Source organism: Ostreiculturibacter nitratireducens (assembly GCF_032670585.1).
GTDB classification, from domain to species: domain Bacteria; phylum Pseudomonadota; class Alphaproteobacteria; order Rhodobacterales; family Rhodobacteraceae; genus Ostreiculturibacter; species Ostreiculturibacter nitratireducens.
Genome location: NZ_JAVQHL010000002.1, coordinates 956,282 through 1,012,590, shown reverse-complemented (window position 1 = coordinate 1,012,590; position 56,309 = coordinate 956,282). Strand labels below are relative to the sequence as shown.

Annotated in this window: 52 protein-coding genes and 3 pseudogenes (2 of these 55 running past the window's edge); 17 read left to right on the top strand and 38 right to left on the bottom strand. The window is 64.1% G+C overall.

What is annotated here, in order from left to right:
- The 4 genes from ABCN56_RS12235 to ABCN56_RS12220 all read right to left on the bottom strand — a co-directional run.
- Positions 1-248, bottom strand: the 5' end (the start) of a protein-coding gene (locus ABCN56_RS12235; RefSeq protein WP_343081069.1) for a F0F1 ATP synthase subunit gamma. Its footprint begins 625 nt before the window's first position; the window shows 248 of its 873 coding nt (coding positions 1-248); it begins with the start codon at positions 246-248; its stop codon lies beyond the left edge, outside the window.
- 20 nt (positions 249-268) lie between these two features.
- Positions 269-1,807 carry a F0F1 ATP synthase subunit alpha gene (gene atpA / locus ABCN56_RS12230; protein WP_343081068.1) on the bottom strand — a complete coding sequence of 513 codons (1,539 nt, stop codon included), beginning with the start codon at positions 1,805-1,807 and terminating at the stop codon, positions 269-271.
- A complete protein-coding gene (locus ABCN56_RS12225) occupies positions 1,808-2,368 on the bottom strand; it encodes a F0F1 ATP synthase subunit delta (protein ID WP_343081067.1) in 561 nt (186 codons plus the stop codon).
- A gap of 264 nt (positions 2,369-2,632) precedes the next feature.
- Positions 2,633-3,379, bottom strand: a complete 747-nt coding sequence (locus ABCN56_RS12220; protein ID WP_343081491.1) for a class I SAM-dependent methyltransferase — start codon at positions 3,377-3,379, stop codon at positions 2,633-2,635.
- Positions 3,380-3,441: 62 nt separating this feature from the next.
- Here ABCN56_RS12220 and gloB point away from each other — a divergent pair, with 62 nt between their 5' ends.
- Positions 3,442-4,209, top strand: coding sequence for a hydroxyacylglutathione hydrolase (gene gloB, locus ABCN56_RS12215; protein ID WP_343081490.1), 768 nt, complete (start codon positions 3,442-3,444; stop codon positions 4,207-4,209).
- 187 nt (positions 4,210-4,396) lie between these two features.
- A complete protein-coding gene (gene clpA / locus ABCN56_RS12210; RefSeq protein WP_343081066.1) occupies positions 4,397-6,718 on the top strand; it encodes an ATP-dependent Clp protease ATP-binding subunit ClpA in 2,322 nt (773 codons plus the stop codon).
- A 61-nt stretch (positions 6,719-6,779) separates the two neighbouring features.
- On the opposite strand, the gene ABCN56_RS12205 is transcribed toward clpA, so the two are convergent.
- The 4 genes from ABCN56_RS12205 to ABCN56_RS12190 form a co-directional block, all read right to left on the bottom strand.
- Entirely contained in the window at positions 6,780-7,196 is a 417-nt protein-coding gene (locus ABCN56_RS12205; RefSeq protein ID WP_343081065.1) for a DUF4440 domain-containing protein, read from the bottom strand.
- Positions 7,193-8,878 (bottom strand): peptidoglycan -binding protein, encoded by a 1,686-nt coding sequence (locus tag ABCN56_RS12200; protein ID WP_343081064.1) that lies wholly within the window; start codon positions 8,876-8,878, stop codon positions 7,193-7,195. The genes ABCN56_RS12205 and ABCN56_RS12200 overlap by 4 nt, the downstream gene beginning before the upstream one ends.
- A 1-nt stretch (position 8,879) precedes the next feature.
- Positions 8,880-10,067, bottom strand: a complete 1,188-nt coding sequence (locus tag ABCN56_RS12195) for a biopolymer transporter ExbB (RefSeq protein WP_343081063.1) — start codon at positions 10,065-10,067, stop codon at positions 8,880-8,882.
- A 64-nt stretch (positions 10,068-10,131) separates the two neighbouring features.
- Complete coding sequence (locus ABCN56_RS12190) at positions 10,132-10,689, bottom strand: gamma-glutamylcyclotransferase (RefSeq protein ID WP_343081062.1); 558 nt, start codon at positions 10,687-10,689, stop codon at positions 10,132-10,134.
- Between the two features lie 79 nt (positions 10,690-10,768).
- Between ABCN56_RS12190 and ABCN56_RS12185 the strand changes: the two genes are divergently transcribed.
- On the top strand, positions 10,769-11,746 hold the full coding sequence (locus ABCN56_RS12185) for a DUF2125 domain-containing protein (RefSeq protein ID WP_343081061.1): 978 nt from the start codon (positions 10,769-10,771) through the stop codon (positions 11,744-11,746).
- 9 nt (positions 11,747-11,755) lie between these two features.
- Here the strand turns inward: ABCN56_RS12185 and ABCN56_RS12180 are convergent, their stop codons facing one another.
- The 4 genes from ABCN56_RS12180 to rpsD form a co-directional block, all read right to left on the bottom strand.
- A complete protein-coding gene (locus ABCN56_RS12180; protein ID WP_343081060.1) occupies positions 11,756-12,679 on the bottom strand; it encodes an extensin-like domain-containing protein in 924 nt (307 codons plus the stop codon).
- A complete protein-coding gene (locus ABCN56_RS12175; RefSeq protein ID WP_343081059.1) occupies positions 12,676-13,596 on the bottom strand; it encodes a prephenate/arogenate dehydrogenase family protein in 921 nt (306 codons plus the stop codon). Before ABCN56_RS12175 ends, ABCN56_RS12180 begins: the two co-directional genes overlap by 4 nt.
- Positions 13,593-14,681 carry a histidinol-phosphate transaminase gene (gene hisC, locus ABCN56_RS12170; protein WP_343081058.1) on the bottom strand — a complete coding sequence of 363 codons (1,089 nt, stop codon included), beginning with the start codon at positions 14,679-14,681 and terminating at the stop codon, positions 13,593-13,595. Before hisC ends, ABCN56_RS12175 begins: the two co-directional genes overlap by 4 nt.
- A gap of 296 nt (positions 14,682-14,977) precedes the next feature.
- Positions 14,978-15,601 carry a 30S ribosomal protein S4 gene (gene rpsD, locus ABCN56_RS12165; RefSeq protein ID WP_343081057.1) on the bottom strand — a complete coding sequence of 208 codons (624 nt, stop codon included), beginning with the start codon at positions 15,599-15,601 and terminating at the stop codon, positions 14,978-14,980.
- Positions 15,602-15,840: 239 nt separating this feature from the next.
- On the opposite strand from rpsD, the gene ABCN56_RS12160 reads away from it, so the two are divergent.
- From ABCN56_RS12160 to ABCN56_RS12150, 3 genes are all read left to right on the top strand, one after another.
- The gene (locus ABCN56_RS12160) at positions 15,841-16,299 is read left to right on the top strand and encodes a DMT family transporter (protein ID WP_343081056.1); all 459 of its coding nucleotides are present in this window, start codon (positions 15,841-15,843) and stop codon (positions 16,297-16,299) included.
- Entirely contained in the window at positions 16,296-16,748 is a 453-nt protein-coding gene (locus ABCN56_RS12155) for a DMT family transporter (RefSeq protein ID WP_343081055.1), read from the top strand. The genes ABCN56_RS12160 and ABCN56_RS12155 overlap by 4 nt, the downstream gene beginning before the upstream one ends.
- A 430-nt stretch (positions 16,749-17,178) precedes the next feature.
- Positions 17,179-18,678, top strand: coding sequence for a dynamin family protein (locus ABCN56_RS12150; protein ID WP_343081054.1), 1,500 nt, complete (start codon positions 17,179-17,181; stop codon positions 18,676-18,678).
- Positions 18,679-19,040: 362 nt separating this feature from the next.
- Here ABCN56_RS12150 and ABCN56_RS12145 read toward each other — a convergent pair whose 3' ends face one another.
- The 10 genes from ABCN56_RS12145 to iolG all read right to left on the bottom strand — a co-directional run bounded on the left by ABCN56_RS12145 (position 19,041) and on the right by iolG (position 31,155).
- Positions 19,041-20,144, bottom strand: a complete 1,104-nt coding sequence (locus ABCN56_RS12145; RefSeq protein ID WP_343081053.1) for a LysM peptidoglycan-binding domain-containing protein — start codon at positions 20,142-20,144, stop codon at positions 19,041-19,043.
- Positions 20,145-20,273: 129 nt separating this feature from the next.
- Positions 20,274-21,413: a transporter substrate-binding domain-containing protein gene (locus tag ABCN56_RS12140; RefSeq protein WP_343081052.1), complete on the bottom strand. Its 1,140-nt coding sequence runs from the start codon at positions 21,411-21,413 to the stop codon at positions 20,274-20,276.
- A 109-nt stretch (positions 21,414-21,522) separates the two neighbouring features.
- Positions 21,523-22,290: a PP2C family protein-serine/threonine phosphatase gene (locus ABCN56_RS12135; RefSeq protein WP_343081051.1), complete on the bottom strand. Its 768-nt coding sequence runs from the start codon at positions 22,288-22,290 to the stop codon at positions 21,523-21,525.
- A 16-nt stretch (positions 22,291-22,306) separates the two neighbouring features.
- Positions 22,307-23,128 carry an FHA domain-containing protein gene (locus tag ABCN56_RS12130; RefSeq protein WP_343081050.1) on the bottom strand — a complete coding sequence of 274 codons (822 nt, stop codon included), beginning with the start codon at positions 23,126-23,128 and terminating at the stop codon, positions 22,307-22,309.
- Positions 23,129-23,235: 107 nt separating this feature from the next.
- Positions 23,236-25,245, bottom strand: a complete 2,010-nt coding sequence (locus ABCN56_RS12125) for a serine/threonine-protein kinase (RefSeq protein ID WP_343081049.1) — start codon at positions 25,243-25,245, stop codon at positions 23,236-23,238.
- A gap of 716 nt (positions 25,246-25,961) precedes the next feature.
- Positions 25,962-27,563, bottom strand: a complete 1,602-nt coding sequence (locus tag ABCN56_RS12120; RefSeq protein WP_343081048.1) for a SulP family inorganic anion transporter — start codon at positions 27,561-27,563, stop codon at positions 25,962-25,964.
- Positions 27,564-27,679: 116 nt separating this feature from the next.
- A complete protein-coding gene (locus ABCN56_RS12115; RefSeq protein WP_343081047.1) occupies positions 27,680-28,150 on the bottom strand; it encodes a Mut7-C RNAse domain-containing protein in 471 nt (156 codons plus the stop codon).
- 164 nt (positions 28,151-28,314) lie between these two features.
- Positions 28,315-29,004, bottom strand: a complete 690-nt coding sequence (locus tag ABCN56_RS12110; protein ID WP_343081046.1) for a response regulator — start codon at positions 29,002-29,004, stop codon at positions 28,315-28,317.
- Between the two features lie 45 nt (positions 29,005-29,049).
- Positions 29,050-29,823 (bottom strand): hypothetical protein, encoded by a 774-nt coding sequence (locus ABCN56_RS12105; RefSeq protein ID WP_343081045.1) that lies wholly within the window; start codon positions 29,821-29,823, stop codon positions 29,050-29,052.
- Between the two features lie 336 nt (positions 29,824-30,159).
- Positions 30,160-31,155, bottom strand: coding sequence for an inositol 2-dehydrogenase (gene iolG, locus ABCN56_RS12100; RefSeq protein WP_343081044.1), 996 nt, complete (start codon positions 31,153-31,155; stop codon positions 30,160-30,162).
- A gap of 299 nt (positions 31,156-31,454) precedes the next feature.
- Between iolG and ABCN56_RS12095 the strand changes: the two genes are divergently transcribed.
- Positions 31,455-31,730 carry a hypothetical protein gene (locus tag ABCN56_RS12095; protein ID WP_343081043.1) on the top strand — a complete coding sequence of 92 codons (276 nt, stop codon included), beginning with the start codon at positions 31,455-31,457 and terminating at the stop codon, positions 31,728-31,730.
- On the opposite strand, the gene ABCN56_RS12090 is transcribed toward ABCN56_RS12095, so the two are convergent.
- The 10 genes from ABCN56_RS12090 to ABCN56_RS12045 all read right to left on the bottom strand — a co-directional run bounded on the left by ABCN56_RS12090 (position 31,711) and on the right by ABCN56_RS12045 (position 40,807).
- Positions 31,711-32,535: a 3-methyl-2-oxobutanoate hydroxymethyltransferase gene (locus tag ABCN56_RS12090; RefSeq protein WP_343081042.1), complete on the bottom strand. Its 825-nt coding sequence runs from the start codon at positions 32,533-32,535 to the stop codon at positions 31,711-31,713. The genes ABCN56_RS12095 and ABCN56_RS12090 overlap by 20 nt on opposite strands.
- 14 nt (positions 32,536-32,549) lie before the next feature.
- A complete protein-coding gene (locus ABCN56_RS12085; protein WP_343081041.1) occupies positions 32,550-33,329 on the bottom strand; it encodes a TIM barrel protein in 780 nt (259 codons plus the stop codon).
- 6 nt (positions 33,330-33,335) lie between these two features.
- Positions 33,336-33,644 carry a MocE family 2Fe-2S type ferredoxin gene (locus ABCN56_RS12080; protein WP_343081040.1) on the bottom strand — a complete coding sequence of 103 codons (309 nt, stop codon included), beginning with the start codon at positions 33,642-33,644 and terminating at the stop codon, positions 33,336-33,338.
- Between the two features lie 10 nt (positions 33,645-33,654).
- Positions 33,655-34,614 carry a sugar phosphate isomerase/epimerase family protein gene (locus ABCN56_RS12075; protein ID WP_343081039.1) on the bottom strand — a complete coding sequence of 320 codons (960 nt, stop codon included), beginning with the start codon at positions 34,612-34,614 and terminating at the stop codon, positions 33,655-33,657.
- Positions 34,611-35,615, bottom strand: a complete 1,005-nt coding sequence (locus ABCN56_RS12070; protein WP_343081038.1) for a Gfo/Idh/MocA family oxidoreductase — start codon at positions 35,613-35,615, stop codon at positions 34,611-34,613. Before ABCN56_RS12070 ends, ABCN56_RS12075 begins: the two co-directional genes overlap by 4 nt.
- A gap of 98 nt (positions 35,616-35,713) precedes the next feature.
- Entirely contained in the window at positions 35,714-36,538 is an 825-nt protein-coding gene (locus ABCN56_RS12065; protein ID WP_343081037.1) for an ATP-binding cassette domain-containing protein, read from the bottom strand.
- 10 nt (positions 36,539-36,548) lie between these two features.
- Positions 36,549-37,541, bottom strand: a complete 993-nt coding sequence (locus ABCN56_RS12060; protein ID WP_343081036.1) for an ABC transporter permease — start codon at positions 37,539-37,541, stop codon at positions 36,549-36,551.
- A gap of 10 nt (positions 37,542-37,551) precedes the next feature.
- Positions 37,552-38,526, bottom strand: coding sequence for an ABC transporter permease (locus ABCN56_RS12055; RefSeq protein ID WP_343081035.1), 975 nt, complete (start codon positions 38,524-38,526; stop codon positions 37,552-37,554).
- Positions 38,527-38,717: 191 nt separating this feature from the next.
- Positions 38,718-39,680 (bottom strand): substrate-binding domain-containing protein, encoded by a 963-nt coding sequence (locus ABCN56_RS12050; protein WP_343081034.1) that lies wholly within the window; start codon positions 39,678-39,680, stop codon positions 38,718-38,720.
- Positions 39,681-39,784: 104 nt separating this feature from the next.
- Positions 39,785-40,807 carry a sterol desaturase family protein gene (locus tag ABCN56_RS12045; protein ID WP_343081033.1) on the bottom strand — a complete coding sequence of 341 codons (1,023 nt, stop codon included), beginning with the start codon at positions 40,805-40,807 and terminating at the stop codon, positions 39,785-39,787.
- Between the two features lie 179 nt (positions 40,808-40,986).
- On the opposite strand from ABCN56_RS12045, the gene ABCN56_RS12040 reads away from it, so the two are divergent.
- Positions 40,987-42,015: a LacI family DNA-binding transcriptional regulator gene (locus ABCN56_RS12040; protein ID WP_343081032.1), complete on the top strand. Its 1,029-nt coding sequence runs from the start codon at positions 40,987-40,989 to the stop codon at positions 42,013-42,015.
- A 285-nt stretch (positions 42,016-42,300) separates the two neighbouring features.
- Positions 42,301-43,299, top strand: a complete 999-nt coding sequence (locus tag ABCN56_RS12035) for a sterol desaturase family protein (RefSeq protein WP_343081031.1) — start codon at positions 42,301-42,303, stop codon at positions 43,297-43,299.
- 220 nt (positions 43,300-43,519) lie between these two features.
- Here the strand turns inward: ABCN56_RS12035 and ABCN56_RS12030 are convergent, their stop codons facing one another.
- Positions 43,520-44,908, bottom strand: a complete 1,389-nt coding sequence (locus tag ABCN56_RS12030) for an SLC13 family permease (protein WP_343081030.1) — start codon at positions 44,906-44,908, stop codon at positions 43,520-43,522.
- 385 nt (positions 44,909-45,293) lie between these two features.
- On the opposite strand from ABCN56_RS12030, the pseudogene ABCN56_RS12025 reads away from it, so the two are divergent.
- The 3 genes and pseudogenes from ABCN56_RS12025 to ABCN56_RS12015 all read left to right on the top strand — a co-directional run.
- Positions 45,294-45,530: pseudogene (locus tag ABCN56_RS12025) on the top strand (DUF1330 domain-containing protein); the annotation flags it as partial.
- A 342-nt stretch (positions 45,531-45,872) separates the two neighbouring features.
- On the top strand, positions 45,873-47,168 hold the full coding sequence (locus ABCN56_RS12020; protein WP_343081029.1) for a sulfite oxidase: 1,296 nt from the start codon (positions 45,873-45,875) through the stop codon (positions 47,166-47,168).
- Between the two features lie 55 nt (positions 47,169-47,223).
- Positions 47,224-47,934, top strand: a complete 711-nt coding sequence (locus tag ABCN56_RS12015; RefSeq protein ID WP_343081028.1) for a c-type cytochrome — start codon at positions 47,224-47,226, stop codon at positions 47,932-47,934.
- Positions 47,935-47,953: 19 nt separating this feature from the next.
- Here the strand turns inward: ABCN56_RS12015 and ABCN56_RS12010 are convergent, their stop codons facing one another.
- From ABCN56_RS12010 to ABCN56_RS11995, 4 genes and pseudogenes are all read right to left on the bottom strand, one after another.
- Positions 47,954-48,679 carry an anti-sigma factor family protein gene (locus ABCN56_RS12010; protein WP_343081027.1) on the bottom strand — a complete coding sequence of 242 codons (726 nt, stop codon included), beginning with the start codon at positions 48,677-48,679 and terminating at the stop codon, positions 47,954-47,956.
- Positions 48,676-49,191 carry an RNA polymerase sigma factor gene (locus ABCN56_RS12005; RefSeq protein ID WP_343081026.1) on the bottom strand — a complete coding sequence of 172 codons (516 nt, stop codon included), beginning with the start codon at positions 49,189-49,191 and terminating at the stop codon, positions 48,676-48,678. Before ABCN56_RS12005 ends, ABCN56_RS12010 begins: the two co-directional genes overlap by 4 nt.
- 116 nt (positions 49,192-49,307) lie before the next feature.
- Positions 49,308-50,044: pseudogene (locus ABCN56_RS12000) on the bottom strand (IS5 family transposase).
- A 457-nt stretch (positions 50,045-50,501) separates the two neighbouring features.
- Entirely contained in the window at positions 50,502-51,485 is a 984-nt protein-coding gene (locus ABCN56_RS11995) for a LysR family transcriptional regulator (protein WP_343081024.1), read from the bottom strand.
- Positions 51,486-51,598: 113 nt separating this feature from the next.
- Between ABCN56_RS11995 and ABCN56_RS11990 the strand changes: the two genes are divergently transcribed.
- The 4 genes and pseudogenes from ABCN56_RS11990 to ABCN56_RS11975 all read left to right on the top strand — a co-directional run bounded on the left by ABCN56_RS11990 (position 51,599) and on the right by ABCN56_RS11975 (position 54,738).
- The gene (locus ABCN56_RS11990) at positions 51,599-52,234 is read left to right on the top strand and encodes a sulfotransferase family protein (RefSeq protein ID WP_343081023.1); all 636 of its coding nucleotides are present in this window, start codon (positions 51,599-51,601) and stop codon (positions 52,232-52,234) included.
- An 83-nt stretch (positions 52,235-52,317) separates the two neighbouring features.
- Complete coding sequence (locus ABCN56_RS11985; RefSeq protein WP_343081022.1) at positions 52,318-52,749, top strand: nuclear transport factor 2 family protein; 432 nt, start codon at positions 52,318-52,320, stop codon at positions 52,747-52,749.
- A gap of 899 nt (positions 52,750-53,648) precedes the next feature.
- Positions 53,649-53,912: pseudogene (locus tag ABCN56_RS11980) on the top strand (cytochrome b/b6 domain-containing protein); the annotation flags it as partial.
- Positions 53,913-54,354: 442 nt separating this feature from the next.
- Positions 54,355-54,738 (top strand): RidA family protein, encoded by a 384-nt coding sequence (locus ABCN56_RS11975; RefSeq protein ID WP_343081021.1) that lies wholly within the window; start codon positions 54,355-54,357, stop codon positions 54,736-54,738.
- A gap of 188 nt (positions 54,739-54,926) precedes the next feature.
- On the opposite strand, the gene ABCN56_RS11970 is transcribed toward ABCN56_RS11975, so the two are convergent.
- Entirely contained in the window at positions 54,927-55,541 is a 615-nt protein-coding gene (locus ABCN56_RS11970) for a carboxymuconolactone decarboxylase family protein (protein ID WP_343081020.1), read from the bottom strand.
- Between the two features lie 353 nt (positions 55,542-55,894).
- Here ABCN56_RS11970 and arsB point away from each other — a divergent pair, with 353 nt between their 5' ends.
- On the top strand, positions 55,895-56,309 hold the beginning of the coding sequence (gene arsB, locus ABCN56_RS11965) for an ACR3 family arsenite efflux transporter (protein WP_343081019.1). 614 nt of this gene lie beyond the right edge of the window; the window shows 415 of its 1,029 coding nt (coding positions 1-415); the start codon lies at positions 55,895-55,897; its stop codon lies beyond the right edge, outside the window.

Below are 56,309 nucleotides of genomic sequence, written 5' to 3'. Positions count from 1 at the left end.
ACCACCAGGAGGTGAGTCTGGTTGCTCCCGGTGCCGGAAAGAAGGCGCGGCGCGGAATCCGACCCACCGACCGAGGCGGCGAGACCCGCCATCACGGCCGTCATCCGCTCGGCATAGGGCCGAGCGGCTTCGGCGGCATCCTGGGCGCGGCGGAGCTTCGCCGCCGCGACCATCTGCATCGCCTTGGTGATCTTCCGCGTCGACTTGACGCTTCCGATCCGGTTCTTAAGGTCCTTAAGGCTGGGCATATCCCTGTCCCTCCCCCCGCTTACGCGAAGGTCTTGGCGAACTCGTCGATCGCGGCGCGGATCTTGTCCTCGGCATCGCCCTTGATCTTCGGATCTTCCTTGGTGATCCAGTCGAGGACGTCACGACGCTCGGTGCGGAGGTGCTTCAGGAGGCCCGCCTCGAACCGGCCGACGTCTTTCACGGCGATCTTGTCGAGGTAGCCCTTCGTGCCGGCGAAGATGACGCAGACGATCTCGGCGTTGGTCAGCGGCGAGTACTGCGGCTGCTTCATCAGCTCGGTCAGGCGCGCACCGCGGTTCAGAAGCTTCTGCGTCGCCGCGTCGAGGTCCGAACCGAACTGCGCGAAGGCCGCCATTTCGCGGTACTGCGCGAGTTCCAGCTTCACCGGGCCGGCTACCGACTTCATCGCGTTCGTCTGGGCCGAGGAGCCCACGCGCGAAACCGACAGACCGGTGTTAACGGCCGGGCGGATACCCTGGTAGAAGAGTTCCGTTTCGAGGAAGATCTGGCCGTCGGTGATCGAGATCACGTTCGTCGGGATGTAGGCCGACACGTCGCCGGCCTGCGTTTCGATGATCGGCAGCGCCGTCAGCGAGCCCGAGCCGTTGTCGGCGTTGAGCTTCGCCGAACGCTCCAGAAGCCGCGAGTGCAGGTAGAACACGTCGCCCGGATAGGCTTCGCGCCCCGGCGGACGGCGGAGGAGAAGCGACATCTGGCGATACGAAACGGCCTGCTTCGACAGGTCGTCGTAGATCATCAGAGCGTGGCGGCCGTTGTCACGGAAGAACTCGCCCATGGCGGTCGCCGAGTACGGCGCGAGGAACTGCATCGGCGCCGGGTCCGAGGCGGTTGCGGCCACGACGATGGAGTAGGCCATCGCGCCGGTTTCCTCGAGCTTCTTCACGAGCTGGGCAACGGTCGAGCGCTTCTGGCCCACGGCGACGTAGACGCAGTACAGCTTCTTCGACTCGTCGTCGCCGGCGGCCTCGTTGTAGCTCTTCTGGTTCAGGATCGTGTCGAGCGCCACGGCGGTCTTGCCGGTCTGACGGTCGCCGATGATGAGTTCCCGCTGGCCACGGCCGATCGGGATCATCGCGTCGACCGACTTGAGGCCGGTCGCCATCGGCTCGTGCACCGAACGGCGCGGAATGATGCCGGGGGCCTTGACGTCGGCGATACGGCGCTCGGCCGCGGCGATCGGGCCCTTGCCGTCGATCGGGTTGCCGAGAGCGTCGACGACGCGGCCGAGGAGGGCGTCGCCCACCGGGACGTCCACGATCGACTTGGTGCGCTTGACGGTGTCGCCTTCCTTGATGTCGCGGTCGTCACCGAAGATAACGATACCGACGTTGTCGACTTCGAGGTTCAGCGCCATCCCGCGGATCCCGCCCGGGAATTCGACCATCTCGCCGGCCTGGACGTTGTCGAGGCCGTAGACACGGGCGATACCGTCGCCGACGGAGAGCACGCGGCCCACCTCGGCAACTTCGGCTTCCTTGCCGAAGTTTTTGATCTGCTCCTTCAGGATCGCAGAGATCTCAGCTGCTTGGATACCCATTTATCCGACCTCTTTCATTGCATTCTGGAGTTGGCCGAGCTTCGAGCGGATCGAGGTGTCGATCATCTTCGAGCCCACCTTGACGATAAGGCCGCCGATGAGGCTTTCATCGACGGCGACGTTGAGTTTCACGGTCTTGCCGATACGCTCCTTGAGCGTCTTGGCGAGGGCGTCGGCCTGCGTCTTGGTCAGCGCCTGCGCGGCGGTGACGTCGGCGGTCACTTCACCCTTTTCCTCTGCGATCATGTCTCGCAGCGCCGAGATGAGCTGCGGCAGCACGAAGAGGCGCCGCTTCTCGGCCATGAGCGCGAGCCCGTTGGCCAGGATGGCGGAGAGGCCCATCTTCGCCGCGAGGGCGGCAACGGCCTTGCCCTGATCGTCGCGCGAATAGATCGGCGAGGAGATGAGCGCGCGGAAGTCTGCGCTTTCTTTCAGCGCCGCATCAAGCGCATCCGCGTCGGCTTCGAGGGCCTTGAGCCCCTTGGCCTCGTTCGCGAGGTCGAAAATGGCCGCCGCGTAGCGGCCGGCGATGCTTGCGGAGATCGAAGCTGGTTCGGACACGTCCACCCTTCCGATGTCTTAAGCCTCGTCCCGGCTCCCGGGATGGGGCAAGGACACACTATGGCCAGCACGCTGACGCGCGCGGCCGAATTCGGCGCGGGTGTAGCAGAGCACCGCGCGCCCCGCAACCGCCTTGGTCAACTCGCCGTGAAGGGTAAAATCCAGCCTTTTCCGAGACTTGCCCGGTCAGGGCCCTTATGCGTCGATTTTGCCCGCCGAGATTGCCGTGAATCCCGGCCCCGGAAGTTGCCGAGAGGGGGTGATTCAGACACGCCCGGCGGCCGGACTGGGCATCCCTTCGAGCACCTTGAGCGGCCGGCGCACCGCCTCTTTCAGCCCGCCGCGCATCGGCGCGTGGACCTGCTTGGAGACCTCCAGCAGAAGCACTCCGCCCGCCACGGCGGACGACACGCGCCGCCCAATTCCCTCCCACCATGGTGCGGTGCGCAGCCAGAAGCGCCGTTGCGTGGGCGGGATGAAAAGCGCGGCAACATGCCGTTCCGCCACGAAATTGTGGCGGCGGAGCTGCGCGTCCAGCTGGCCCAGCGAATAGGGTCGCCCGAACCCGAACGGCGTCGCGTCGCGCCGCGCCCAGAGCCCCGCCCGGTTCGGCACGATGAAAAGCGCGCGCCCCCCCGGCCCGAGAACGCGCCAGCATTCATCGAGAAGCGCGGTGGGATTCTCCGAGGTGTCGAGCCCGTGCATGAGGATCAGCTTGTCCACCATGCCCGTCTCGATCGGCCACTGCGTCTCCTCGCAGAGCACCGACACGTTGGGCATGCCCGCCGGCCAGGGCATGACGCCCTGCGGCCCGGGCATGAGGCCGATCACCCGCCGCGCGTCCTGAAGGTACGGCCGCAGGAGCGGCACGGCAAAGCCGAATCCCGCCACCGTCTGGCCCTTCGCCTCGGGCCAAAGCGCAAGGACCTGGTCGCGGATCGCCTTCTGCGCCACCCGGCCGAGGCCGGTGCGGTAATAGAAACTCCGCAGGTCCAGAACGTCGAGATGCATTGCACCTGCCTCGCGCATCGGCAAAACTCTGGCCGAAGATAAAGAATTTGGAACGAAAGACCATGCCGCTCGAGATCGTGACCGTGCCCTGCCTGAAGGACAACTACGCCTTCCTCGCGCATGATGCCGCGACCGAAGCGACCGCGGTCATCGACGTGCCGGAGGCCGCGCCGATACTGACGGCGCTTCAGTCGCGGGGCTGGAAGCTCAGCCACATCCTCATCACCCACCACCATGGCGACCACATCGACGGGGTCCCCGCGCTGGCCGCCGCGACCGGCGCGCGCGTCATTGGCGCGACAGCCGACGCACACCGCCTGCCGCCCCTGACGGAGGCCGTTTCCGAGGGCGACACCGTCCGCGTCGGCATGGCGCGAGGCACCGTCATTGACGTCTCCGGCCACACTGTCGGCCATATCGCCTTCCATTTCCCTGACTCCAACGCCGTCTTCACGGGCGACAGCCTGATGGCGCTCGGCTGCGGACGGATCTTCGAAGGGACGGCGCCCATGATGTGGGAAAGCCTTTCCAAGCTCGCCGCGCTTCCGCCCGAAACGCTCGTCTATTCGGGCCATGAATACACGACCTCGAACGCTCGTTTCGCGCTGACCATTGAACCGGGGAACGAAGCGCTTATCTCCCGTGCTGCGGCGGTGGACGCCGCGCGCTCAAAGGGGCAGCCGACGGTTCCCTCGACGCTCGAGGAGGAGTTGGCGACCAATCCGTTCCTTCGGGCCTCGCTGCCCGAGGTGAAGGCGGCGATCGGGATGGCGGGCGCCTCCGACGCCGAATGTTTCGCGGAGATCCGGGCACGCAAGGATCGGTTCTGATTCAGGGCTGCTCACAAAACGTTTCTCTGCGATCACATTTTGCGCCTCGCTCCCGCGGCAGAACAGAATCCGCGAAAAAGGACTTGAAGCGGCGCGAAATCCACCGAACTTTAAAGGTATGAGGCCACGGTAGGCACGGGGGCCCAAGACCTCTGGCCTGCCACTGACGAAAAAGGAGCACAGCAAAGTGCCATCTTTCTCGAACACGCTCGAACAGGCAATCCACGCGGCTCTCGCGCTCGCCAACACGCGCCGGCACGAGCTCGCGACGCTCGAGCACCTGCTCCTTGCTCTCATCGATGAACCCGATGCGGCGAAGGTGATGCGGGCTTGCTCGGTCGATCTGGACGAACTGCGCAAGACGCTGACCGATTTCATCGACGAGGACCTCTCGACGCTGGTCACGGACGTCGAGGGTTCGGAAGCCGTGCCGACCGCCGCTTTCCAGCGCGTGATCCAGCGCGCCGCCATCCATGTCCAAAGCTCCGGCCGGACCGAGGTGACGGGAGCCAACGTGCTTGTGGCGATCTTCGCGGAGCGGGAATCGAACGCGGCCTATTTCCTGCAAGAACAGGACATGACCCGTTACGACGCGGTCAACTTCATCGCTCACGGCGTGGCAAAGGATCCGTCCTTCGGCGAGACCCGTCCGGTCACCGGAGCCAAGGAAGAAGAGGAAAGCACGACCCACGCTCCTGAGGCGGAACAGAAGGAATCCGCGCTGTCCAAGTACTGCGTCGACCTCAACGCGAAAGCCATGAAGGGCGACGTCGATCCGCTGATCGGCCGCGAGACCGAGGTGGAGCGCTGCATCCAGGTTCTCTGCCGCCGGCGCAAGAACAACCCCCTGCTCGTCGGCGACCCCGGCGTTGGCAAGACCGCCATCGCCGAGGGCCTCGCGCGCAAGATCACGCTCGGGGAGACCCCGGACATTCTCGCGGACGCGACGATCTATTCGCTCGACATGGGCGCGCTGCTGGCAGGCACGCGCTACCGTGGCGATTTCGAGGAGCGGCTGAAGGCCGTCGTGAAGGAACTGGAGGATCACCCCGACGCGATCCTCTTCATCGACGAGATCCATACCGTGATCGGAGCCGGCGCCACCTCCGGCGGCGCCATGGATGCGTCGAACCTCCTCAAGCCCGCGCTTCAGGGCGGAAGCCTCCGCTGCATGGGCTCGACCACCTACAAGGAGTTCCGCCAGCACTTCGAAAAGGACCGCGCGCTTTCGCGGCGGTTCCAGAAGATCGACGTGAACGAGCCTTCGGTCGATGACACGGTGAAGATCCTGATGGGGCTGAAGCCCTATTTCGAGAAGCACCACGAACTCCGCTACACGCACGACGCGATCAGGGCGGCGGTCGATCTTTCGGCGCGCTACATCCATGACCGCAAGCTTCCCGACAAGGCGATCGACGTGATCGACGAAGCGGGTGCGGCGCAGCACCTCGTGGCAGAATCGAAGCGGCGCAAGACGATCGGCCCGAAGGAGATCGAAGCCGTCGTGGCCAAGATTGCCCGGATCCCGCCGAAGAACGTGTCCAAGGACGATGCCGAAGTGCTCAAGGATCTGGAAAAGACCCTCAAGCGCGTGGTCTTCGGCCAGGACAAGGCGATCGAGGCGCTGTCCTCGGCGATCAAGCTGGCGCGTGCTGGCCTGCGTGAGCCGGAGAAGCCGATCGGCAACTACCTCTTCGCGGGCCCTACCGGCGTCGGCAAGACCGAGGTCGCGAAGCAACTCGCCGACACGCTCGGCGTGGAGCTTCTGCGCTTCGACATGTCGGAATACATGGAGAAGCACGCGGTTTCACGCCTGATCGGCGCGCCTCCGGGCTATGTCGGCTTCGATCAGGGCGGCATGCTGACCGACGGCGTGGACCAGCACCCGCATTGCGTCCTTCTCCTCGACGAGATCGAGAAGGCGCATCCGGATGTCTACAACATCCTCCTGCAGGTGATGGACCACGGGAAGCTGACGGACCACAACGGCCGCCAGGTGGATTTCCGCAACGTGATCCTGATCATGACCTCGAACGCGGGCGCGGCCGAGCAGGCCAAGACCGCCATCGGCTTCGGCCGCGAGCGTCGCGAGGGCGAGGATACGGCCGCAATCGAACGCACCTTCACGCCCGAGTTCCGCAACCGTCTGGACGCCGTGATCTCCTTCGCGCCGCTTTCGCGCGAAGTGATCCTGCAGGTCGTGGACAAGTTCGTCCTGCAACTCGAGGCTCAACTCATGGACCGGAACGTCCATATCGAGCTTACGCCGGAGGCCGCGAACTGGCTGGGCGAGAAGGGCTACGACGACAAGATGGGCGCCCGCCCGCTTGGCCGGGTGATCCAGGAGCACATCAAGAAACCGCTCGCGGAAGAACTGCTGTTCGGCAGGCTCGTCAAGGGCGGGGTGGTCCGGGTGAAGCTCAAGGACGACGCGATCGAACTCCAGATCGAGGAGCCGGAAACGCGGCGCCTGTCAGGCCAGAAGCCGCCGCTGCTGACAGCGGACTGAGCTTGACTGAAACCTTTGGAAACGGCGCCCGGCGGGCGTCGTTTTCCTTTGTCGGCGGCGTTCAGGGGACGCTTATTCCGGTTGCAGGCGTATCCTGGCTGAAGACGTTGATCCAGCCGCCCGGGCGACGCTGCCAGATCGAGCTCACGAACATCTCTTCCGGTTCCTCGCATTCCGAGCGGATGAAGGTGGCCCTGTAGGCGAGCAGCGCGTATTCCTCGCCCAGCCGCATGACCCTAAGCTCGGAAAGATCGTAACTCCGGACGGTTGGCCCTTGGCCAAGTTGCCGGACATGGCCCTCCTTGCCCGCGAAACCGTCAGGGTACACGCCGAGAAACCGGTCATCTAGCGCAGCCCGGTCAACCTCGGCGTCGCCGGAGACGAGGGCGTCCCAGACCTTTCGCTCGCAGGCCAGGAGTTCTGCCAGAAGCTGATCCGACTGCATGTGCTGATACCGGCCGACCAGGGAATCCGTCACCGCTCCGTCAGTTTCAACTCGATCCGCCGATTCTGCGCGAGGGCCTCGGGGGTGTCCCCTTCGGCCACCGGCTGGTACTCGCCGAACCCGGTCGCGGCCAGCCGTTCCGGCGGGAAGCCCAGTCTCTCGGTCATGAACCGCACGACAGAGAGCGCCCTTGCCTGGCTCAGCTCCCAGTTGTCGGCGTACCGGGCGCCTGGATTGACCGGAACGTTGTCGGTATGGCCGTCGACCCGGAGGATCCAGTCGATCCCCGGCGGGATCTCCTCGGCGACGTCGAGCAACAGCGCCGAAACGCTGGCGATCTGTTCCCGGCCCTCGGGCGCGAGATCCGCCGAGCCGGTCTCGAACAGAACCTCCGAGGAGAACACGAACCGGTCGCCCACGACGCGGACACCCTCGCGCCCGGAGAGGATCTCCCTCAGCCGCCCAAAGAACTCCGAGCGGTATTTCGCAAGCTCCTCTGCCGTCGCCTGCAGCCCTGCGGCCTCTTCCTCCAGCCGCTTGCGCTCCGCCTCCTCGAGTTCAGCCCGCCGACGCTCCTCGGCTGCGACCCGGGCCAGCGCGGTGTTGAGCTGGGTGCCAAGCGCCTCGATCTGGACCTTGGCTTCCTTGTCCCTTTCGGCGGACGCATCCAGCAGGGCCTGCAGCGAACCGAGCTGCGACCGAAGGGCCGCGATCTGCTCGTTCAGAAGGGCCACCTTGCGGGCGGCTTCGGCCGAAACCTCTTTTTCCTCCGCAAGTTCCGCCCGCGCCACGGCCAGCAGGGCCGCGTCCCTTTCGGCCTGGGTCAGACGCTCTTCGGTCGTCTCCCCGGCCGCGCGCACCGCGGCGAGTTCGGCGTCGAGTTTCCGCCGAGCGGCCTCTGCCGCGGCAAGCAGCGTCAGCGTCTCCTCTGCCTGCTTGCGCTGCTCCTCCAGCGCCAACGTCATGGCCGTAAGCTCGTCCGCGGAGGACTTGAGCCTTTCCCTGAGCGCCGCAGCCGCAGCCGCCTCCGCCAGGCGCACCTTCTCGGCCTCCGAAAGCTCGGTTTCCAGCTCGGTCACCCGGTTTTCCAGCGCGGCCTTGTCCTCCTCGTTCCGCGCACGAAGGTCGGCCACGAGCGCCTCCAGCGCCTCGCGCCGCGCGGCCGCGAGGCGGGCCGCCTCTTCCTGCGCGTCGATCTCCTGTCGCGCCGTCGCCAGGGCGAGGTTCAGCGCCTCCTGCTCGGACAGAAGCTTGTCGCGCGCCTCGCTCAGGGCGGCGACCTCGCCGAGGGCAGAATCCCGCTGAGAAAGAAGGGCGGCGACCTGCGCCTCGAAACTCGTGATCCGGGTCTGCGCCTCGGAAAGCGCCGCGCGCTCGTCCGCCAGCTGGGAATTCAGCGTCGCGATAAGCGCCGCCTGCGCGTCGGCCGCTTCCGCGGCCGCGTCGAGGTCCGCCGACAGCCCGGCAACCCTGTTCTCGAGTTCGGCCGACCGCCCGCGTTCGAGCCCCAGCGCGTCCGCGAGGCTCGCGACCTGCGCGGAAAGCGCGTCGAGCTCGTCGTCCTGGGTGGAGATGGTCTCGCGCAGTACGGACTGGACGATCATGAAAATCGTCAGGACGAACATCATGACCATGAGGAGCGAGGTTATCGCATCCACGAAGCCCGGCCAGATATTGGTCGAAAACCGCTGCTGTCCCCGGCTTCCAAGTGCCATCTCAGCTGCTCCGCTGACCGCCCGACTGCCAGGCCAGCGCCCGGACCGCCCGCGTCAGTTCCGCGATGTCGCCGCGCAGGTCGGCAACCGATTCCTGCCGTCCCGCGGCAACCTCTTCCAGAAGCCGCAGAAGCTGCACGTCGATGGACCGAAGCCGCATCCGGCTTTCGGCGTCCATCTCCTCGCCGCCGGCCGGCTCGCGCCCGGCCAGCGCGGCGATCATCCGCTCCTGCCCATCGGCGATCCGGGCCAGTATCTCGGTCGACCCGGCATCCTGATCGAGGCGGTGCAGAAGCTTCTCGATCGAATTCGACATGAGGCTCAGCTGCTCGTCGACGAGGCTTCGGCTGATGTCGCTCTCGGTATAGATCCGCTGCAGTGCCTCCATCTGCTCGGCCATGTGGTCCAGAACCACGGCCACACCGGAACTGTCGCCCCCGCCATCGCCATCGGCGGCAGCGAAGGACAGCCGCGTGATCGAGGACAGCCATTCCTCCAGTTCCCGGTAAAAACGGTTCTGGCCGTGGCTGACGAAAAGCTCGAGAAGCCCCACGACCAGCGACCCCGCAAGACCGAGGAGCGAGCTTGAGAACGCCGTGCCCATGCCGCCAAGCTGCGCCTCAAGCCCGGTCATCAGCTTCTCGAAGACGGCGATCCCGCTTTCACCCTCCTCCGGTGCAAGCGCCCGGATCGTCTCGACCACCGCCGGTACCGTCGTGGCGAGGCCGTAGAACGTGCCGAGGAGGCCGAGGAACACGAGAAGGCTCGAGGTGTAGCGCGTGATGTCGCGCGCTTCCTCGATCCGCGTCGCGACGGATTCGAGGATCGAGCGGGCCGAGGAATAGGCGATCTGCGTGCGCGCGCCGCGTGCGCGCAGGAGCGCGGCGAGAGGCGCGAGCAAAAGCGGCGCCTTGGTCAGTTCGTGCCCCGGCCGATGGGCGGCGAAATCCTCGATCCAGGTTACCGAGCGTGTCAGCTGCACCACCTGCCAGAAGCAGGACACGACACCCAGGAAGAAGACGGTGAGGATCACGCCATTGAGCCAAGGGCTCGATACGAAGATCGGGAATATCCGCGAATATGCCAGATAGCCGCCTGTCCCGACCAGAGCGACGACGACAAGCATCATCACGATCTGTCGGACGGGTTGCGAAAAATACGGCTCGGCCTCGTGCTTGGGCTTGTCCATCCGGAAGGGTGCCCCTCTGATTTTCACGGCGAGGATATTCGGGGCAGAAGGTTCTGCCAACCTCTTAAAGCGGGCCGGGACCCGATGCCCGGATTGCCCGGACCCGCGCGGCGAGATGTTCGAGGTCAGGGTCCGCGAAACCCAGTTCTGCCAGATGTGCCGCCGTGTTGAACAGATAATCGGCGTTGCAGCCGCGATTTCCCTCCGCCCGCGCGATGATCGCCGCCTGATCCTCGAGGTCCAGCGCGCCCGCATAAAGCGGATGGTCGCGGTCGATGACGTAGGTGACTGCCTCCACCTCCCTGCCGTCCGCCAGCGAAAGGGGAAGCATGCGTTCGACATAGGCCGAGGCGACGAGTTCCCGTTCGCGCAGGTACTCGATCACGCTGTCGGCCTCGGGCTCGGCGATGCCGAAGGCGACGCCGGCGCAGGCCGCGCCATCCGCCGCGTCGAGCGCGAGGACGAGGCCGGGCGCTTCCACGGTTCCCCGGTAGTGAACAGAGTGCATGCAGAACGATCGATGCCAGCCGTCAAGCAGCGCGGGAAGACGCTCGGCATGCGCAAATCCCGGTTGCCAGATCAGCGAACCGTAACCGAAAACCCACAAAGTTGTGTCGCCCATGCTTCTGGCCCTCGTCTCCCGCGCCCTATAAACAGCATCGCGCCCCTTTGCGAAAGGCCCGGCCATGTATCGCGCCCTCATGACACTCTCCCTCGCTGCCGGCATCGCCTATGGCGGCTACTGGGCCGTGGGCTCGGCCGCGGTGGAATCCAGCGTCAACTCTGCGCTGGAACGGATGCGGGCCTCGGGACAGGCGGATTATTCCGAGGTTTCGCTTGCCGGCTTCCCCAGCCGCTTCGACCTGACGATCTCCGATCCCGCGCTGCGCACTTCCGACGGCATCGCCGAGTGGCGCGCGCCATTCCTGCAGCTTCTTGCGCTATCCTACAGGCCCAACCATCTCATCGTTGTCTGGCCGCATGAGCAGGACGTGACGATCGGGCCGGAGACCATCTCCGTGACGAGCGAGGACATGCGGGCGAACCTCGACATCGAAGCCGGCGTCGCCCTGGCTCTCGACCGGACGATCTTCGTCTCCAAGGCCGTCGGGTTGGCGTCCAAGGCGGGGTGGCGTCTCGACCTCGACGAAGCCCGTTTCGCAACTCAGCGGGCAAGCGAGGACGGCCTTTCGCACCGCGCCGGCATCGAGATTCTGCGCGCGACGCCCTCGCCTGATCTTCGCGCGCTCATCGATCCGGAGGGGGCTCTTCCCCCAACCGCCGACTGGGCGAAACTCGACGCGGTCATCGGTTTCGACCGGCCTATCGACCGTTTCGTGACGGAGGCCGGCGGGCCGCGGCTCACTGATATCCAGGTGAAGGAGATCAGCTTCGGTTGGGGCGAACTGCGTCTTGACGGAGAAGGCGAGGTCTTGGTCGACGCGGACGGAGTGCCGGAAGGCCGGATCACCTTCCGCGCAAGGGAATGGCGCAAGATGGTGCAACTGGCGGTCGCCGCCGGCGCGCTGCGCGCCGAAATCGCGCCGACGATCGAAAACGGCCTCGAACGGCTGGCGATCGCGGGCGGTTCGGAAGAGGTTCTCGCGTTGCCCCTGGTCTTCGCGAACGGGCGGATGAGCCTGGGCCCCCTACCCCTTGGCCCCGCACCAAGGTTCTGAGTTCGCCGGCTAGCGGCAGAAGCTGCCGCCGCGGTAGCGCGCGGTGTCGAGATGCAGGTGGTCGCGGTGGAAGGCGTTCGCGGCCGGGCCCAGAACGGTGCCGAAGGGTCCGCAGGCCGCCTTGTGCATGGATTTCAGGACCTTGCCGTGCTGGCCGTCTCCCCAGCCCTTCAGGACCGTGATCGCGACACCGTTTTCCAGCACGATGGCCGAGATGTCGATCGCGCGGCCGCGCCCGTGCTCGCTGACCTTTTCGCCCTTCTGGTTGTTCCTCGGCCGGCACACGTAGCTGGACGCGACCTGAAGCTTCGCGACACCGCCGCCAAGCCTGCCCACGGCAGGCTTCACCCCGCTCTCGACCCAACTCCTGAGCGCCCCGGCCGTCGTGCAATCCATGATCGCCGGCGTCGAAAGGGCCACGCCAGCGACCGAGGTGACCTTGACCCCGTCCTCGAGGCCGCAGCCTTTCACCCGCCCCGCGATGGGCGCGATCGTCTCCCCCTTGATCGCCGGGTCGCCGCAGACAGAGCCCTTGCGGCCGGTGATCGCTTCCGGAAGCGGCTGCGTGCGGAAGCCTGAAGCCGACACCGTGACCAGACGGCGCAGGTTCTCCGGCCGCTCCTCCGGTCGGATCGAGCGCGTCACGGCCGCCGCCGACGCCGCGACCTGGACGATTTCGGCGGGACGCTGCGCGGCGTGCGGGCGAGGCTCTGGCCGTCGTCCCGGCAACGCGGCACCGCTGGCGATGACCTTGACGGCGGTGCTGCCGGGACGTGCCTGAGGATGGCGGTGGGTTGCCTCCGACGCCGTGTCGGTCGCGGCGGCATGCACAGGGCGGGCCTTCGGCTGCAGGGATTTCTCGGGCGCTTCGGCCTGCGCCGCGCCCCCGATCAGGAGCGCGAGCACCAGCCCGGCGGCGCCGAGCGTCCTCATTTGGCCGCCTTCACGCGGCCGAAGTCCGGGGCCGCCGTATCCTGCCCCGCCTCGATGATGCCACGCCGGATCGCGCGCGTGCGGGTGAAGTAATCGAAGAGGAAATCGCCGTCGCCCATCCGGATCGCACGCTGGAGCATGAAAAGCTCCTCCGTGAACCGCCCGAGGATATCGAGCGTCGCTTCCTTGTTCGTGAGGAACACGTCCCGCCACATCGTGGGGTCGGAGGCCGCGATCCGCGTGAAGTCGCGGAAACCGGCGGCGGAATACTTGATGATCTCGCTTTCCGTCACGCGGCGCAGGTGGTCCGCCACGCCGACCATCGTGTAGGCGATGAGATGCGGCGTGTGGCTGGTGACGGCCAGTACCAGGTCGTGGTGCGAGGCGTCCATCTCGTCCACATTGGCGCCCATTCCTTCCCAAAGCGCCCGCAGCCGCGCGGTGGCCTCGGCGGGAACGCCGTCGGTCGGCACGAGAAGGCACCAACGGTTCTGGAAGAGCGTCGCGAACCCAGACCGGGGCCCGGAATGCTCGGTCCCCGCAAGGGGGTGGCCGGGGATGAAGTGCACGCCTTCCGGGATGTGCGGCGCAACCGCTTCGACGACGGCCTGTTTCACGGATCCCACGTCCGTCACCGTCGCGCCCGGCTTCAGGTGCGGGCTGATTTCGGCCGCGACGGCGCCCATGGCACCCACGGGAACCGCCAGCACAACAAGGTCGGCATCCTTCGCGGCTTCGGCGGCGGTCGCGAATACCTCGTCGCAGAAACCGATCTCGAGCGCGGTCTTGCGCGTCTCCTCGGTCTTCGCGTGGCCCGCGATCGAGCCCGCGAGACCCCACTGCTTCATCGCATGCGCCATCGACGAGGCAATGAGCCCCAGACCGATCAGGGCCACGCGTTCGTATACGACGCTCATCGCGTCTGGCCCTTGAACTGCCCCACGGCATGCGCGACGCGGCGGCAGGAGGCTTCGTCCCCAACCGTGATCCGCAGACACTGGGGCAGGCCGTAGCCCGCAACCCGTCGCACGATCAGCCCCTGCGATTGAAGGTAGGCGTCACAGGCCTGCGCTTCGGCCTCATCGGCAAAACGTGCGAGAATGAAGTTCGCGGTCGACGTGTCCGACGGCACGCCATGCTCGGCCAGCGCCTCGGCGAGCCAGGCGCGCATCCGCGCGTTTTCCTCACGGCAGCGCTGGACATGTTCCTGGTCGCGCACGGCGGCCTCTGCCGTTTCGAGTTGCGATGTCGAAAGGTTGAAAGGGCCGCGCACGCGGTTCAGCACGTCCACGATGGGCTTCGGCCCATAGCCCCAGCCGATCCGGAGCCCGCCGAGGCCGTAGATCTTCGAGAACGTTCGCGTCATGAAGACGTTGCCCCGCTCTGTCGCGAGCTTCGCGCCGCCGTCGTAGCCTTCGACGTATTCGGCGTAGGCACCGTCAAGCACGAGGATCGCCTGCGGCGGAAGCCCGTCGGCCAGCCTGCGGATTTCGGGCAGGCCGATCATGGTGCCGGTGGGGTTGTTCGGGTTGGCGATGAAGACGAGTTTCGTCCGCTTCGAACACGCCGCGAGGAGCGCGTCGACATCCGTCGTCCTGTCGCGTTCCGCGACCGAAACGGGCGTCGCCCCGGCTGCCTGGGCGTAGATGCGGTACATCAGGAAGCCGTGTTCCGTGAACAGCACCTCGTCGCCCCGCCCGGCGTAGGCGTTGCAGAGAAGCCCGATGATCTCGTCCGAACCGACGCCGCAGATGATCTGCGCGGGATCGAGCCCGTGAACCTCTCCGATCGCGCGCCGGAGCGCGGCATGATCGGTCGAAGGGTAGCGGTGCAGCTTGTGCACGGCGCGGGCATATGCCTCGCGCGCCTTGTCCGACGGGCCGAAGGGATTTTCGTTCGACGACAGCTTGATGGCGTCGGACACGCCCGCCACATGGGCCGCCCCGCCCTCGTACAGGGCGATGTCCATGATTCCCGGCTGGGGGCGAATTTGATTGGTCATGGCAGTGACTCCGGAATTCGGCGCTTCTTAGCCGCCGCTGGGGGGCATTGCCAGCATGATGTTGCCGCCGCGGCAGCAGCGGAGCGTTCTGATGCCAATGCGTTGCGGAACTGCCAGAGTTGCACAGCGTTTGGGGGCGATGCCGTCGAGTCCCACCCCTTGTCACGCCAAAAGCGCGACTCGCTTCGCAGAATGACCGGGAACGAGGCGCCCGGGCTGCCTTTGCGGCCATATCCCGAAAATGAAAAAGGCCGCGCCGGAACGGCGCGGCCTTCGTTTCGGGATGTGGCCGATTATCAGCCGTTCTTCGCGTAGTATTCGACGACGAGGTTCGGTTCCATCATGACCGGGTACGGCACGTCGCCCAGCGACGGGGTCCGCACGAACTTCGCGGTCATCTTGGAATGATCGGCCTCGATGTAGTCGGGAACGTCACGCTCGGCGAGGCCGACGGCCTCCAGCACGAGAGCGAGCTGACGGGACTTGTCGCGGACCTCGATCACATCGCCTTCCTTCACGCGGTAGGACGGGATGTTGACGCGGACGCCGTTCACCTTGACGTGGCCGTGGTTCACGAACTGGCGCGCGGCAAAGACGGTCGGCACGAACTTGGCGCGGTAGACGACGGCGTCCAGACGGCGCTCCAGGAGGCCGATCAGGTTCTCGCCGGTGTCGCCCTTGACGCGCGCGGCTTCGTTGTAGATCCGCTTGAACTGCTTCTCGGTCAGGTCGCCGTAGTAGCCCTTCAGCTTCTGCTTGGCGCGCAGCTGCGTGCCGAAGTCGGAAAGCTTGGCCTTGCGGCGCTGGCCGTGCTGGCCGGGGCCGTATTCACGCTTGTTGACCGGGGATTTCGGACGGCCCCAGATGTTCTCGCCCATCCGGCGGTCGATCTTGTACTTGGCAGAGGTGCGTTTGGTCACCGCTGATCTCCTTCTGATGCGCTTTGCGAGCGCGGCTGCGAAGGGCGTTGTCCTTTCCCCTTTCGGGGCGACAGGGATCCCCTTGCGGGGGCCACCAACACCAATGAATTGCCCGGCTCGCTCGGAACCGGGACGGCGGACTTATATGTGTGGCACCCGGGGTGTCAAGCCCTGCAGCCCGGTGCTTGCCGGATTGTCCGCCTTGTGGCTCAATTTACCGGTGCAGCGGGGCGCAGCCCATGAGACAAAGCCTTCCCTTCGTCGCGGCCTTCGCATCCGGCGGCCTTCTGACCCTCATGGTTCTCTTCAACGGGCAGTGGGCGGCATCCGGCACGGCGCTCCTGGCATCCTGGATGGCGCATGGAACGGGAACGATCGCCGCGCTCGTCTTTCTCGGCATTCTCCGGGTCGGGCGACGGGTGCGGCCCGCACCTCTGCCGGTTGCCCCCGCCTGGGCCTATCTCGGCGGACTGTCCGGAGCGGTCACCGTCATGCTCACATCCACGACTGTGAACGGCATCCTCGCACTTTCGGGAACGCTCGCGCTGGGGCTTGTAGGGCAAGCGGGATACAGCTTGCTGGCCGACCGTTTCGGCCTGTTCGGCCTGCCCCGGCGCCGGATCGAGCTTGCCGACTGGGGCGCCATTCTGATGATCCTCGGGGGGAGCTTCCTCATCATCTTCGCGGGCGGAAGATGAAGATGACGAGCCCGCTGGCCCTCGCATCCCTCCTCGCTCTCGCCGCCGGAGCGCTCGTCGGAACGAGCCGATCGCTGAACGGCCGCCTGAGCCTTTCCACATCGCCTCTGCGGGCCTCGTTCTGGAACCACATCGTCGGTTTCGCGTTCCTTTCCGCCTGGGCTCTCATCTTCGGTGGGCTGATGCCGGCCGGCGGCCTGCCCGATGCGCCAACCACCGCGTGGCTTGGCGGAACGCTCGGCGTGGTCTTCGTGGCCTCCGGCAGCTGGCTCATCGCCCGAATCGGCGCGACGATGACGGCGATTCTCGTGATCGCCGGACAGATGATCTCCGGTGTGGTGCTGGATCTCGTGTTGGGGCGGGCTGATGGCCTCTGGCCCAAGGCGGCTGGAGTGGTCCTTATCCTTGCTGGCATGACCCTTAGCCAGCGGCGCCGGAGGCGCGGCTGAGCCTGCGATCCTGAGGCTTGTGGACCCTTTCGGGCCGCTACCGCATCGCAGAAACGCGCGCCAAGCGGCAGAGGCCACCAACCCGGAACCGGGAAGAATGGACGGCACCGTGCAAAGCCGGAAACCGCTCCGGCAGCCGCACTGATTTTGCCGTGAAATCAATGACACAGGGGCCTATTTGAACCACCTTCTTGCCACATTCAATTTCTAGCTGTGGCATGGAAAACAGCCAAATTCAGCATCGCGTCCGAGGCGGATGGGCGCGCAATCCATCGATCTAAACACTCAAGTCGGGGCACGCGAAGTCTCCGGGCGCTGCCGCACGCCCATGCGAGTCTTTCCTTAAGTCCCGAACGTGAACCAAACGAATTCGCCCGACGGAAGAATTCCGATGGGCACGTGAACATCGAAGACGGGGCAGGAAGTGGACATGACCAAGGGGATGCAGACCGATCAGCGCACCGTGACCGCCGCGCAACTGTCGCGTCTGGAAGACTGGGCGAACCGGAAACCCTGCATCGCGCTGATGGGTGAGTTCAGCGCTGGCAAATCGACGCTGATCAACTTCCTCGTCGGCGAGGACGTGCTTCCGACCCGCGTGACGGCAACCCAATTGCCGCCCGTTTGGCTCAGCCACGGCGAGCCCTCGGCATACTATGTCGACAGTCTGGGGCGCCGGCACGACCTTGCGTTCGACGACATTCACTCCGTGCCGGTCCAGGGCGTCCGCTACATCCGACTGTTCTGCCGCGGCCGGATCCTCGAAATGGTCGATCTGATCGACACGCCGGGCATTTCGGACCCGAACATCCCCAGGCGAATCTGGGAAATCGCCGTTGGATACGCCAACGCGATCCTGTGGTGCACCCATTCGACGCAGGCCTGGCGGCAGTCGGAGCGGAGCGCGTGGGAATCGCTGCCCGAACGCGTTCGGGCCAATGGCGTGCTTTTGGCCACCCGGTCCGACAAGCTCAGCCCTTCGGACCGCGAACGGGTGGCGCAACGGCTGAACCGGGAAGCGTCGGGATATTTCCGCAAGATCGTGATGTTCTCGGCCACCGACGCGATCAAGGCCGCGACGGAGGGGGAGACCGGCACGCTCTGGCACACGAGCGGCGGCGCAGAGCTTCTGGCCGCGCTTCAGGAGATCGCCGATGACATCGCGCTTCAGCGCAAGGACATGCTGTCGCGCTACGCGGTCAACACCGGCGAAGCTTCCCCGGCGCAGAACCGGAGGCAACCGGATGACGCTACGCTCCCCGCCGCGAACGAAGATTCAGCACCTGCCTTGCGCATCGCGCCGAAACGGGTCGCCCCAAGCGCGGCGTCCATGGAGAAATCCAACGATTCACGGACGCGCCTGAGCCGCACGGAAGCCGATACGATGCGTTCAAGGATGCTGAAGGAGGTTGCGCCAGCGAACGATCAGGGAACCGGCCCCCTCATTCTTCTCACGCCGATCACCACTGCTAAACCCGCCAGCGAAACGCCGGAAAATGAAGATCTGCTTGCCGACGACCTCCCCATGGAGGCCGCGAGCGGGGGGCCTATAAGGACGGAACAGACGGGAGAGGCGGAAGATGCCACTCCTGAAGACGGCGGTCTGAGCCGCATGGTTTCCGAAGCGATTGCGAGCGTTGCGATGGCGGAGCCCCCCGCCGAGCCCGCCCCAACGTCCTGGGATAGCGTTTCCTGCGTCGAGCAGGAGACGACGCCTGCAGAGAAAGTGCTGCTCGGCAGCGATGCCAGCGTACTCGACCTTTGGCGGAGCCTCGTGGCCCGCTCTCCGCGCGTCGAGACGGTGTCGGATATTCTGACGCTGATCGAGGAATTCCTCGCGGCAAGCAGCAAGGAGGGGCAGCGCGGCAACTTCAGGCGTGTCGAAGACAGGGAAGGTGGCGGCGGAGACCGCTCGGAACTCGTCTTGTGACCGAGGCGCCATTGCCTCTGACGCTTGGTTGAGGAGCCCTTGGCAGCTTCGGCGCGAAGACGGTCCGGGGTTTCCAGGCCCTGCACGGGGCCCTTCCTCCAAAGACCGCCGCAAGCGAGCTTGCCCCCACACCCGCGGTCGTCAGGATTATCGGCGCTTCGATCCTGAAGACCTCCGGCAGGGCGGAACACCTTGATCCAATTCGACATCTTTCGCCTAGAAAGCCGCGAGGCGTCATCGCGGCCCTGAAAGAAAAAGCCCTGCCGGCTTGCACCGGCAGGACTAGTCGCTTCGATCCGCATCCCCTTATCCCGGAGGTTCCCGAAGAGATCCGCGGACCTTGAAAGGTCCGCGGCGCCCGATCAGTTCGTCGCGCTGAGCTTCTGGTTATGCTCTTGAAGCGTGCTCGCGATGATGTCGTACCACTCGCCGGTATCACGCATCTCGGTCAGACCGCGGTTGATCATCGCGATGTATTCGCGGCCGAACGGGTTCGACTTGTGCGTGAGCGCCGACAGCGACAGCACCTTGGAGAGGTAGACGTTTTCGACGACGTCGGCTTCGATGTTGAGCGTCTTGATGACGTCTGCGGCCGACTGGACTTCAAGCGCGACCACGTCGACATCCCCGAAGACGAGCTTCTCGAAGCATTCCTCGCGCTTCTTCGGCATAACCATTTCGACCGCCGGCGCGATCAGCCCCTCAACCTCGAGGTCGAACGTGTAGTAACCTTCCGGACGGCAGATCCGGGCACCCTTGTAGTCCTCGTAGGTCTTGGCGTCGGCGAACTTGCCGCCCTTCTTGGCGTAGAAGCCGCTGACCGGTTCGTAAAGCGGCAGGGACGCATCGAAATCGGTGCAGCGCTTCTTCATGCCTTCGGACAGAAGATCGATCTTTTCGCAGTCCGGCACGTACCAGGCCAGGCCGATGTCGAACGCGTTGGTCGGCAGAAGAGCGGTGATGTGGGCGTCCCAGTCGTCCACCCAGTTGACCGAGTATTCGCGGTCGTTGCCGGCACGGTGCAGCGACGTCGTCGCCAGTCGAACAACGATGCCGCCACCCGAAAGTGATTCCTCGGCGAACGGCGCCCAGTCGCCTCCCGACACGAACTTGATCTTCGGCCGGTAGGCGCCAACACTGTTGCCACTCGATGCCTGCGACGTCTGTTCCTCGACCTTGATCGCCGGCGCCGGCGCGTCCGCGCTCAGACGGCCGTCGGCGCAGGGCAGGGCAAGTTGGGTGCCCGGTTCGAGGCCGTTCGGGTTCGCGCCGAGCACCTGCCGGTTGGCGTTGAAGATGATCTGGTAGTCGAGAGAGCCGTAGGCCGCCTTGGCGATGCTGCCGAGCGTATCGCCCTCCTTGACCGTGTAGGTCGTACAGGCTTCCTGAGCCGATGCGCTGGTCGCCATGATGGCGAGAGTGGCGCAGGTCGCGGCGAGTTTAACAATAGTGGCTTGAATTTTCACGATATTTTCTCCTGTTCTGCGGACTATCCGTAGGATCCTTTCTGGCCTGCATCGCTCTTTGCGCAGCGATCTTGCGCGGGATTGCCTGACCGGGAGGTGCCCTGCACCGTGCGGCGCGGCAGGTCCCGATCAGTTTGTCCTTGCCTCCTCCTGTGCCTGCTGCCTCAGACCGTCCGAAACGATTTCGAACCACTCGCCGCTCTGGCGCATGATCGCGAGGCCGGAGTTGATGGTGTCGATGATTTCCCTGCTGTGCGGGTTCGACTTGTGGACGAAGACGCGCAGGGTCTTGATGTATGCGAGGTTCGGGTTCTCGATCACTTCGGACTTGATGCCCAGTTTCGCGATGGCGTCGGACGCGACCTGCACCTCGAGATGCGCGAGATCGACTTCGCCGGTCATCAGGGCCGTGAAGCATTCAGCCACCGTTTTCGGGCGCATGAGGACGACGGCGGTCTCGCTGATGCCGGCGCTCGTCAGCGCGGAGAGGGAATAGCCGTCCGGCCGGCAGATGCGCTTGCCGAGGAACGCGTCGTAGCTGGCGGCGCTCTCCAGCCCGCTGCCCTTCAGCGCGAAGTAGCCGTCGACGATCTCGTAGAACGACTCGCTGTGATCGAAGTCGGTGCAGCGATACGCGTCGGCCGCACTGAGCGCGCCGAGATGGTCGCACTCCGGCAGGCTCCAGGGGAAGCTCGCATCGAAGGCGCCGCTTGGCAGAAGCGTGTCGAGATGCGAGCCCCAATCGTTGACGAAGGCGATCGAAACGTCGGCCTTCGTGTTTGCCCGCACGAGGGCGGTCCGGACCAGCTGCGGCATGATCCCGCCGCCGGGCAGGTCTTCGCCGGTGAAGGGCGGATAGTCGTCAGCCGTTATGAACGAAATGGATTCGAGAGGCGCGACTTCTTCCGCCGACGGCACCGCGGCCGCCACTGCCTGCACGGCGGTTTCTTCTTCCGTCGCTGCCGTCTCGGGTTCCACCACTGGTTCGGCGCTTTGCGTGTCGGCGCTCACTTGCGTGCCATCGCAGGGAATCTGCAGCGTGACCCCGACCTCGATCAGGTTGGGGTTGTTGCCGATCACATCGCGGTTGGCGCTGTAAAGGCGCTGGAAATTGTGCGTCCCGAGGGTGGCGAAGGAAATGTTCGCGAGCATGTCGCCCGGCTGCACCGTGTAGGTGGCGCAGACTTCCTGAGCCAAGGCGCCGTGCCCGCCCGCGGAAAGAGCGAGGCAGGTGACGGCAACCGTGTTTCGAAATCGGCTGAGTTTCATCTGACGACCTTCTGTTCGTGCAGGTTCGGTGTTTCCAGTCGCCCGGTCGCGCCACCTGCCTGTTAGAAATTTTTGCTGTGCCGGCAGTTACTTGCCGGCTTTCCGATGACTAACTGACCTTGATTACCGCTACCGAAATGTTGTCCTGATCCGGATCGTCGAGTGACCGGACTGACGCCACGAGAGCCTCGGCCAGGGCCGCACTGCTTTCCTTCCTGTGCTTGTGCACCACGTTCCGGATGTCCTCGTTCGTGAGGAACTGGAGACCGTCGCTGGATGCGATGACGATGTCACCCGGCAAGAGCTTGAGCGGCGCCTTGCCGAAGTCGATCCGCGGGATCGGAGCCCCCATGAGAACCGACGTCAGGCAGTTGCGGTCGGGGTGGTTGCGCGCGGTGTCGGGGTCGAGCATCCCGGCGCGCACCATCATGTCTATCTGAGGCCCCATGGAATGGTCCTCGTTGACCTGCCGCAGGCCGTCTTCGCTGAAGACATAGAGAGGCGAGTCTCCCACCGACAGCCAGTGCAGCCGGTCCTCTAGCAGGAATGGCGTGATCAGCGTCGTGCCCATCCCCATCATGTCCCGGTTTCTCGAGATGTAGGCCGCGATCGAGGCGTTGGCGCCAGTTGCCGCGTCATGCAGGATGCCCGGAATATCGTCGTCGCTTACTTCGCCCGAAGCGAGCCTGACGCTGAGCCTCCGGCCGACCTCCTCGACGACGAGGGAACTGGCGACATCCCCCGCGGCGTGGCCGCCCATTCCATCCGCCAGAACCGCGAACCCGATCGGGCAGTTCGCCGGAAACGTGACAGCCACCGCGTCTTCCTGGTAGTCGCGCTTTCCCTTGTCGAGCGCGGTCGCCACATCGTAACGCATCAATGCGCCCTCTCTCTTATTCGTCATCCCAGGAGAAATCCCCGCCGCAGAGCGCCACGAAGGCCAGCGTCGTTTCTCCGATCCGGATCAGGTCGCGATCTTTCAGGGCTTCCGTGGCGAGCACCGGCTTGCCGTTCAGGCGAACGAGGTTCGTCTTGCCGCCGTGGCCCAGGTAGAACTTGCGCTCCTCGTCATCGAAGGCGATGGCCGCATGGTTCGAACGCGAGATGCTGGTGTCGCCGAAGTCGAGCTGGATCGCCTGGTCCTCGCCCCGGCCGATCTGCGAAACGCCGGCCTGCAGGGGGAAGGACGTGCCGCGGCCCGGCCCCTTCATGACGACGACCCAGCCGAAGGGAAATTCAGCGCGGCCCGGAGCCGGCTTGGCCGCAGCACCTTCGGCGAAGATGTCCTTCATCGTCATGCCAGGTCGCTGGAAGCCCAGGAAGGTCGTCTTGACCCGGCTCGATCCGCGACCGGGCGCCACATCGGGGGACGATGCGGCGGCGGCCGGCGCGGCTTCAAGCGCTGCCGCGACTGTCGTTTCCACGGGCCGTTCCAGCTCTTCGGCGAAGGGCATGGCCTGAGCGCTCCGCAGTTCGGGTGCCCGTTCGCTTCCGGCGGCGGAGTTTGCGTTCCGGATCGATGAAATCCGTTCGAGGATCCGCGCTTCGAAAGCGTCCTTCGCTTCCCGCGGAGCGCCCTCTGGCGCGGCATTCGCCCGAGCCTCGGCCTCTCCTGCGGACCTGTCGGCCGACGACTGCCGAGACTGATCGCGCCTCGAGACGAGATCGAAGGAAAAGCCGCGCTCTCCGAGTCCGGGAATGTGCCGCATGCGCATTTGTACGTCCCTTGCTGTTTGGGTTGGCTTCCGCGGCACGCGCGGGAAATCTTTACTGCACTTGCAGAGGTGCCGGCCCGGCTTCCGGGCTGGCCGCATGCCGGCCGTCAACTCGCCGGGACGAGAGCCATCCTCACGCTCAGGCGTTGTTCGCCGCGGAGGACTTCGAGCCGTGCGTCGGCGATCCCCCGGCCGACCAGCGCATCCATGAGCCGCTCCGCTGCGTCGGCGGTGTCGAACACGGTTCCCGTCGTCGTTTCGCGCAACAGGATGTCGCCCGCCCGCAGTTCGGACTTGCCTGAGGCATCGACTCCGGTCGTGACGGTTTCCCAGGCACCGTCAGCCATGCGGCTTTCCAGGCTGATCGTGTTCGCAAGGCCGATGCGCCTGATGGCGGGAACGGCCAGTTCGACGTTGTCGTAGGCGGACGCGCCGGGGATCTTGACCCGAAGCTTCGTCTGAAGCGCGCCGCCCTTGGCGGTCTTCATGTCCGTCAGGATCTGCGACCCGAGATCGGCGCTGTCGGCAATGGTCTTCCCGTTAACCGAGAAGATCATCGTTCCGATCTTGAGCCAGCTTTCGGTCAGGGCCGGGTCCGCGTCCGTACCGATCGACCTCACCTGCGCGAAACGGGTGCTGCCCACGGTGCGAATGTTCGAGTCGAAGGGAAGCTTCACGTCCCAAAGCGCGTAGGAGATCTGGCCCTGCGCAGGCGCCACGGCGGATGCCGCAGTGCTGCTTTCAGCGGGCGTTTCGGGGGCTGGGGCGGCGGGCTGGGCGCTTGCCGCTGCCTCCTTCGTCACCGTCGGCGCGGGCGCGGAGCTCGCTGCAGCGGTCTTCGGTTCGGCAGGCGCGGCCACCGCTTTGGCCGGCGCGACGGGCGACGGGGCCGCAGCGACCTTCTTCGGGGCGGCGGCCGGTTCCTCCTTCTTCGGAGCCCCAGCCGGTGCGGCAACGGACTTGGCCGTCGGGGCAGTCGCCGCAGCCGCGGGCTCGCGGCCCGTCATCGTCACGGCGACGCCGATTACCGCGACGACCGCCACCGCGGCGACACCGATCATCAGGCCCTTGCCACCCTTCTTGGCTTCGGCGGATACCTTCGCCTTCGGTGCCGGCACTTCCTTATTCGGCGCGGCGGGTTCGACACCGCCCTTCGACACGGGCCGTGCTTCGGCCAACGGCGCAGCGGATCCATCGAGCATGGCAAGCCATTCCTTCGCCGACTGGATACGGTTCTTGGGGATGGTGTTCATGACCTTGTCGATGGCTTCGAGGAAACCCGGCGGATAGCCCTCGAAACGGCCCGCGAGGGCTTCGTAGGGGTCGGGCTTGCCTTCCGCGATCGCCGCCAGGCGCACCTGGCTGTTCGCCGGAGGCTGGCCGGACACGAGGTGCGTGATCGACGCGCCGAGGGCGTAGAGATCGCTCCACGGGCCCTGTTCGCTGCCCGCGATGTAGAACTCCTGCGGGGAGTAACCGTCCTTCACGACCCTCAGAGCCGTCAAGGCGCGGCTTGCCCGGGACGCCTCCTCGCGGGCGGCGCCGAAGTCAATCAGGATCGGCTCCCCGGCTGCATTGACGAGAATGTTGTCGGGCGAGATGTCGCGATGGAGGATTCCGTTTTCATGCACGAAACCGACAGCGCCGAGCATCTTGCGCGTGATCGAAACGACCGCGTCCGGCGCGAACGTGACCTCCGGATCCTCGATCATGTCGAGGAGGTCGCGCCCCTTCACGTAGTCGATCGCCATGTAGGCGGTGTCGTTGTCCTCGAACACCTGGTGCACGCCCACGATGTTCGGATGGACGAGCTTCGAAAGGTTTCGGGCCTCCTGAACGAAGAGCTTGACGATCGAGCGGAACTCGGCCTGATGGGCGCGTGACCTGGCGCCCACGATCGTTGCGCTGCGCCGGCAGAAGGATCCGGGGAAGCATTCCTTGATCACCACGTCGCGGTCGAGGCTGTCCTTCGCCTGATACGTGATGCCAAACCCGCCATGGTTGAGATAGCGGGAAATCGTGTACTGACCCTTGAGAAGCTTGGTCCCGACGGGAAGCTCGTCGACGAAATCTTCTTGCACCGCGGTTTCCGCCACGACTTCCTGCGGTTTCGACATCAATTCCCCCACGTTTCAGCACTCTCGACAGGCGATTGAAACGCGTGGCAGCGCTGCCTTTCCTTCACTGCCATACTCGTGAAATCGAACAAAAAATGTGAACTGAGTATTACTTGCACTGGAGGAAAAAGGCCGAATTTGGGCGCAACATGGACCCAAAACGGTTTCGCGCCCCTAAGGCTGACAAGTCAGTAATACTTCCTTGGTTTTTTTCGCCGCCGCCAGAAGATTCGCACGGCCGGACGGCACGAGAGCACAACCCAAAAGCGACTCTTTGTCGTTTTTTGCCGTCAAGCGATTCGCCGCAGGGGACCTCCCCCTGTCATTCGAATCGGGATTCGAACGGCAGCCTCGGCCGAGACACCGGGCGCCGGTCCGCAGCGGGTCCAAAGGCGCCAGCCCGCATCACGGATGAGAGCCCCTGTTTGCACCGGGCATATCGACCCGGCTCCGCGTTCCACTTTCGAAGTTCGCGCTCATCCGGATGGCGGCGATATACAGCGGATGACCCCGATTGACGGCGCGCAACGGCCCGATCGGGCCACGGATAGGGGGCCTCTTTCGCCTCATCTTCATCAGATCCGCGGGCCTGGCGGAATTCTCGCCAGCGGCCACGGATTGGTCCCGAGGACAAAAGGGATCTCACGATGAAGCCCGGTCGTGGCGCTTCCCGGACGGATGCCCCGCGTCAGGTGTTCGCAGTTCTCGAGGCGGCGTCAGTGCGCGCCGCCAAATGCTCCGGCCCTGACGTCGTAATCCACCGCGATGCCGTAGTCGGGGTCGTCGTCGCTGTCGATCATGAGCTGTCCCGCGCGGTTCAGCAGACGGTGGCAATCGCGGCTCAGGTGCCGAAGGGCGAGCGACTTGCCCCGCGCCTCGTACCGCGCGGCGAGCGCCTCGACCGCAGCAAGCGCGGATTGGTCGGCCACACGGCTTCCGGCGAAATCGACAATGACGCGATCAGGGTCATCCTCGGGCGTGAAGAGTTCGGCAAACCCGTCAGCCGACCCGAAGAACAGCGGCCCCTCGATCTGGTAGAGCTTGGCCCCGTCATCCGTGAAGCTGGTGCGCGCCTGGATGCGCTTGGCGTTTTGCCAGGCATAGGCCAGCGCGGAAACGACGACCCCGGCGACGACCGCGGTGGCAAGATCGGTCGCCACGGTGATCGCGGTCACGAGCACGATCACGACCGCGTCCGCCTTCGGCACGCGCCGCAGGATGCGGAAGCTCTGCCAGGCGAAGGTGCCGATCACCACCATGAACATCACCCCGACGAGCGCCGCGAGCGGGATCTGCTCGATCAGCGCCGACCCGAAGAGGATGAACGACAGGAGGAACAAGGAGGCGGCCACGGCGGCAAGGCGCGTGCGCCCGCCCGAGCTAACGTTGATCATCGACTGGCCGATCATCGCGCAGCCACCCATGCCGCCGAAGAAGCCGGTCACCGTGTTGGCCACGCCCTGGGCCACGCATTCCTGGCTGGCGCCGCCGCGCTTGCCGGTGATCTCGCCCACGAGGTTGAGGGTAAGAAGGCTTTCGATCAGCCCGATCGCCGCGAGGATCACCGCGTAGGGGAGGATGATTTCGAGCGTCTCGAAACTCAGGGGAACGGAGGGCAGGTGAAAGGCCGGCAGCCCGCCTTGGATCGAGGCGAGATCGCCGACGCGCGGCACGTCGATCCCGAACGCGATGACCAGCGCGGCGATGATCGCGATGCCGGCCAGCGGCGCCGGGATCGCCCGGGTCAACCGCGGCATGACCCAGATGATCGCCATCGTCGCGATGACGAGTGCCAGCATCGTCGCAAGCGGCCAGCCCATCATCCAGGCATGCCCGCCCTGCCCGTCCGGGATGCGAAATTGTTCAAGCTGTGCAAGGCCGATGACGATGGCGAGTCCGTTGACGAAACCCAGCATCACGGAATGCGGCACGAGGCGGATGAACTTGCCGAGCCTCAAGAACCCGGCGGCGATCTGGATGAGGCCCATCAGGACCACGGTCGCGAAGAGGTAATCCACCCCGTGCGACGAGACGAGGCTGACCATCACGACGGCCAGCGCCCCGGTGGCCCCGGAGATCATCCCGGGCCTGCCGCCGATGAGCGCCGTGATCAGCCCGACAAGGAACGCCGCGTAGAGACCGACCAACGGATGCACTCCCGCCACGAACGCGAAGGCCACCGCTTCCGGCACGAGTGCGAGCGCCACGGTCAGACCGGACAGAAGCTCGGTCCGGATGGCCGCGACAGAAAGCGGGAAGGCAGGCGCATGGGGCGGCGATACGGCGGCGGCAAAAGCCGCGAGCGCGGAGCGGGTCATCGGAGTCCTCGGGGAATTGATCTGTTCGCTGCGGGCCGTTTAACGGCAAATGGCGGCAGACGAAACCCTGCGGCGCGATTTTGCGACCAAGCCATGTCGGATTCGTCTTTGCTCGATCAATGGTCGCCGTTCCAGTCCTCCAGCCGCTCGCGCATGCGCCGATGGTGATCGCCGGTCCAGTAAACGCGCCCGCAAGTCGGGCAGGCACGGACCGGACCGCCGAGAGTCCGTACCTTCGCCGGCAGAGCGGCGGTTTCCTTCTCCGTCGCGGGGCGCAATGGGGTGTTGTCGACGACACAGCGGCTGAAGGGCGCGTGGAGCCAGTCGATGCCGAGTTCCCGTTTCAGTTCGCGCGCCTGCCCTTCGGTCGTTTCGGCTCGAAGCACCAGAATTCGCCCCCGCGCCGCGTTCCTCTCTGCCATGCGGCGATCGCGGGTCAGAAGCAGGCGGCGCTCGTTGGCCGCGACGTTCAACAACTTCGCGTCGTCGGATTCCTCATCCGCCAGCAGGGCGTCGTGACCGGCCGCCCTGAGCCAGCGCGCAAGCCGGCCCAGCATCGCATCGCAGAGGAACCCGTCCGCGCCCATTCGGCCCTTCACCCCGTCAGCTGCCCGAGAAACCGGATCGTCGCGATACCTGGCGTCTTGCGCAAGCCCGTGCCGGCGCGGTCGTATCCGGATTGTCCCGGCGCCCGGAGCGCGGCAGGCCGTGCTGCGCGACATCGCTGCCTCGGACGGGATGAACGCCCGCTCTAGTTTGCAGGATCCAACGCGAGCGCCGCTTTCGATGCCTCGCGGCCAACATCCGCAACGGTTTCGGATATCTGCGCTTTCGCCCCGCGCCAAAGGTCCGAGGTGGTCTTTGCCAAGGACGTCAACCGCTCTTCATTGCCCTCGCTTTTCAGAAGTTCCTCGGCCTCGATCAGGATTGTTCGCACGGCCGAGGCGCCGACGATCGCCACTGCCCCTGCCAGCCGATGCGCCTCAGCCTTCAGCGCACCAAGGTCCCTTGCCGTGTCGGCAGGTTGCTCGAGCCGCTCAGCAAACGCCGCAAGCTCCGCCGTGATTTCTTCCAGCAGGGTTTCGGTGCGGGTCGCGCCCAAAAGCTCGACGAGTTCTTGCGCGGTCGCTCGGTCAATCGCATTCGCGATGTTGGACTGATCGCGCGTTGCCTTTGCCGTCAAACCCGCAATCAGTTCACGCAGCTTCTGCCGCGATATGGGTTTCGCGATCGCACCGTTCATTCCGGCCTGCAGGAAATTCTCCACCTCGGCTTTCTGGACATGGGCCGTGACCGCAATGATCGGGGTATTTCTGCATGGACCGCCGGACTGCCTGATCGTGGCTGCGGCATTCACGCCGCTTACCTTCGTGACACTCAGCGCGGGCGCCTCGACGAAACCGATGATAGTCAGTTCGCCCGAGTTGGCATCCTCGAGCATGTTCCGGTTAACGGTATTCGTGATGACGGCCGAGACGTTGTAGGTTCAAGGCTCAAGCGCATCGCCCTCAGGAATCTCGAGAGACCAGGTACCAGTTTCGGAGACGCAGTTGAGGCCAGCCTCATACGTGTACCGGATGCCGTTTACCGTGACGGTCAGGTATTCGTTCTCGCCAAGCGTCGCCGTTCCGGTCACGATCGGGGTTGTGTCGGTCGTGGTCAGATAATCCGTGCCCACGGGGCCGAACGGCGGCAAGGTTCGTGTGTACGCCAGGTACGAGTTCAATGACTCGAGAACTCCGACCATGTCGTTGGATCCGGAAACGTCATCGCCAGTGTTGATACCGAGAGCGGCAAGGCTTTCCGTGATCTCGAGGAAGCCGTAGTTCGAGCCGGCGTCGAGGGTGACGTAGTCGCCTGGGTCGGGAGTGGCCGTGACCGGAAATGAGAAGGTCTGGAAATACGGGCTGCTGCTGTCAGGCGTAAAGCCGAATACCTGCAGATCGTTTCCCTGCTTGACCTTCCAACTGATCGATCCGGGGACCCTGTATTCCGCACCACCCACGATCAGGACAAGGTCGACTGGAATGTCGTTGCCTGTCGGAGACTCGAATGCAACTCCTGAACTGTTCTGCTGAACAAGGGCGGCTTCTGCGGAGAAATCGGCGAAGACCACGACGTTATCGGCTTCCCGGTTGCTGCTGCCATAACGGCCGACGAAACCCTCGACGAACGTTACAGAGACGCTTTCGGCGGAAGCTGCTGACGCGATGGCTGTCAGAAAGCTGGCGGCGAAAAAAAGTACAACACTTCTGAACACTTCCGACTCCGGTTCGAAAACTCAGTCGGAAGATCTAGTACCGCGTCATTGAATGGCTGGTTGAGCGATCAAGGCTGTTTGTCGACATCTTTAGTCGTCGTGCTTCTGCGCCTTGGTATGGACGAAAGACGTGTATCCATCGACCTCTATCCATCGACCTCGGCCGGCAATGGCCGGAAAGTCGAAAACCGACTCTCTCCAGGACGATGGGATCGATTGTTCCGGTCGCCAGTTCCAGCAGCTGAACCTGTCCGTCACGAAGAGCCAAGACTGGCTCCTCAGTGGCCTTGCAGAATGGCCGGGCCGCCGTCAGGACGGACCGGCCCAGATCTCGGACTAGATGCTGTCCAGCCGAACCGGTGCGCCACTTTGCGCCGAGAGCGTGGCGGCTTCGGCCATGGCAAGCGCCGCAACACCGTCGTCGAGGGTCACGGGAAGGGGGCCGCCGCTCGTCACCGCTTCCACGAAGGCGTACCATTCCGCCGCATATGCCGGCATGTAGCGCTCAAGGAAGAAGTAGGTCGGCTTGGCCCCGGTGACGCCGTTGACCGTGGATTTGACAACGGTGTTTTCGAGCATGTTCTGCGCCTGAAGAAGCCCTTCGGACCCCAGAAGCTCGACACGCTGGTCATAGCCATAGACCGCGCGGCGCGAGTTATTGATGACGGCGATACGGCCGTCGGCATAGGTCAGCGTGACCACCGCCGTGTCGACGTCGCCCGCCGCGCCGATCTCGGGATCGACGATGGAAGATCCCACCGCGGACACCGACACCGGCGCTTCTCCCATGATGAAGTTCGCCATGTCGAAGTCATGGATCATCATGTCCCGGAAGAGACCGCCCGAGACCTTGATGTAGGCGACCGGCGGCGGGGCCGGGTCGAAGGAGGTGATCGCCAGCAACTCGGGTTTGCCGATCTCGCCCGCTTCAAGCGCCGCCTTGAGCGCCCCGAAGTTCGGGTCGAACCGGCGGTTGAAGCCGATCATCACCGGCTTGCCGTTCGCCGCCGCGACTTTCTGGCAGGCACGGGCGCGTTCGAGGCTCAGGTCCACCGGCTTTTCACAGAGAACGGCCTTGCCCGCAGCGGTCGCGCGCTCGATCAGGTCGGAATGGGTATCCGTCGAGGTCGCGATCAGGACCGCGTCAATGGCCGGATCGGCGATGATAGCGTCGGTGTCCCGCGCCTCGGCGCCATACTGGGCGGCCAGCTTTTCTGCGGCAGCCTGGTTGATGTCCGACACGGCGACAAGCGTGCTGCCGGGATGCGACGAGATCGCCGTCGCATGAACACCGGCGATGCGGCCAGCACCGAGAAGTCCGACTTTGAGCATTTCGTTCAGCCTTTCAGGTATGGATCAAAGAGCCTCGGGGGCAGAGGGAAATCGACCGCCCCTCTTGCGCGCTCTGGCGCGCGGCATCGAGGACGGCGAGGGTTCGGGCGCCCTCTTCGGCCGTCACGGGTGGTCGTGCACCGGGCGCTCGCCGGCGAAGATGTCCTGAGCCTGCACGTCGGTCGTGGATGACGTGTAGCTGCCAGGATCTCCGTAAGCCCGGAACTCATGGGCTTCGATGTGGTCGAGCTTGCTGGCCGAGACATGGCTGCGTGCGCACCGTCCTGGTCCATTCGCGAATGCACGCGCCAGATCCTGCCGGGCCGACCATCCTTCACGAGCTTGCAGAGCGTCTGCGTGTCTGCGTCGTACCGGCGGTTCTGATACACCCCTGGCACGACACCCTTCGTTTTCGCCGCGGCATCGAGTTCCATCGCGCCCTCGGCGTTCGGCGCGAAGGGCTTGTCGGCGATCACGTGCACGCCGGCGGCGATGAAGGGCTTGTGGAAGTGACGCCCTTCGGTCCCGTAACCGACGACCCCGATCCGCATGCTCTCAGCCCTTCGCCGCCTTGAGGAAGGCGTCGAACTCATCGTCCCCGATCAGGACGGTGTGTTCCGGCGCGGGATATCCGCCGGAATCGACGTCTGCCCTGAACTCCTTGAACGCGGCGATGCGTTCGTTCTGCAGGCGCTCGAGCTCGGGCGCGAAGTTCCGGTAGACCTTGCCGTGGCGCGGCTTGTGGTTCTTGCCGTAGCCGCAGACGTCTTCGGTGAAGAGGTACTGCGCATCGGCGTATTTGCCCGCGCCCATGCCCAGCATCAGAAGCGAGGAATTCTCGGACAGGAATCTTGCCACGCGGTCCGGCACCACTTCGAGTTCGGCACCGAAGACGCCGATTTCCTCGAGTTTCTGCGTGTGCCGCCACAACGCCAGCGCCTCGTTCGAGGTCTTGCCCACGGCGCGCCAGCCGGTCCAGCTGATGTAGGACGGGATCAGACCGATATGGCCGACCACGGGGATGTGGTTGTCGGCGAGGGTCTTCTGGATGTCATAGGAGGCCGAGCAGTAGAACGCATCGCCGCCGAAGCCGGCATAATGGAACGCGGCGCGCAGGTAGTCTTCCGCCGTCGCGAGGGGCCGGCCGTTGAAGCTGCCCCACCCGCCGTAAGGCAGGCCGACCTGGACAAAGCAGTCGCCCGCGGCCTCGCGCATTTCCGGGCCCCAGAAACGGCCTTCGATGGACAGCATGTGGATGCCCGCCGCGCTTGCCGCGGCGGCCTCTTCGAGCGTCGTGACATAGAGCATGGAGATCTTCTCGCCACGCTTCTTCATGTTCCGGAGGTCCTCGACGTGAGGACGGTTGTGATACATGCCCATTCCCTTCTCCCCGTTCAGAGCGTGAACGCAGCGCGGAAGGCTTCCAGCGCCGCTTCCGGGTCGTCGGCGGCGAAGGCTTCCATGCCTACCGGACCGGCGTAGCCCATTTCCTTCAGGGCCTTCGCGACGCCTGCATAGTTGATCTCGCCCGTGCCCGGCTCGCAGCGGCCGGGATTGTCCGCCACCTGGACCTCGCCGATCCACGGCAGGCACTTCTTGCACCAGCGCACGAGATCGCCCTCGCCGATCTGGGTGTGGTAGAGGTCGAGGTTGATCCGGAGCTGTGGACGATCGACAGCAGAGACGAGCGCCAGGACGTCCCCCGTGGACCCGAACGGGCAGCCCGGGTGGTCAAGAAGGTTGAGGTTCTCCAGCGTGAAGACCACACCCTCTTCTTCGGCCATGTCGCAGATGCGGTTCAACGTATCGCGCGCCTTCAGCCACATGGCGCCCGTGACCACGTCGTGCTGCCAGATCGGGATGCCACCGTCGCCGAGGCCCGTGCCGTGCAGATTGAGACGCTGGACCCCAAGGCGCTTGCCCACCTGCGCCGTCTCACGCGCGGACCTGAGAAGCATCTGGGCGCCATCGTCATCCGCCAGACGGCCCTCGAGGTAACCGTTCATGATCGTGAAGGTGGCGCCGGTTCTTTCCAGCGCGTCCAGATCATGCGCGGGCCAGTTCCAGAGGCCGACCCCAAAGCCCATCTCTTTCAGCCGGCTCGCCCGCCAGTCGATCGGTTTGTCCTGCCAGAGCATTTCCGCGCAGGCGGCGAGGGAGAAATGTTGCGTCATTTTCCGTCAGATCTCGATCATGACCCGGCCGTTCTCGACCCTGGTGGCATAGGTGTGGAGGTTCTCGCAGGCCGGGGGCGTCTCGACCTCGCCGGTGGTGACGTCGAAGATGCTCGAATGCTTGGGGCACTCGATGGTGTTCTCGACCACCATCCCGTCGGCAAGATGCACATCCTCGTGCGTGCAATGCCCATCGGTGCAGTAGTATTGGTCCTGGTGGTTGCGGACGATGATGAAGGTCCGGCCGCCGTGATCGAAACGGATCACGTCTTCGGCGTCGATGTCATCGGTGGAACAGGCGTCGATCCAGGGCATGGGTCCCCCTTCAGATGTCTTGTGGTTTGAAATCGGAAGGAGCCACGGGCATGACCCCCTTGAGGAGCGTGACGGATTTCTCCAGCCCCTCGAGACTGTTCAGAAGCACGTCCTCGTGCTCGATCGACAGCCAGCCGTCGTAGCCCGCCATCTTGAGCCGGTAGCAGAACTGCCGCCACCATTCCTCGCCGTGCCCGAAGCCGAGCGTGATGTAGGACCAGCTGCGGGCCGGGATGTTCATGAGGGAGCCGTTTTCCAGAAGCGAGGTCGTCGCCTGCACGGGTGCGTTCATGAACGTGTCCTTGGCGTGGACGTGGTAGACCGCCTCGCCCAGTGCCTCGGCGGCGACCAGCGGGTCCGCTCCCATCCAGAAGAGGTGCGAAGGGTCGAGGTTCGCCCCGACGACGGGCCCGACCGCTTCGCGCAGTTTCTTGAGGGAGGGAACGTTGTAGACGCACTGGTTTCCATGGAGTTCGAGCGCGATGCGCTCGACGCCGCACTCCCTGGCCAGCGCGACGATTTCGCTCCAGAACGGGAGGAGCCTCTCCTCCCACTGGTATTTCAGGATGGCCTGCGTCTCCGGCGGCCAGGATGACACGACCCAGTTCGGCATCGTGTCGGTGGCGTTGCCGGCGGGAAGGCCCGACATGGTGCAGACCGTCTTGATGCCGAGCTCGCCCGCCACGCGGATCGTGTTCTTCAGCCCCTCGCCCTGCGCCGGATCGGTCGGGTGCAACGGATTGCCGTTTGCGTTGAGGCTGATCACCTCGAGCCCGCGGTCGCCAAACGCCTTCAGGAAGGCTTTCTGCGCCGAGGCGTTGCCCAACATGCCCTTCAGATCGAAATGCGGCGCTGTGGACCAGCCACAGGTGTTCACCTCGACGCCCGAGACGCCCATGCGGGCGGCCTGGTCAAGCATCGCCTCGAACGACAGGCCGCCGAGGCTGTCGGATACGAACCCCAGTTTCATGCATAGAACTCCGGCTTTGCGATCATCTCGACAGCGACCTTGCGGCCCTCTTGCAGCGCCTTGACGCCCGCTTCGGCAACGATGGCCGCGCAATAGCCGTCCCAGCTGCTCGAAGCGATGGCCGGGAACTGGCCCGTTTCGACGAAGCGCACGAAGGCGTGGTTCTGGCGGCGGTACGCCTCGGCATAGCGGCCGCGCCAGTCGGCGTCGTAGCGCGTGCTTTGCGACAACGCCCTGTCGAGGCGCGAATAGGCCACGTTGTTCATGGCGATCGAGCCCTTTTCACCGACCAGCTCGGCGCGCACGTCGTAGCCATAGGCAGCGTTGTTGTTGATCTCGATGCTGACAAGTTGCCCGTCGGTGGTCTCCAGAACCATGACGACCGGGGCGACCAGCGCGTCGGAGCGCCGCGGCTGGTAGGCCGAGATCGTCGCGTACTCGGTGTCCAGAACGTGGCGCACCACGTCGAATTCGTGCGGAGCCGAGTTCGTGATGGCCATCGCGCCAGTGAAATCGGCGGCGGGCGTTTCCACGTTGCGGTGGAAGTTGTGCATCATCAGGGCACGGCCCAGCGTGCCTTCGGACAGCGCCTGCTTCATCTCGACATAGGACTGGTCGTAACGGCGCATGAAGCCCACCTGGACGAACTTTTCGCCCGCCTTCTGTTCGGCCTCCATCACCTCGAGGCATTCCGCCGAGGACTGCGACAGCGGCTTCTCGCAAAGCACCTTCTTGCCGGCCCTGATGCAGGCCATCGACAGCGGCGCATGGGTGAAATCGGGGCTTGCCACGATAACCGCGTCCACGTCGGCGCGCGCGATCACCGCTTCGGGGTCCGTGGCGGCATCCGCCGCTCCACAGGCATCGGCGACGTTGCGCGCCCGGCCCGCGTCCATGTCGCACACGACCTGCAACGCGGCGCCGGGCAGGTTCCCCGCCACGATCCGGGCGTGGTCGGCCCCCATGATTCCCGCACCTATGACGGCAATACGGACAGTCATCTCTGTTCCCTTTCTTTGGGTTGACCGGCGACCCGGCCCAGGCCGGGTCGCCGCGGGAGGAGAAGGGGACGCAAAGCACCCCCTCAAGGGAGAAGCTATCAGTGCCTGGGCGGCGGTGGATGGCCTTCGTGGGTATTCATGTAGCCTTCGATCTCGGATTCGAGGCCAGCCATGGTTTCACCGCCCGCCATCAGGTCGGTGATTTCTTCCCGGGTCTTTTCACCCTTGCGGAAATCTGCGGCGATGGCACCACGGATGAGCACCGCGAAGTGATCGCCGACGGCCATCGCGTGCATCACCTGGTGGGTGATGAAGATCACCGCCAGGCCACGGCGCTTTGCCTCGTTCACGATGCGCAGCACATGGGCGGCCTGCTTCACGCCGAGCGCGGCGGTCGGCTCGTCAAGGATCAGCACGCGCGCGCCGAAATGCACCGCGCGGGCAATTGCGAGCGACTGGCGCTCGCCACCAGACAGGCCGCCGACCAGCCGGTCGCCGTCGTCGATCCGGGTGATGCCGAAGTCCTGAACCGCCTTGATGGCGATCCGGTTGGCCGTCTTGCGGTCGAATACCTTGAAGGGCCCCCAGCCCTTGGTCGGCTCCACGCCCACGAAGAAAGAGCGGCCGATGCTCATCAGCGGGAAGGTGCCGCCGAACTGGTGCACCGTGGCGATGCCGCGGTCTGCGGCATCCTTCGGCCGGTCGAACGCGACGGGCTGACCATCCATCAGGATCTCGCCGCGCGTCGGCTTGTGCACGCCGGCCAGCGTCTTGATCAGCGTCGACTTGCCGGCGCCGTTGTCTCCCAGAAGGCAGAGCACTTCGCCCTTGTTCACCTTGAGCGAGATTTCGTGCAGCACGTCTATGGGGCCAAAGCTCTTGTCGACGTTGCGCAGTTCTATGACTGGTGTCGTTTCCGACATTTTCAGGTCCTCACTTTTTCCTTGAGGTCGACGCGCTCGTCGCCATGCTGCGGAAGCTCTCGTTCATCGCTACCGCGATCAGGAGCATCACGCCGATGATCAGGTTCGACCAGTTGCGGTCGATGTCGGTGAAGTAGATCCCCTGGCTCACGATCGCGAAGGTCAGCGTCCCGAAGAAGATCCCCACGACCGACCCGAAGCCCCCCGTCAGCAGCACGCCGCCGACGACGACGCTGACGATCGTGTTGAAGATGTAGTTCATGCCGCCTGACACCTGCGCCGAATTGAACAGGATTGCCTGGCACATGCCGACGAAGGCGGCAGATGTGGCCGACAGGACGAACAGGATGATTGTCATCCGGTCGACCGGGATGCCGCAATTGCGGGCGCTTTCGCGGTCGCCTCCCATGGCGAAGAGCCAGTTGCCGTAGCGGCTCTGATGGACGACGAATGCGTAGACCGCAGCGATAAGGATCCACCAGAAGATGATGATCTGATGACTGCCGCCGATCAGCCGGCCGAAGATGAATTTCGACCACTCCGGCGCGGTCAGCGCCACGCTGGCGTCGCCGGTCAGGAGCTTCGAGGCCGACAGGACGACCCCCTGCATCGCAACCAGCGTGCCGAGGGTGATGATCAACGAGGGCACTGTCGTGCGGATGGTGAGAATGCCGTTCACGAGGCCCACGACCACCCCGACCGCCAGTGCGCCGGCCATGCCGTAGATGATCGGCAACTCGTAATACCCGGAGATGATCGCCGTGGTCATGGAACCCGCCGGGATCATCGCTCCGATCGAGATGTCCAGTTCGCCCGAGATCATCAGCAACCCGACCGGTATGGCGACGATGCCGAGATTGGCCGCGAAATTGACCCAACTCGCCGCACCTGCAAGCTTGCCGAGTTCGACCCCCCCGAAGATCACGTAGAACAGGACCACCCCGACGAGGCTCAATACCGAGGCGGCAGCGGGACGGCGGACAAGGGATGTGATCAGATCCATGATTGAGTTCTCACTTCTTCTTCGCCGAATAGCTCAGCGCCAGCGCGCGGAAGGTGTCGTTGGACAGAACGGCCGCCAACAGGAGGGCGCCGATGATGACGGAGCCGATGTTGGGGTCGAGTCCGGAAAAGAAGATGCCCTGGTTCACGATGGCGAACGTGACCGTGCCGGTGACGATGCCGATCACCGAACCCGAACCGCCGGTCAGCAGCACGCCACCGATCACCACGCACATGATCGAGTTGAAGATGAAGGACTGTCCGGTCGCGACCTGCGCGCTTTGGTAGGTCATCAGTTGCAGGATGCCGACGAAGGCGGCGGCAAAGCCCGAAAGCATGTAGAGCGCCACGGTCAGCTGGCGGGTCGGAATGCCCGCGTTTCGTGCACTTTCCCGATCGCCGCCGATCGCGAAAATCCAGTTCCCGACCGGAGACACGTGCAGAAGAAAGAAGACTGAAACAACGAAGGCAGCCCACCAGAACATCGAGACGTTGAACATCCCGCCGATGAAGGTGCCGAGGATCAGCTTCGTGAAGGCATCGGGGACCAGAGAGACACTCGTGGAGCCAACAATCAGCACGGCAAAGCCAAGCGTCAGGCCCATGACCCCGAACATCGTGCCGATGGTGACGATAAGCGAGGGGATCCTCGTGCGTGTGACCAGATATCCGTTGACGAAGCCGACGAGCAGTCCGGTGCCCAGTCCGCACGCGATCCCGACGGGGGCCGGCAGGCCATAATGGCCCGACACGATGGCCGCAGTCATCGAGGATGCCGGAATGACGGAGCCGACCGAGATATCAAGCTCGCCGGCGATCATCAGAAGGCCGACGGGAAGCGCGACGATGCCCACCTCTGCCGCAATGTTGAGCCAGCTGGACCAACCGGGTGCACCAGTGAAGACCGCGCCCCCGAGAAATGCGAAGAATGCATAGACGACGACCAAACCGACGAAGGACCCGGCCTCGGGCCGTCTGGCGAGCATGCTGAGCGACAAACCTGAAGCGCGGCCCTCTGATCGTATGGACATCTGGCTATTCCCTTTTGCGGCAGTCGGCTCGCGCGTCGCGCGACGGACGAGTGCATTCCGTCGGCGGAGCCCGCTGGAACCGAGTAGCAAGCTCACGGCGTTCTGTCCGCCCGCCGCCTCATGTGCGGCGGGCGGAAGCATGGGTCTCAGCGTGCGCCCGCCTTGACGCCTGCGATAACGAGTTCGACGTTGCTCGCATCGATGACGCCCGGGCCCGTAAGGATCTCCCGGGTCGGGATCGTCACGCCGTAGTTGACGAAGTTGTTCAGGATCGACACGGCGAAGAAGCCCTGCTGGTAGCCCTGCTGATCGATCGCGCAGGCTTGGGTGCCCTGCTGGATGTTGTTCAGGATCGAGTCGTTGAAGTTCATCCCGCAGACGTGAACCTGACCGGCTTTGCCGGCCTGAGCGACACCGCTCACCGTCGCGTTCGTGTCGCCGTCGCCGATGGCGAACATGGCGTCGATGTCCGGGTTCTGCAGCAGGTGCGCACGGACAGCCTGCGCAACCGCGGTGGCATCACCGAAGGCCGTGGCGGGAAGCTGAAGAACCGACCCGGTGCCACCGCCGGCGGCAAGACCGTCATTGAAACCGTTGCAGAAGGCTTCGATGTTGGCCGCGCCGGGGAGCGTGTTGACGCAGGCACCGTTCTTGTGGCCCGCGTTGGAGAGGTACTCGCCGCCCGCGTAGCCGGACTTGTAGTCCACGGCGCCGACGTAGTTCATCGCGCCCAGGCGGTCAGCCGCCTCGATGCCTCCGGCGTTGTAGATGACCAGGGGTATCCCGGCAGCCACGACGGCCTCGAATGCCGGGTCCATCGCCTCGGGCACCCAGTCCGGTCCAACAATGGCGTCGGCGCCCTGGTCGATGGCCTGACGGATCAGTTCCGCAGCATCGGGTCCGAGGTTGTCGTAGTTCTGGGGGCCAAGCCAGGTGACCGAGCCGCCTTGGGCCTCGGCAACCTTGCCAGCATCTTCGGCGCCCATCTTGACGCGCGACCAGAACGGATCGTCGGGCTTGCCACCGATGACGAAGATGTCCGCGGCCATCGCGTTCGTCGCGATGATGGCCGTCGTCGCTGCGGCAACAAACGTCTTGCTCAGTTTCATTTTCAGGTTTCCTCCCTGGTGGTTGGCGCCGCTACCGTGCGCCGATTGAAAACTTTGGGGATTTCTGCCCGGCCGCGCCTCCTCGACCGACCGGGCGTATATCGTCACTCGGCCGCGGTGTTTGCCGCCTTCCTGGCGTTCGCGCGCTCTTTCTTCTTCCGGAAGCGTTCCTTCATCCGCTCGTCGGCTTCCTTCGTACCGTCGTGCCAGGTGCCGAACCACTTATCGAGCGGGATCACCCCGTCGCCGCCGTAGTTCACCTCGAAGTACTTGTGGTGCAGGTAGTGGGTGTAGGCGTGGCTATCCATCGCGCGCTCGTCGGTCAGTTCGAGCTTGTCGAAGCCGATGTGCCCGACGACCGCGCCATAGGCCGTGCTCGTCAGCTGGAACATGGCGACGAAGGGGTTCGACGGGATCAGGAGGTGCCACATCATCTCGGAGAAGAAGAAGGCGGCTTCGACGGGATGCATCGACATCGACGACCACGGGCTCGGGTTGATCGAGTTGTGGTGGACCGAGTGGATCCACTTGTAGAGCGCGCCCTGGTGGATCAGCCAATGCCCGCAGAAGAAATGCACCTCGTGGATCGCGGGGGCGAGGAAGATCAGGATGGCGAGCCACAGCCAGTGGCTTTCAGGGCTGAGCCAGAGCGCGTAGCCGTTGGCGAAGCACCACAGCGTGAACACCTCGATCAGGGTCCACAGCGGGATCGAGATCAGGAACGTGCGCAGGAAGTTGTCGATGTTCTGGCTCTTGAACCAGAAAACGTCGGACGGGTTGTCGGCCGGGAACTTGTGGTTGTACTTGAACCGCGTGCCCTGCTTGCGCTTGATGTAGTAGAAGAACTCGATCGAGCCGTAGAACAGGAAGATGCCCCCGGCGTTCACGGCATAGAGCCAGAGGCCCCAGCCCCACGACATGGTCTTCATGGTGTCCCACTCGGGCAGGACGAAGTACCAGTAGGCCAGCGTCACCAGCATGAAGATCGTGTTGTGCGGCCAGATGTAGCCGACCAGCCACTTCCCGATCTCGCCAAACTTGCCGGTCCAGAAAGGCGCGACTTCCAGCGGCTTGTTCGGGGCCCAGTTCCCACGCTTGTCGCGGGTCCCAAACTTGAGATCGTCCATGTGACAGCTCCTCTCAATCATTGCCGCCACGACTGTGAGTCAGGTGCGGCGAGACGTCGCAACTGAATGACCGTTTGACATAGATCAAATCAAGCCTAAGACTGTCCGAAAGAGATTTTCATTTCATTTTGCCTCATATTGGCAGAAGACATGAAACAAAATGAAGGCATTGCCAGATGGTGGCACGACCGACAATCAAGGATCTTGCGGAGGCGGCCGGCGTTTCGGTCTCGACGGTGAACCGCGTCATTCACGAGGCCGGAGCGGTTCGGCGGCCCACCCGGGAGCGTGTTCTTCATGCCGCTGAAAAGATTGGGTTTTATGGCCTTGGATCGATCGAACGTTCGATCCTCGACAGCCGGGAAACGCATCGCTTGGGCATCCTGCTGCAGCAAGGCGGCCGGGCCTTCTATCGCGATCTGGGCGAAGCCTTGCGGCGCGCGGCGCGCGAGTTTTCGGATGGCAAGGTGGAGCTGTCACTGGAATTCCTGGACGATTTGTCTCCGGACAATGTCTCAAACCGACTGACGGCCCTGGGGACAAATTGCGAATCCGTAGCTCTGGTTGCGGCGGAGCATCCGCTGGTCTCCGATGCGATCGATTCCCTGATCCGCAAGGGCGTCCCGGTCGCGGGCCTGATCGCGCCTCTGACGGCGCGCGGAAGCGTGGGCTACGTCGGGCTGGACAACTGGAAGGTCGGGCGAACGGCCGCCTGGGCATTCGACAAGATGTGCAAGGCCCCCGGCGAGATCGGCATCCTCGTCGGGAACCACAGGTACCGGAACCAGGAACTCAACGAGAGCGGATTCCGATCATACTTCCGCGAGCATAACTCGGGCTTCACCTTGCTTGAACCACTGTCGACCTATGAATCGGCGGCCGTCGCGAGAGAGATGACGGAGCAGCTTTTCGCCGAACACCCCGACATGTGCGGGCTCTTCATATCAGGGGGCGGCATCACCGGTGCACTCGCCGCAATACGGAGCTGCAAACCCAGGGAGGGCTTCGTGAGCGTCGGATACGAGCTGATCGAACCGACGCGGTCGGGCTTGATCGATGGGTCCCTCACGATGGTGATTTCACACCCGATGGAAGCGCTGGCGAAGGAGACGATCGCGACTCTGGTGAAATCCAAGCGGTCCGGTCCCGACGCCGGGGCGCTGACGGTTAACCTCGGGTTCGAGATCTACACTTCGGAAAATGTCTGATTGTGGTCACGGTGTTGCCGATGCCCGGAAACTGGACAACCCCTGCAATGGAATTGGCGCGCGAGGCTTGGTCCTGCGCGGCCGGCGGTTCGCAACCCGACGACTTGAGGCGGTTAAGGCGATCCTTCCCCTGACTTCCACCAGATCGTCCTGGCCGACATGCGGGGACGGACGGCGTATCGTCAGGAAGAGGGTGGAAGGCCCAGGCAAACTCTGGCGCGAACAGAGTGCCGTGATCGAATTTCGGGTCCGGCAACGGCCCCCGAACCCAGGACATGTGGCGCAATGGATGACCTGAAGCACGGAACTCGGAACAGGCGCGGCGACTGGTCGCCGAACGAACCGCTGAAGGTGGGCCCGTTGCTGGACTGGCCGTGGAGCCCGCTGCGGATCCTGAAATGGCTTCCCGGCTATTTCCTGCCCTGGAACGCCGTGTTCATGGGACTTGCGGCGACGTTCTGGGTCTGGCTGACTCCGGCGCGCCAGACGCTGCAGTCTCTCGAACCGGGTTGGATCGCGTATATCCTGCTGCGCAACTCGGCCCTGATCGTCCTTCTCTACGGTGCGTTGGAACTGCGCCTCTATGTGAAACGGCGCCAGGGAACGCATTTCAAGTACAACGGCAAGTTCCCGTCCGACCACCCGTCCGACGTCTTCATGTTCAAGAGCCAGAACATCGACAACATCATCCGGACCTTTGCCACCGGCCTGCCGATCTGGACCGCCTATGAGGTACTGCTGCTCTGGGCCTGGGCCAACGGATATGGCCCTTGGACCGCCTTTGGTGACAGCCTTTGGTGGCTGGCGGCGCTGGCCCTTGTCCTGCCCCTGTTCCACGAGGCGCATTTCTACTGCATCCACCGGCTTATCCACGTTCCGGTGCTCTACAAGTGGGTGCACTCGGTGCACCACAACTCGGTCAACCCGAGCCCCTGGTCGTCACTGTCGATGCACCCGGTTGAACATCTTCTGTACTGGTCCGGGACCCTGATCCACATCCTCCTGCCCTCGCACCCGCTGCTCGTGCTCTACCACCTGCAGATCAGCGGCACCGGCGCGGTCATCGGCCATATCGGCTTCGACAAGATCGAGACCGGCGAAGACACGGCGATCGACACACACGCCTATGCCCACTACCTGCACCACAAGTACTTCGAGGTGAACTACGCCGACGGGATGCTGCCGATCGACAAGTGGATGGGAACCTGGCACGATGGCACGGCCGAGGCGCAACAGCGGATGAACGAGCGCTTCAAGAAAAAGAAGGCGCGAATGAATTCGTAGTACTCGGGCACTTCACCACCGGGCTTCGTCCCTGAACGCCTGTCCACGTCCGAGACCGCGTCCCATTCGTAGTGGGCCGCTTTCCGGACATCGCCCCGCCTTGAGGTCAGGGTCAGGACGCATCGATCGGCCTGAAGCAGTCGCTTGCGGCCCCGAGGGCCTCGGCTTGCGGGCGGTCCAGTGTGGAATCTTCCGGGGCCGATGAGCTTCGGGCCGCGGATCAGCCAAAGAAAAATGGCCCCAAGACCGAGCTCATCCCCACGGCAACCAGTATCCCGATGACATCAAGCGGAGCGCCGGCGCGAAGCATATCGCTGCGCGTGACGGCCGGGTTGGCAAACACGATCGCGTTGGGCGGCGTCGCGACAGGAAGCATGAACCCGATTGAGGCCGAAAACGCCACAGGCAGCATGAAGACAACGGGATCGACGTTCAGAGACGTTGCGGCCGCTCCGGCGATCGGCAGGAAGATTGCTGCCATCGCGGTATTGCTGGCCAGTTCGCCGATGAAGACCACGAGCGCGGCGATGACGAGAAGAAACAAGAGTTCCGGCAGGTGGGCAAGTCCTTGGATGGTTCCACCTATCCAGGCGGCGAGATCGGTCTGGTCCAGGATTCCGGCCAGCGCCAGCCCCCCGCCAAAGAGAACCAGCACGTCCCAACGCAACGTCGCCGCCGTCTCCCAATCGAGCAATTGCCCACCATTCCCGGAGGGCACGAGGAAGAGGGTCATCGCGGCCAGCATGGCAATGCCCGCGTCCGTGAGCACGATAGCGGGAAAGAACCACTCGATCAGCGGCCGGGAGATCCATGCCAGCGCCGTCAGGCCGGCGATGAGCGCCACGCGACGCTCCGCAATGCTCATGGCTTTCTGGCGGCCATCAAAGGACGCTGCAAGTTCACGCCGATCCAGCCCGGGCGTGAGGCGTGCCAGGACAAGCCAGGAGAGCCCCAACAGGATCACCGCGACAGGCACCCCGACCGCGGCCCACTGCGCGAAACCCACGTCGAGCGAATAGGCCGTGCTGACATAGGCGGCGAAGATCGCATTCGGGGGCGTTCCTATCAACGACCCCATACCGCCAATCGTGGCGGCGAACGCGACGCCAAGCATCAGCGCCGTTCCGAACGCCGGTCGATCGCTCTGCGATGCGGCGATCGAGCCGGCGATCGGCGCAACCACCATCGCCGACGCCGTATTGCTTATCCAAAGACTTAAGAAAGCCGTCGTCAGCATGATCGCCGCGAGGACACGACCGGGGCTCTTTCCGGCGACACCCAGAAGGGTAAAAGCCAGCCGCTGATGCAGCCCGGATTTCTCGATCGCCTTCGCCAGCAGGAAGCCTCCGAGAAAGAGAATGATCAGGGGGTGGCTGTAGGACCGGGCAACATCGCCGAGATCCGCGATCCCCAGAACCGGCGCCGCGGCAAGCGGCAGAAGCGCCGTGGCGGCAAGTGGCAATGCCTCGGCAAGCCACCAAAGCGCCATGGCGAGCGCGAGACCCGATGCCAGCCAGGCGGCGTCGGCCATGCCGTCCGGCGCCGGCAGGAAGACAGGCGCGATCAACAGCAACAAACCTGCAATTCTTGCCAGCGGCTTCAGTTTCATGCCTGCAGATTAGCAGCGTCGGATCGGGAGAACAGCCTCGTGATCCAGCCGCTCCACAAGCCTCCGTTCGAACTCCGCGGCCGTGAAACCGAGGCGCGAAGTCCCGACGGCGGACATGACGGGCCGCCGCTCGGCATCCATGGCCGGTGGTCAGAGTCCAGAAAGGTCGGAAGGGGGACACTCGACATGATGATCTCGAATGCCCAGTTCGCGGCCGTCGCTTTGTTTCGACTGCGAACGGTCAACTGATCATGCTGGTCGCTCCTGTCACCGATGCCCCTATTCTGCAGCGCGATACCCTTTTCTTTCCTGGGAGAATTTCCATGAGCGCCCACCTGATTCATGATGTCGAAATTCACGATCCGCGCACCTTCCGCGCACCTACGGTGAGTTCATGGAGCGCGTGAAGCCTCTCGCTGAGTCACTTGGTGGTCAGTACCTGGTCCGGGGCGGCTCTCATGAAGTTCTGGAAGACGACTGGAAACCGACCAGGCTTGTCCTGCTGGAGTTTCTGCACATCGAGACCGCTCGAAAGCTCTTTAGCAGCGATGAATATGCCCCACTGAAACACTTGCGCCAGAGTTGTTCCTCAGGCCATGTCGTGATTGTCGAAGGGCTATGACGTCGGGCCGGTTCGGCCGTCGGCGCTTCGATTTCGACACAGATTTGGGTCCGCACCGAGCGCGAAGCGAGCGCGCGGCGGATGTTCTGCTGTCTCGCCTGAGCCATATCGGCGTTCCCGTCGACAACCAGCCTGTCCGCTTCGCCACGATCACGGCCAAGGACGCCTGATCCGGTCAGAGCAGAGCCGAGGGATCTCCACGGCGATGCGTGGCATGACGCGCGCTTTGAACCTGACGGCGTTACCGGAATCTTGCCGCCACGGAATAGAACGCCCGTCTGAGACGTTATTCAATCAGCGCACATCAAGTGCGCCGTGCGAAAAACAAACGGGAGGAACACCATGGCCCACGACGGCAACGGCACAAAGGATCTGAGAAAACTCTTCGCGGAGGACCCCGAAGCGGCGGATCTCGAGGTCTTCGGGCGGCGGTCCCACCCGGACCGGCGGGGGTTCCTCAAAGGCGCCGGGCTGGCGACGATGGGTGCCGCAGTCGGGATGACCATACCGTTCCACCGCAACATTCCCCAAGGCTTCATCCCCGCCGCTTTCGCGCAGGACAACGTCCTGGCCGGGAAGGACGGTCTCACACTGCTCAACGACCGCCCGGTGAATGCCGAGACCCCGCCGGAACTTCTCGATGACGCGATCACGCCCACGAACCGTCACTTCGTCCGCAACAACGGGCTCGTGCCGGACGATACGAGCGCGGACAACTGGACCCTGACGGTCGACGGCCTGGTCGACAACCCAATGGAGATGTCCATCGCCGACCTCCAGAACCAGTTCGAAGTCGTGACGATGGCGCTTACCATCGAATGCGGAGGCAACGGGCGCGCCTTCTTCGACCCTCCGGCAAGCGGCAACCAGTGGACTTACGGCGCCGTGGCCTGCTCGGAATGGACAGGCGTGCGGCTGAAGGACGTTCTGGAAGCCGCGGGCGTGAAGGACGGTGTCGTCTATACCGCCCATTACGGTGCGGATGCCCATCTTTCCGGCGACGCGTCAAAGCTGCCGATCTCGCGCGGGGTGCCCATCGAGAAGGCCCTGACGGACAACATCCTCATCGCCTTCCGGATGAACGGCGAGGACCTTCATCCCATGAACGGCGCGCCGCTGCGGCTGGTCGTGCCCGGCTGGCCGGGGTCCTGTTCGCAGAAATGGCTGCGGCGGATCGAGTTGCGCGACGTCGTCCATGACGGCCCGAAGATGACCGGGACCTCCTACCGGGTTCCCGCCTATCCGGTCGCGCCGGGCACCGATGTTCCGGAGGAGGATTTCCAGATCATCGAACGCATGCCGGTCAAGTCGCTGATCACCTTCCCGGCGAATGGCGCCGAGATCGGGATGGCGAGCGAGGTTCGCGGGCACGCCTGGTCGGGTGACCGCAGCATCGATCGCCTGGACATCTCGATCGACTTCGGCGCGACGTGGCAAAGCGCCGAGCTTGACGCGCCAGCCAACAGCGGCGCGTGGCAGAACTGGCGCTCGAACGTCACCTTCCCGCAGGCCGGATACTACGAGGTCTGGGCGCGGGCGACCGACAGCGCGGGCGAGATGCAGCCCTTCGCCATCGACTGGAACCCGAAAGGGTACCTGAACAACACGATGCACCGCGTCGGCCTGAAGGTTGGTTGATCGAAGCGGTGGCGGCCTCAGGGCCGCCACCCTTTTCCCCTGTCTGGAGCATTCAATGAATTACGCTGGGATTTCCGCCGTGATGGTCGCGGTGGCCATTTCCTTTGCCACGTCCGCAGAGGCTCAGACCGTCGAAGAGCGCATGGCCGCGGCCAGCGCCGAGGCGGGCGAAGCCGTCTTCCGCAAGTGCATGGCATGCCACACGGTCGAGAAGGATGGCGGCAACCGCGTCGGGCCGAACCTCTATGGCGTGGTCGGCGGCCCAAAGGCCGCGACTGAAGGATTCCGCTATTCCCCGACCATCGCCGAGGCCGGGGGCACCTGGTCGCTGGAGGAACTCGATGCCTTTCTTGAAAACCCGCGCAAGGCGATGCCGGGGACCCGCATGACTTTCGCCGGGCTGCGGGACCCTCAGGACCGGGCGAACGTCATCGCCTATCTGAACGCGCACTCCGACGAGCCGCTCGAATTGGCGGAAGGCGGCGCGCCGGCCTCCGGCGACGGGACTGCAGAAGAGCGCGAGGAGGATTTCGGCCTGCTCGTCACGGGGGAAGGCGTAGAGGAGACCTACTACACCTGCACGGCCTGTCACTCGGAGATGATCGTCGCCCAGCAGGGCAAGACGCGCGAGAACTGGGACAAGCTCTTCGACTGGATGATCGAGGAGCAGGGGATGGCCGAGCTTCCGCAAGAGGAACGCGATGTCATCCTCGACTACCTGGCCGAACACTACAACACGGACAGGCCGAACTTCCCCCGTCGCTGATCGCGGCGCCGCGAGGGGCTCAGGCGCAGGGCACGGCGTCGCGCGTCGCCTCGCGGACCGCGACGAGCGTGCCGTCGTCCGGGCGATCAATGCGCGTGTGTTCCCGCAAGAGGCTCGCAATCGAATCGAACCGCCCCCGATCCATCCCGACCGCGATCAGCGTGTAATGGAACTCGGCATCGTTCCATTCATCGGTCAGAAGGCCCTCTTGCGGTCGGATCGGATCCGGCGCGGCGGCATGCGCGCCGAATGTCAGGCGGCAGTCGTTCACGCCGGCGTAATGAAGGTAGAACTCCCGCTCCACGTCGCCCGCCATGTCGACGAGCGTGAGGTTCGCCGAGGACAAGTCGGGCTGCTGGCCGATCCATTTCGACACCGGGACCGCGCCGGCGCCCTCGCGGACATCGTATCGCTTTGCGACGAAGGCGTTGTGCCAGTCGAGAGGCGCGCGCGGATCGTCAGGGGCGGACCCCATGACCAGGCCGCCGATCAGGATCGCGGCGGTCGCGACGGCCGCGGCGACGGTACGCCACGGGCGCCGTTTCCTCGTCGCCTTGCTTGCGTGCGATGCCGTCTCGGGCCTCAGCGCGCGCAGCGCCGACGAGACCTCGCGGATCTCCTCGAGTGCCTGCCGAAGCTCGGGATCCTTCGCGAGACGCGCGCGAAAGCGCTCTGCCTCCTCGGGTTCGAGTTCGCCGTCATGGAAGGCATTCGCGCGTTCGAGATCAGAATCGGACAAAGTCATTCACTGGCATTCCCGCTACGTCTCTTGGTGCCCACCGCGCGGTCCCTGTCCACTTCCATGCGAAGCGCGTGGCGCGCACGGCTCAGCCTGCTCATCACGGTGCCACGCGCAATCCCTATTATATCGGCTGCTTCGGAATACCGCAGGCCCATGATGTCCACCAGGAAGAGAATCTCGCGCTTCTCGGGCGGCAGCCGCTCGTAGGCCAGCCGAAGCAAGACGTCGCGCGCGTGGTCCGCGACCGTGCCCATGACGGAATATCGACGTTTCTCGGACGCGATATATTCCCTGCGGACACGCCATTTCCGCAATTCGTCGTAGTGAAGGTTCCGGATGACCCGGAACATCCAGGGTCTGAGTTCGGAGAGCGCGACGGGAACGTTGGGCGCCCTTAGGGTCCGCTCGATCGCGTCCTGTACAAGGTCCTCGGCGGTATCTGAATGCGAGTCGAGCGAGCGCGCATATGCGCGCAGTTCCGGCAACAGGGCTTCGAGCTGTGTCGGCGAGGCCATTCGGCAATATAGGTCCGATTCTTCTGCCGGGTCAAAATTTCAGCGCACGACCGGGAATTGAAAAGGCGGGCAATTGAGGCCCACTCAAGAATCTAGGGTCAGGACTCGTTCTCGTTTCATAGCCAGAACATGACGGTTGCGGCGAGTGCGACGGCAGAGAGGAAGACCTTCGGGCATCTGTCGCACCTCGTGGCCACTCGTCGCCAATCCTTCAGGCGCCCGAACATGATCTCGATCCTGTTGCGGCGTTTGTAGCGGCGTTTGTCGTATCTGACGGTCTTTCCGCGCGACTTCCGACCCGGGATGCAGGGCTCTATCCCCCTGTCTTTCAAGGCATCCCTGAACCAGTCCGCATCATAGCCCCGATCAGCCAGCAGCCATTCGGCGGCGGGCAGGCTGTGCAGCAAGGCCGCGGCACCCGTGTAGTCGCTGACCTGACCTGCGGTCATGAAGAAGCGGATCGGGCGGCCATCGGCATCGGTGACGGCATGCAGTTTGGTGTTCATGCCGCCCTTGGTTCGGCCGATCAGGCGGCTCCTTTGGTCGTCGGGCCCCCTTTTTTCGGCCGCAGGCTGGTCGCCGTGCGGTGTGCCTTCAAATAGGTCGCGTCGATCATCACCGTCTTCGGAACGGCCGCCTCGGACGCCAGGCCTTCCATCATCCGGGCGAAGATGCCCTTGTCGCCCCATCGCTTCCAGCGGTTGTATAGGGTCTTCGGGGGACCATACTCCCTGGGCGCATCACACCACCGCAACCCATTGCGATTGATGAAGATGATGCCGCTCAGCACACGCCGGTCATCGACGCGCGGCTTGCCGTGGCTCTCGGGAAAGAAAGGCCGAAGCCGCTCCATCTGCGCGTCTGTCAGCCAGAAAAGTTTCTCATCGTTCGGTCTCCTTGCGGCGCCTGAATCATGCCGAACGCCCAATATCAATGGGTCCTGACTCTAACCGACCGACTGCGTTTGTAGTCATACGCGGCAACATCAATAATTGCGGCCAAGAGCCTGCGGCCGGCCTGGACGAAGACTGCCACTCCCGCCAAACGCCGCGAATGTATCCTCTTAGCCTTCCACGACATTTGTGCCAGACGCTGCATGACACGGAATCCGGTGCCGGAAGGCGGGAAGCCGGCCTTCGCTGCACCGGGCGCGAATGTCAGCGATGCGCAGGAAGCACCCCGGGCAAACTTGCGAACCGAAGACACCCTTCCGGGCGCGACCGGCCCTTGACCGACCTTCAGTCGCCACTCGGAATGCCGCGGTGCGGCCCATGATTGCGGCCATTCGCTGCAGGAGCATTGTCTCGGATTCACCGAAGATTCGGAGGTTGGACGTTCGGTGATGGCTGAAGCAGGGCATCGCCGGAGAGCTTCCTTTCCGCCTCGGCATGGAGGCGGCGATAGGTCTCGATCACGATTGAGCGGATCCAGATACTGCCGGCATCGTTGGCAAGCCGCGAACTCCAGAAGAAGCGGACGAGGACCGGGCCGAGATCGACCGGCGGCCTCATCGCACGAAGCCCAAAGACCTCCATGTCCCAGGCCAACAGTATCGCCGGGAACGTTGCCAGGAAGTCCGACTTCTCGAGCAGCGACGCAACTCCCGCCGAATCCCCGATCATCGCGCTCACGCGTCTTGCGCTGGCATCGCCCTGAGAGGTGACGGGGAAGGGGTTCTGCATCGACCGCGTAACGTTGACCATGAGGTGCGGGTACTTGCGCCACGCGTCGATCCCCCAGGCTTCGCAGGCGGGATGATCCCGGCGCGCGAAGGTTACCCATGAGAAGGGATCCATCACCTGCTCCTCAATGCCGTCCGGCAGGCGCGGCTCGCCGCCGAGGTGCGCCAGGTCGATGAGCCCTTCACTCAGGGCGGCGTAGACGTCGTGATGCGCGGGGAGCCATTCAATCTTCACGTTGGGCGCTTCCGCCTCGACCCGGACCGAGACTTCCGCGATGACCTTCGTGAGTGTCGGCATGGCGATCCGGAAGACGCGGTCGCTCGTCGCCGGATCGAACAGCGTCCTTGGAGCGATGACACGGCGTATGCTCCGAAGGATCGGACGCACGTCCTCGACGATCAATTCGGCAAACGGGCTCGGCTGCATCTTCCCGCCGACCCGGACGAGCAGCGGGTCCCCGAGCTGTTCTCTCAGCCGTGCAAGAGAATGGCTTACAGCCGACTGCGTGCGCCCGATCCTGTCGGCGGTCGCAGTAACGCTCCGCGTCTCCATGAGCACTTCGAAGACCACGAGAAGATTGAGATCGACGTGATGTAGATCGATTTCATTCATGATGCATGAAAACGTTTCGTTCGACAAAAATGCCTGCCTGAAGCCATCATCATTCCATCAAAGCGTATGTGGATGTTTCCGATAGATTTCATTCATATAGGAGAAGACGGGCTATGGCACTCGAAATCATCGGCGCCGGGTTCGGACGGACCGGCACCTACTCGTTGAAGGCGGCGCTCGAGCGGCTCGGCTTCGGTCCCTGCCACCACATGTCCGAGGTGATCGGAGATTCCGAGCAAGTCAGGCTCTGGACGGCGGTTACGGAAGGTCGCCCAGACTACGCAAGCATCTTCACCGGCTTCCGTTCGGCGGTGGACTTTCCTGTCGCGGCCTACTGGCGGGATGTCCTGGCGGCGACCCCCGGCGCGAAAGTCATTCTGTCCGATCGCGACCCCGAGGACTGGTACGGGAGCTTCTCGCAGACCATCCTGCCACTCATACTCGACAAGGCATCCTGGCCGGACGACCGCCGCGCCTGGTTCGAGATGATCGACAAGGTGGTCATCGGTAAGGCGCTCAGCGGGCGTAAGGACCGCGACGGCATCCTCTCCGCCTACCGCGCGAACGCGGCGGCGGCACGCGAACTCGCAGCCGAGGGGGGCGCACTGGTCTTCCGCGCGCGGGACGGCTGGGAGCCGCTCTGCAGGTTCCTCGGCGTCGAGGTGCCGGACGAGCCCTACCCCAAGACCGACCCGCGGGCCGAGTTCTTCGCCTCGGTGAAGTCCGGTATCGAAGAAACCGCCGGCTAAACGAACCCCACCAAATCAACCGATGAGCGGCACCTGGCGTGGACCGGGGCCGGCTCCGCTCGCCATCAAGGAAGGAGATTTCCATGTCCGCAATGAACGAAGTCCTTGCCGCGTCTGAGAGATTCTACGATGCGCTGAACCGCATGGCCCATGGGGATGCGGCGCCAATGGCCGATGTCTGGCTCCAGAGCGGCCAAGCGACGGCACAGCACCCGATCGGGGGGCGCGACGAGGGGTACGACACGGTCATTGCCAGTTTTGCGAAGGTCGCCGCGATCGCGGGTGGCGGCAATATCAGGCTTATGGATCAGAAGATCGACGCGGGATCCGACATGGCAGTCGAAACGGGCGTCGAGACCGGAACACTTGTTATCGCCGGTCACGAGGCCGCAATTCATCACCGCGTGACCAACGTCTACCGGCGGGTGAACGGAGACTGGAAACTGGTCCACCACCACACGGACCTGTCCGGCGCCATGCTGGACATCTTGAGGCGTCTGAACGAGGCTGCTTGAGGTTTTCCCACAGAGTGCAGTGCGGGCGACTCGGATCGCCCGCTCTCCGTTTATTTTTGCAGTGGGCGTGAACGGCCCTAAGCCGACTCCTGCCAACCCGCTTGCGCTGCAGTGCGGCTTTCAGCGATGCAGCCGTTCGTATGTACTGCAGCGAAGTTCCCCGTAGGATGTCGCTGGGCGGGAGAAAGCCGCGATTGCAGAAGGCAATTGCATTAGGACCATTCGCTTTGCACCGGAACTGAGCCCACCTTTTCCGCGTTGAGCGAGGCTCACAACATCACCGAAGTTCTCTCGCTTGCCGGTAAGCCCTTCCGCGGCCGTTGGAACCGTCGGGAGGTTTGTACCTCGTGCATTCGGGACGGTGTGGGAAACGATGGTTTACATGGGGTCATTCTATAGCGGCAAAGTTCGGTTCGAAGACGAAGTCAGGCCGGATGGTGCGATGGAATGCACCCGTTCCATCTGCGGTAAGGCCGGGTTTCTGCACTGGATCGTAGAGCGCGATCAGGTTCGTATCCTAGCCGGGCAGGATAAACTTGCAGCCGATGTCTGAGGAAGCTTGGTTGCGCCACATTATGTCTGCCCGACATGTGGCGTTGCTCCCTGAGGCGACCCGGACGAGCCCTGATGGGTCGAGGAGCATGAACCCTGCAGTGCCGTGACGGCATCGATTTCGATGTGCTTCCGGCCGCGCGGCATGAGGGGGCGGCCCTGACGCTGCCCCAATGCGGGACAGCTTAGGACAAGAAATGCCCGGCAGGATGCATCCTGCCGGGCGACTTTGTTGCCTCAGGCCGCAGGCTTCTGCAGATGCGCGTAGCTATGCGTGACGGCGTCGCGCAGGCCGTACTCGGTCAACTGATGTTCGATCATGCGCTCGCAACCCCAGTCCCCTAGCCTCCGCCGTGCATGGCCTCGGCCTTATCCTGATGACGTCGATGGCGGCCACCGGCGGCGTGTACCCGGCACAGGTCTGGGCAGGGCTGCAATCGGCTGAACCCGATGGTTCGCTGGCCATGTCGGTCCACTTCGCGCTTGCCAACCTCGTCTGGGTCTATCTGATCACCCATGCCGGCATGGCCATGGTCCACCATTTTGCACGCTCGGCGCCGCTGGCCAGGATGTGGCGATTGAGGCCCCGATCTTCTGCGCGCTTGGTTTGAAACACCAGAACTGTCCGAATGCCGGGCAAAGAGAGAAACGTGTGTAGCGCGCTCTGGGCGAATACACTTAAGCCGCTTCCGGAACGGCCGTTGAGGTCGATCGCTGGAATTTCATCAGTTTCTGCAAAGCGGGCTTTGCAGAAACATGCAGCGAAAGACCGCTTTCTGCCGATCGTGTGGGCGCCCGGAACGGCCCAGAGCGGACGCCCGCGGTCCGATCAGCGGCTGCATCGCAGCGTCTCCGAACCGGTCATTCGTGCTTCGCGCAGCATTGTTTCGGCGATGAGCGTCTTCAATGCGGGACAAAGCCGACATTCGCCGGGTCGTTCTGAGCGCGACAATCTGGAACTCCGCTATATTATAGTTCGCGCTCAGGCCGTGCGTCATTCAAGTCGCCCGACCTATGTCTGGAGACATTTTGGCGTGTCTAGCGGGGATGAAGATGTCGCGAAAATATGTTGTCGAGGTGGAAGGAGTGCCGGCGTCTCCTTCACCCATAAGTAATGCGGTTGTAGTCGGAAACACATGCTGGATCAGCGGGCAGCTCTCGGTTGGACCTGAGGGCTATGTTGAAGGTACCGCACGTGAGGAGGCCGAAACAGCCTTCGCACACGTGTTCCGGATCGCCGAAGCGGCGGGCTTCGAGCGCACGGATATTGTCTATGTCGATATCGCGTTCTCCGATCTCGCCGACGTTGGGGCCGTCAATGAACTCTACGCTTCGTTGTTTGAGGCCGGGCGCCGACCCGCTCGCACCATTTATCAAGCTGCCCGACTACCCTTTGGCGGAAAGATCAAAGTACAGGCGATCGCTGCCAAGGAATGAAATCGCCTCGACTGCCTCGCACCGCTATCTAATGAGGTGCCACGGATGTCCGCTCCACCCATTTGACAGCAGATCTGGAGCAGCTTGCCCCCGCAAGCCGGGCCTTTCGGCCGTGATGACGGCATCCAAATGAACCACTCCCAAGCCGCGCACAGCTTGTCTCTACTTGGCGGCCGTCCATGTTGTCCTCAGTCGGCAGTTTCCGTCCTGGTTGTCTCGCTGTCGAGTTTTCGTCCAACCGACAGCTCACTCCGGACCGCGGGGTCAGCATCCAAAAACTGCGGTTCCACCATAGCTCCGACTGCATCGAAATAACGGCTCATGAAGGCACGAAACGATGCGGCAAGTGCGATATCGGCGATGTTGAGATCGCTGAAACCGAGTGAACGTAGCCTCTGGATGTCGGCCTCGGTTACACGCGAAGCGTCCTCGCTGATCTGCGCAGCGTAATCCAGCATCGCGACTTCCTTGTCTGAAAGACCTGCGTTGCGGTGATCTCTCTGGATCGCGAGTGCTTTCTCCCGTCCCAGAGCCTGTGACAGCACCCGGAAATACACGTGCGAACAGTAACTCGACGGCACGAACTTTGCGGCGACGAATGTGATCAGCCTGAAATTGAGTACACCGAGCGAGAACCCGTCACGGATCTGATGCAAGAGGCTTTCGATGGGAAGAATGACGTCTGGTCGAGCAGACCAGCACTGAGTGGCTTGCATGACCAAGCCCATCGACGCGATTTCTGCGCTGTATAGCCTTTCGATCTCCCCGGTCGCCTCTTCCGGCTCTATTGTCTTTATGAACATGATCCGCATCCCCAAGCAGGATAGTGAAACTATAGCGGCGCGGTTGGCTCTGGGCGATGATTATTGTGGTTGAGGATACTATCTGTTTTTTCCGCTCTGGGCTCGGACCTGACCTTCTCCGCGTCGCGGCATACAGGCGGGAGGCAAGCTAGGCCTGCGTCACTAACGGCCCAGAGCGGACGCTCGCGGTCCGATCGGCGGCTGCATCGCAGCGTCTCCGAGCCGGTCATTCGTGCTTCGCGCAGCATTGTTGCGGCGACGAACGTCTTCAATGCGGGACAAAGCGGACGCTTGTTCGCAAGTGCAGGAGCCGCCTCTCGACTTCACCCAATCGGAGCCGTATTCGTCGGCGCATGAGCATCTTCGAACGATATCTTTCGCTTTGGATCGCGCTGGCCATGGCGGGCGGCATCCTCATTGGCAGCGCCGCACCCGTTCTGGTCGCGGCAATTGCGGCGGCAGAGGTGGCGAGCGTCAACCTCGTGGTAGCGGTCCTGATCTGGGCGATGGTCTACCCGATGATGGTGGGGGTCGATCCGGGCAGTCTGAAAGGCGTGGCGAAGCAGCCGAAGGGCCTCGCGATTACGTTGACGGTGAATTGGCTGGTCAAGCCATTCACGATGGCCGCGCTCGGTGTCCTGTTTTTCGAGTTCGTCTTCGCAGACCTCATCGCGCCCGAGGATGCGCAGCAATACATCGCCGGGCTCATCCTGCTTGGCGCTGCACCCTGCACAGCCATGGTCTTCGTCTGGTCGCAGCTGACCCATG

What these genes read in the sequence shown, in the direction of transcription:
- ABCN56_RS12050 (WP_343081034.1), bottom strand. Translation starts at nt 39,680, where the DNA reads ATGAAACTGAGCAAGACGTTTGTTGCCGCAGCGACGACGGCCATCATC.
- ABCN56_RS12065 (WP_343081037.1), bottom strand. Translation starts at nt 36,538, where the DNA reads ATGTCGGAAACGACACCAGTCATAGAACTGCGCAACGTCGACAAGAGC.
- ABCN56_RS12005 (WP_343081026.1), bottom strand. Translation starts at nt 49,191, where the DNA reads ATGGCCTCGCCGACACAGCTCGAAGCCCTGTTGCCGGAACTGCGCGCA.
- ABCN56_RS12085 (WP_343081041.1), bottom strand. Translation starts at nt 33,329, where the DNA reads ATGACGCAACATTTCTCCCTCGCCGCCTGCGCGGAAATGCTCTGGCAG.
- ABCN56_RS11990 (WP_343081023.1), top strand. Translation starts at nt 51,599, where the DNA reads ATGGCACTCGAAATCATCGGCGCCGGGTTCGGACGGACCGGCACCTAC.
- ABCN56_RS12020 (WP_343081029.1), top strand. Translation starts at nt 45,873, where the DNA reads ATGGCCCACGACGGCAACGGCACAAAGGATCTGAGAAAACTCTTCGCG.
- ABCN56_RS12195 (WP_343081063.1), bottom strand. Translation starts at nt 10,067, where the DNA reads ATGGACAAGCCCAAGCACGAGGCCGAGCCGTATTTTTCGCAACCCGTC.
- ABCN56_RS12015 (WP_343081028.1), top strand. Translation starts at nt 47,224, where the DNA reads ATGAATTACGCTGGGATTTCCGCCGTGATGGTCGCGGTGGCCATTTCC.
- ABCN56_RS12125 (WP_343081049.1), bottom strand. Translation starts at nt 25,245, where the DNA reads ATGTCGAAACCGCAGGAAGTCGTGGCGGAAACCGCGGTGCAAGAAGAT.
- ABCN56_RS12030 (WP_343081030.1), bottom strand. Translation starts at nt 44,908, where the DNA reads ATGAAACTGAAGCCGCTGGCAAGAATTGCAGGTTTGTTGCTGTTGATC.
- hisC (WP_343081058.1), bottom strand. Translation starts at nt 14,681, where the DNA reads ATGACCAATCAAATTCGCCCCCAGCCGGGAATCATGGACATCGCCCTG.
- ABCN56_RS12095 (WP_343081043.1), top strand. Translation starts at nt 31,455, where the DNA reads ATGCACGCGCCAGATCCTGCCGGGCCGACCATCCTTCACGAGCTTGCA.
- ABCN56_RS12175 (WP_343081059.1), bottom strand. Translation starts at nt 13,596, where the DNA reads ATGAGCGTCGTATACGAACGCGTGGCCCTGATCGGTCTGGGGCTCATT.
- ABCN56_RS12160 (WP_343081056.1), top strand. Translation starts at nt 15,841, where the DNA reads ATGAGACAAAGCCTTCCCTTCGTCGCGGCCTTCGCATCCGGCGGCCTT.
- ABCN56_RS12120 (WP_343081048.1), bottom strand. Translation starts at nt 27,563, where the DNA reads ATGACCCGCTCCGCGCTCGCGGCTTTTGCCGCCGCCGTATCGCCGCCC.
- gloB (WP_343081490.1), top strand. Translation starts at nt 3,442, where the DNA reads ATGCCGCTCGAGATCGTGACCGTGCCCTGCCTGAAGGACAACTACGCC.
- ABCN56_RS12010 (WP_343081027.1), bottom strand. Translation starts at nt 48,679, where the DNA reads ATGACTTTGTCCGATTCTGATCTCGAACGCGCGAATGCCTTCCATGAC.
- ABCN56_RS11975 (WP_343081021.1), top strand. Translation starts at nt 54,355, where the DNA reads ATGTCGCGAAAATATGTTGTCGAGGTGGAAGGAGTGCCGGCGTCTCCT.
- ABCN56_RS12185 (WP_343081061.1), top strand. Translation starts at nt 10,769, where the DNA reads ATGACACTCTCCCTCGCTGCCGGCATCGCCTATGGCGGCTACTGGGCC.
- ABCN56_RS11995 (WP_343081024.1), bottom strand. Translation starts at nt 51,485, where the DNA reads ATGAATGAAATCGATCTACATCACGTCGATCTCAATCTTCTCGTGGTC.
- ABCN56_RS12200 (WP_343081064.1), bottom strand. Translation starts at nt 8,878, where the DNA reads ATGGCACTTGGAAGCCGGGGACAGCAGCGGTTTTCGACCAATATCTGG.
- ABCN56_RS12075 (WP_343081039.1), bottom strand. Translation starts at nt 34,614, where the DNA reads ATGAAACTGGGGTTCGTATCCGACAGCCTCGGCGGCCTGTCGTTCGAG.
- ABCN56_RS12140 (WP_343081052.1), bottom strand. Translation starts at nt 21,413, where the DNA reads ATGAAACTCAGCCGATTTCGAAACACGGTTGCCGTCACCTGCCTCGCT.
- ABCN56_RS12080 (WP_343081040.1), bottom strand. Translation starts at nt 33,644, where the DNA reads ATGCCCTGGATCGACGCCTGTTCCACCGATGACATCGACGCCGAAGAC.
- ABCN56_RS12070 (WP_343081038.1), bottom strand. Translation starts at nt 35,615, where the DNA reads ATGACTGTCCGTATTGCCGTCATAGGTGCGGGAATCATGGGGGCCGAC.
- ABCN56_RS12055 (WP_343081035.1), bottom strand. Translation starts at nt 38,526, where the DNA reads ATGCTCGCCAGACGGCCCGAGGCCGGGTCCTTCGTCGGTTTGGTCGTC.
- iolG (WP_343081044.1), bottom strand. Translation starts at nt 31,155, where the DNA reads ATGCTCAAAGTCGGACTTCTCGGTGCTGGCCGCATCGCCGGTGTTCAT.
- ABCN56_RS12045 (WP_343081033.1), bottom strand. Translation starts at nt 40,807, where the DNA reads ATGGACGATCTCAAGTTTGGGACCCGCGACAAGCGTGGGAACTGGGCC.
- ABCN56_RS12150 (WP_343081054.1), top strand. Translation starts at nt 17,179, where the DNA reads ATGACCAAGGGGATGCAGACCGATCAGCGCACCGTGACCGCCGCGCAA.
- ABCN56_RS12090 (WP_343081042.1), bottom strand. Translation starts at nt 32,535, where the DNA reads ATGGGCATGTATCACAACCGTCCTCACGTCGAGGACCTCCGGAACATG.
- ABCN56_RS12115 (WP_343081047.1), bottom strand. Translation starts at nt 28,150, where the DNA reads ATGGGCGCGGACGGGTTCCTCTGCGATGCGATGCTGGGCCGGCTTGCG.
- ABCN56_RS12035 (WP_343081031.1), top strand. Translation starts at nt 42,301, where the DNA reads ATGGATGACCTGAAGCACGGAACTCGGAACAGGCGCGGCGACTGGTCG.
- ABCN56_RS11985 (WP_343081022.1), top strand. Translation starts at nt 52,318, where the DNA reads ATGTCCGCAATGAACGAAGTCCTTGCCGCGTCTGAGAGATTCTACGAT.
- ABCN56_RS11970 (WP_343081020.1), bottom strand. Translation starts at nt 55,541, where the DNA reads ATGTTCATAAAGACAATAGAGCCGGAAGAGGCGACCGGGGAGATCGAA.
- ABCN56_RS12220 (WP_343081491.1), bottom strand. Translation starts at nt 3,379, where the DNA reads ATGCATCTCGACGTTCTGGACCTGCGGAGTTTCTATTACCGCACCGGC.
- ABCN56_RS12135 (WP_343081051.1), bottom strand. Translation starts at nt 22,290, where the DNA reads ATGCGTTACGATGTGGCGACCGCGCTCGACAAGGGAAAGCGCGACTAC.
- ABCN56_RS12155 (WP_343081055.1), top strand. Translation starts at nt 16,296, where the DNA reads ATGAAGATGACGAGCCCGCTGGCCCTCGCATCCCTCCTCGCTCTCGCC.
- ABCN56_RS12110 (WP_343081046.1), bottom strand. Translation starts at nt 29,004, where the DNA reads ATGCTCGAGGATGCCAACTCGGGCGAACTGACTATCATCGGTTTCGTC.
- ABCN56_RS12180 (WP_343081060.1), bottom strand. Translation starts at nt 12,679, where the DNA reads ATGAGGACGCTCGGCGCCGCCGGGCTGGTGCTCGCGCTCCTGATCGGG.
- ABCN56_RS12130 (WP_343081050.1), bottom strand. Translation starts at nt 23,128, where the DNA reads ATGCGCATGCGGCACATTCCCGGACTCGGAGAGCGCGGCTTTTCCTTC.
- ABCN56_RS12190 (WP_343081062.1), bottom strand. Translation starts at nt 10,689, where the DNA reads ATGGGCGACACAACTTTGTGGGTTTTCGGTTACGGTTCGCTGATCTGG.
- ABCN56_RS12060 (WP_343081036.1), bottom strand. Translation starts at nt 37,541, where the DNA reads ATGGATCTGATCACATCCCTTGTCCGCCGTCCCGCTGCCGCCTCGGTA.
- atpA (WP_343081068.1), bottom strand. Translation starts at nt 1,807, where the DNA reads ATGGGTATCCAAGCAGCTGAGATCTCTGCGATCCTGAAGGAGCAGATC.